Raw genomic sequence first — 55,049 nt, 5'->3', positions numbered from 1 at the left:
GACGGTGATGTGCCGGTCGCCCTTGGTCCAGTCCTGCGAGGGATCGTCGAGCGACGTGTTGACCTCGCCGATGGACATGTTCCACAGGTACTTGCCGCCGTCGGTGTAGATGTTCTCGTGCGGCGTGTCGCCGGCGGCGAAGGAGCCGAGCTGCCGGCCGGTGTCGATGTCGAGCACGTGCACGGTGTCCGACGTGGAGGCGGAGACCGCGACGGCCTTGCCGTCGGGCGACACGGCCATGTGGTCGGAGCGGAAGCCCGAGACCGGGAACCGCCAGCGCACCGCCCCGGTCGCCAGGTCGATCGAGACCACGTCGGCGAAGCTCGGCCGCGAGACCACCAGCGCGCTGCCGTCCGGGGTGGTGTACATGTCGTCGACGAGCTGGTCGTGCCCCTCGCCGGGGCCGAGCTGGATGCCGAGGTAGAACGCCAGCTTGATCGGGTTGAGGTAGATCTCCCAGAGCCGCTCGCTCTTGTCCGGCACGACGTTGATCCGGCCCAGCTTGGCGAAGTCGCCGCGCGAGGCGATGACGTCGACCGTGCCCTCCCAATTGTTACCGACGAACATGACCTCCTTGAGGGCCGGCGCGGCGGCCTGCGCGGGCACTGCCGGCACGACCGCGACGAGCAGGGCCAGCAGGGCTTTCGGTACGGATGCAGCGCGCACGGACGCCTCCTGCGGCGACGGGCGGGGCGCCGCCGGGCGGTTCCGCCGGGCGCCCCGCGATGTTACTTTGCGGTAACGCATAGGGAACAATGAATAGCTCCGCGCGGATAGAGGACGGGAACCAATGCCGCAGCAGCCCGTTGTGCACCGCCCACAATCGCGCGAGGACGCCCTGACGGTCCTGGTGGCCGACCTCGCCGCCGACGCCCAGCTCGTCGACGAGGTCGTGCACGCGGCGCGCTGCGAGTCGCCCGGGATCGCGCGGATGCCCTGGGCGGAGAGCCGGCGGCACGTCGCCGCGCTGCTCACCGCCGGGTTCGCGGCGTTCACCGGCGACGGCGAACCGGACTTCGGCCCGGCCGCGCGCTTCGGCGCCGAACGCGCGGCGCTGGGCGTACCGGTGGCCGCGCTGCTGTCCGGGCTGCACGCGGGCCGCAGCCGGATCCTGGAGATCGCCATCGAGCGGGGCCGCGCCGCGGGCATCGCCACCGACGTGATGCTGCAGGCCCTGCTCAAGCTCGACCGCTACGGCACCCGGCTGGAGCGGCACGTCGTCGGCGGGTACCGGGCCGCCGAGCGCGAGCTCGGCCGTGATCAGCGCGACGCCCGGATCGGCCTGCTGCGACGGCTGCTGCTCGGCGAGGACGACGGGACCGCGGCCGATCCGGGCCGCTTCGGGTTGCGCGCCGGCGGGACGTACCACTGCCTGGTGTCCGACGCCGCCGATCCCGGGCAGGTCCGCCGGCTGGAGCAGGCCGTGGCCCGCTGCGGCGGCGTCGCGGCACCGGTGGCCGGGCTGCTGGCAGGGCTGGCGCCCCGGCTGCCGTCCCCGCCGCCGGCGACGGCCGCGCTGGTGGTGACCACGCCCGCGGTTGCCCTCGAGCGGGCGCCGGGCGCGTACGCCCTGTGCGTGACGGCCCTGCAGGCCGCGGCCGGAGCGGCGCTCACCGGGGTGCACGACGTGGTGGACCTGGCCGGCGAGACCGCGCTCGCGGCTCAGCCCATGCTCGCCGGTTTCCTGTCCCGCGGCCTGCTCGGCGCCCTGGACCCGGGCGACGACTTCCACCACGACCTCGTGTCCACCGCACTGGCCTACCTGGACGCCGGGCAGCGCCTGGACCGCACCGCGGAGGCGCTGCACCTGCACCCGAACACCGTGCGCTACCGGCTGCGCCGGCTGCAGGAGCTCACCGGGCTGGGCGAGCCGCTGACCGTGCTCGACACGGTGCGGTGGTGGTGGGCGCTGCGCTCCTGGCCGGCGCCGCGGGGTCCGGAACATCGACGGCAATTCATGTCTTGACGGTCCTTCCGCCCGGAGTTACGGTCCGACCACCCAGAAAAACGACCTTTTCTGGATCCCCTCCGGACGGGAGTCACGACGGTGACCGAACCTCGCGCGTCAACCCCGGAAGGCCGCATCCGCTGGCGCCGCTTCGGCGTGGTGATGGCGCTCAGCACCGTCGCCACCGCCGGCGTGGTGTCGCTGATCTCGCAGGGCGCGCTGGCCGCGACGTTCGTCGTCTCGGGCCAGCAGTTCAAGGTCAGCGCCGACGAGCTCGTGGCCTCCGGCTTCATCCAGTACGGCACGGTGGACGCCCGCATCGAGCCGGGCAGCGACCCGCAGAGCCAGAAGCCCGAACCCGTCGCCGTCTCGGCGATGAAGACCGCCACCCTGACCAACCTGTGCCAGTCCGTCGTCACCGACCTCGGCGACTTCGGCTCGGTGAGCCTGATGATCCGCGCCGGCACCGGAGGCCAGCCGGTGACCGCGAAGAACATGGTCGTCGACATGGCCCAGCTCGAAGGCAACGCCAAGTTCGAGACGATCGAGATCGGCCGGGACGCCTCCACCCTGGACAAGGGCCCCGACAACGACCCGGGCGAGAAGGCCCAGCGCCGCGAGGGCTTCTTCAGCCAGCAGGCCGACCGGGTCACGATCACCGACCTCAAGCAGATCGCCTGGTCCACCTCGGCCGGCGAGTTCAACCTGCGCAACCTCAAGCTGTCCCTGCACTGGGGCAAGACCGAGTGCTTCTAGAAGGAGAAACGATGCGACATCTCCGCCGTACGGGCGTCGTCGCCGCCCTCGGCCTCGGCCTCGGCGTGCTGCCCGCCGTTCCCGCCCTGGCGCTCGCGAGCGGCACCACCGTCGGGCCGGCCGGGCACGCGTACGCCGCCAGCCTGGTGAGCGGCACCACCGCCAGCTTCGTGGTCGGCAGCACCACGGTGACCTGCAACCAGTCCGGCAACACCGGGCTGGTGCCGGCCGAGCCCGCCAACACCAGCCCGGACGGCCCGGTGGTGTCCACCGTGACCCCGGCGACGTTCACCAACAACGGCGGCAACTGCCCGACCAACGTCCTGTTCACGACGGCCCGTACCGCCTCCAACAACACCAACGGCGACTGGACCATCGCCCTGCAGTACGATCCGGCGGGCTCCACCGGCACGATGACCATCCCCACCGCGGGCGTGGTCACCACGATCTCCGGCCTGGCCTCCTGCACGGTGACGGTGGCCCCGGACGGCCCCGCGACGCTGAGCGGGCCGTGGATCGCCGGCACCGAGGCCGGCCCGCCGGTGCTGGACTTCTCCGCCGGCGTGACCCTGCCGATCCGGGTGACCGGCGGCCTCACCTGCCCCACCGGCGCCACCACGGCGACCTTCCGGGCCCGGTACGCGATCACCGACACCACCGACGCGACTCAGCAGATCACGGTGACCGACGGCACGGTGGCGCCGCCGCCCGAGGGCTGACGCGCTCAGCCGGAGGCGGCCACCCGGGCCGCCACGGCGGGTCCCAGGAACGGCGCCAGCACGAAGTACGTGAGGTCGGGCAGCCGATCCGGCAGTTCCGCGACCCGGCCGGTGGAGACGAGGTCGAAGATGACCCCGTACACGCCGGCGATGACGGCCTCCACGACCCCGGCGGGCACGGCCGGCCCGCCGGGGCGCTGGGGCACCCCGGCGAAGAACCCGGTGTAGCTCTCCAGCAGCATCCGCCGCCGCTCCCGCGCCCGCGGCCCGGCGGCCAGCACCTCCACCACGGCGAGTACGGCGAACGCCGGTTCCGCGGCGAGCAGCCGCAGCAGCGTGTCGAGCCCGCAGTGGATCCGCTGCGGCCACTTCGCGGGCCGCCCGAACGCCTCGGCGACGGTCTTCTGCATCAGCTCGACGCCCAGGTCGAAGGCGGCCAGCAGGCACGCCTCCTTGTCGGCGAAGTGCTCGTAGAAGGCGCGGGTCGACACACCGGCCGCGGCACAGACCTCGGTCAGGGAAGCGTTCGGATATCCCTTCTCGGCCACGACCCGGGCCATCGCGTCGATGAGCCGGTCACGCTGCGTGCGCGAGACGAACTCGCGGGGCAGGTCGTGCCGCCCCCGCGGCAGGCGTGCCACCTCGACGGCCGTGCCCGACCCCGGAAGGCGCTCCCGCTCGCCGGCGACCATGGTGCCCCCTTGCTGCGTCCGTGTGACGCCAGCAGCCTAGTGTCACGGCTTCAGGGGTACTGCATCCACGCCCGCAGGTCGCCGCGGGGGTCGAAGACGTACGCCCCGTCGCCCAGCGCCTGCTCGTCGTCGGTGGGGTTGTCGAAGACCGGCGCGGTCAGGCCCCAGTACTTGTGGGTGGCGGTGTCGCGGCCCTTGCCGACGTGCACCCAGACCGAGCCGCCGGCGGGAACCACCGTGCCAGCCGGGAACGTGTAGCGGCGCAGGCCCGAGTCGCGGACCCACCAGCCGCCGATCGGGACGGCGTAGCGGGAGGCGTTGTCGATGCGTACCCATTCGCCGTTGAGATTCTGGTCGTCGAGCCCCTCGGCGTCGTAGTTGACGACCGCCGTCAGCGCCGCGCTCTGGTAGGGGCCACTTCCGCAGCTGTCGGTGTCGAAGAGGTTGAGCCCTTCCCGGGCGGCGCGGGCCTCGGCCACCCGGTACGACCCATTCCAGGCCCATTCGCCCTTGAACGGCTGCCACAGCGCCAGGCCGTGCCGGATCAGGTCGAGGCCGACGTCGTGCCACACCCCGTTGATCCGGACCTCGACGGCGCGCAGCGGACGGTTGCGGCTGGAGCTCGACGCATGCTGCGCGGTCATCCGGACCACCCCGCCACCGGCCTTGACCAGCTGCTCGAAGCGGGCGGCGGCGGCCAGGGCGTGGCACTCACCGCGGCGGCGGGACGGTATCGAGGAGTAGACCGTGAACTCCATGGCCTGCGCGTTGATGAGCCGGATCCAGCGCGGGTTGTTCGTGCCGTCCCCGGCGACGTCGACCAGGACGGTGTCACCGTCGCCGACGCGGACCACCTTGCCGGTCCAGACCTGGCAGGCCGGGCCGCCGCCGGCCGGCAGGCAGGAGCCGGACGCCGCCGCGGCGGGCACGGCGGCACCGGTCGCCGTCAGGACGGCGCTGAGCAGCAGGGCGAGTCGGCGCAGCAGGGGCATGCCCGCCCATCGGCCGGGCCCGGCCGGGGCTGAGCGTTCCCCGCCCTCATTCCGGCTGCACCGACCAGCCGCAGTCGGGGCAGAGGTCGAAGGCGGCGTAGCGGCGGACCCGGCCCTCCCCGCACCCCGGGCAGCGGGCCGGCCGCTCCCCCGCCGGCCGCGGACCGCCGAGCCGCAGGACGGAGAAGCCCAGGACCGGCCGCAGCACGCCGTCGCCCGGATCCACGGCGAGCGTTCCGGTCCGCTCCCGCACGAAAGCCCTGACGACGAGCCAGGGCCGGGCGTGCCCGGGCGGCTCCTCCGCCAGCAGCGGCGCCACGTCCGCCGGTGCCGCCTCCTGCACGCCGGAGACCACGGAGGCGTCGTCCCGTACGCCCTCGGCCCCGAGCCCGTCGCGCCACGGGCGTTGCGGTCGCGCACCGGCCCCGGCGGGACGGGCCGCGAGCACGAGGCAGACGCCGCTGGTGTCGGTGCCGAGCATGCCGACCTTCACGTCGGCGCCGCGGCCGTCGTTGAGGCCGGACAGCCGGGCGGGCTCGTCGGGCGTGGCGGCGCCGGGATGCAGCAGGTGGGCGGTGCCGCGGAGGAAGCGCCACAGGGCTGCCCGTACCGCCGGGGTGACGACCTCGTCGCAGCGGCGCCCGGCGCAGGGGCCCTCGCGGTGCCGCAGCGGGGGAACGAAGATCGCCGGGTGCGGGCGGGACGGCCCGTACGGCTCCGGTGACGCCGAACGCATGATCGCATCGTGTCACCAGCGCAGGCGTCGATCGCTGCCGACCCACCGGCGGCGGGCCGGCCCGGTTGACACCCCCGTACCCTCTGGGCGAGTGTTCCCCGGTGACTCCTCACTGGCCGGCCGCGGGCGACCTGCTCGCGGCGCGCTATCGCCTGGTCACCCTGCTGGAGTCCGGCGGCATGGCGGACATCTGGCGCGCCCGCGACGAGCTGCTGGAACGCCCGGTCGCGCTCAAGCTGCCCACCGGCCGCACCGCCTCCAGCGCGGAGGCGCTGCACGCGGCCTGGAAGGAGGCCCGGATGGCGGCGCGGCCGTCGCATCCGGGCATCGCGGTGGTCCACGACTACAACGGCGCCGAGCGGCCCGACGGCTCGGTGACGCCGTTCGTGGTCATGGAACTGCTCACCGGCGAGACGCTGGCCGCCCGCGTGGAACGGGCGCCCCTGGGCCCGCGGGAGGCCGCCCGCATCGGCCGGGACGTCGCCGACGCGCTCGCCGCCGCGCACGCCAGCGGCGTCGTGCACCGGGACATCAAGCCCGGCAACGTCATGCTCACCCCGGCCGGGGTCAAGATCCTCGACTTCGGCATCAGCGCCGTCGCCGGCGAGCCGGACGACGACGAGACCGGCATGACTTTCGGTACGCCCGCCTACGTGGCCCCGGAGCGCCTGGACGGCAAACCGGCCGAGCCCGCCACCGACGTGTACGGCCTCGGCGTCCTGCTGTTCGAGATGGTCAGCGGCGATCCGCCGTACCCGGTCGACACGTGGGAGGAGCTGGAGGCCGCCCGCGCTCAGGGGCCCGGCCACCTGCCGCCGGGGTTGCCGGCGCCGTTCCGGGTGCTGGTCGGCGACTGCCTGAGTGACGAGCCGGGGCTGCGGCCGACGGCCGAGGAGGTCCGCGACCGGCTCACCATGCTCGCCGACGAGCCGCCACCGCCCCGGCACCGCGATCGCCGGAGGCTGGCCGTACCGGTCGGGGCGGCGGCCGTGCTCACGGCCGCCGCGACCGTGCTGCTGCTCGTGTGGCCGCACGGCGGGGAACCCGGCACTGCGCCGCATGCTGCGCCCACACCGGCCCCGGCGTCCCGGGCGCCGTCTTCGACGCCGGCGCGCAGCACGGCGCCCACGCGGGCCCCGGCCCGGCAGGAACCGGTGCGGCTCGAGTTCGCCGAGGCCGTCCGGCGGGTGCGTGCGGCGGTGGACGACGGTCGCAGTGCCGGCCAGATCCGCCCGGACGTCGCCACCGACCTGCTGAACCTGCTGGGCGCGCTGGACGGCCCGCGAGCTGCCGGCGTCGAGGAACGGATCAGCGACCTGCGGCGCAAGGTACGCGCCCGCACCGGCGAAGGCAGCGTCGCGGAGTCCCGGGCGGCCGTCCTGCAGTCGCGCCTCGACGACCTGGACCGGGCCGCCGGAATCTAGCGCCAGTCCTAGTGGGTGAAGTTCAGGGTGGTGACGGTGCCGGTGGAGCTGGTGCCGGCCGCCACGTACACATCCCGGCCGTCCGGGCTGACGGCGAGGGTGATGGGTGACCTCAAGCCGATTCCCGTGGTGCAGCCGATGGTCGACGACATGGCTATGCAACCGCTGGTGCCCGCCAGCTGGGTCAGGACGCCGGTGCTGCTGTCGTGGCGGAAGACCGCGACGCCGTCGCTGCCGTTCACGAAGGCGAACAGGCCGTCCGGGCTGAAGGCGATCCCGGTCGGACCCGCGATGGCCTGGGCCGCGGTGCAGCCGGGTATGGCGGTGCCGGTGCCGTTGTACAGGCACGCGTTGGGGCTCGCCAGCTGGGTCAGGACACCGGTCGTCGGATTGCGCTTGAACGCCGCGACGGAGCTGCTGCCGTTGCCGGACGCGTACACCGTGGCGCCGTCGGGCGCGACGGCGACGTAGTAGGCCCCTTTCAGGCCCTGCACGGCCGTGCAGCCCGCGACCACCGGGCTGCCGTTGTTGTAGACGCACGAGTTCGGGCCGGCCGGCTGCGTGAGCACGCCCGTGGTCATGTTGCGCTGGAAGATGGACACGGCATTGCTGCCGTTGCTGGCGACGTACACGCTGGCGCCGTCCGGGGAGGTGCGCACATAGAAGGGATTGGCCATCCCGGCCGCGGTGGTACACCCGGGAGCGCCGCCGTCGGTGTAGCAGCCGGACGTGCCGCTCATCTGGGTGAGCACGCCGGTCGTCGCGTTCCGGGCGAAGACCGCCAATGAGTTCGAGAGAAACGAGGCGACGTAGACGTAGGCCCCGTCGGGGCTGACGGCGATGCCGTCGGCTCCCCTGATCTGCCGGGCGGAGGTGCAGCCGGTCGGTGGCGAGGAGACGCTGACGTCGTAGAGGCACTTGTTCGGGCTGGCGAGCGCGGTCAGGACGCCGGTGGTGGCGTTACGCGAGAAGGCACCGATCGTGTGGCCGCTGTAGGCGACGGAGTACACGTTCTTGCCGTCCGGGCTGATGGCGAGGTCGTAGTTCCCGTTGAGGACGCCGGCCAACGAATTGCAGCCGGCGGGGATGCCCGTTGTCTTGTTGCTGACGCACGCGTTGGGACTCGCCAGCTGCGTCAGGGCGCCCGTCGTGGCGTTACGCGAGAACTCGGACACAGCGGTGCTGTAGACCGAGGAGGTGTAGACGTGCTTGCCGTCCGGGCTGATCACGACGCCGGCGGTCTGCGCGACGCCCGAGGCCATCGGGCAACCGCCGGCACCGCTGTCGCTGAAGCACGGGGCGGTCTGGGTGAGGCCGAAGGTGGCGCGCGCGCCGAACGAGGAGGCGGGACCGGTGGTCGTGGCGGTGAACGCGGCCGACGTGGCCGGCATCAGGGCGAACCCGCCCAGGCACAGCACGGCCAGCAGAGCGGCTCCCGCGCGCGCCCAGCGGCCGCGGGCCGCGCCCGCTTTTCGTGCAGCCATGTCCCCCTCCCCCGGGTAAGTCGGCAGCGGAACGCCGTACTGAAGCTTTGGCCCGGATCAGGCCGGCTGCGCGGCGGCTAGATCCTCGGCCCGGTCGGCCGTGTCGTCGCTCGGCGTCTCGCCGTTCTGCGTCTCGCCGTCCTGCGTGTCGCCTTCCTGCGCGTCGCCGTCCGAGGTCTCGCTGTCCGGGTCTCACCGTCCGGGGTCTCACCGTCCGGGGTCTCACCATCCGGGGTCTCACCATCCGGGGTCTCACCATCCGGGGTCTCACCATCCGGGGTCTCACCATCCGCGGGTCCGGCCTCCGCCGATCCGCCCGGCCGTCGCGCCACGAGGGCGACCGCGGCAAGGAGGAAGATGCTCTGCGTGACGAACATGCCCGGGCGGCCTTCTCGCAGGAGCAGGGTGGCGGTGCCGATGCGCGGGACGAGCAGCCGCGCGATGCCCCGTACCTCCGTGCGTGCCGTCCGGAACCGGTCCTCGTTGCCGTTCGCGTCACCGCGGGTGATCAGGCGACCCTGCTCGTCGAAGCCTGCGATGCGGTGCGTGACCGTGGTACCCGGCTTGTTCGGGTTCGGCACGGTGACGACCTGACCCACGACGGGCTGCCAGTCGGCGGCCGGCGGCGAGGTGACCACGATGTCGCCGCGGTGCACCAGGGGGCTCATCGATCCGCTGACGATCACCGCCGGGGTCCAGCCCCAGATCATCGGCACCGCCGTCCAGAAGATGATCGCCGCCGCGGCCGCCAGCAGACCGATCGCCACGGTCCGTACCAGCAGCAGCGACCAGTCCCGCGGGACCCGCAGCGCACCGGCTTCCGTGCTCATCGTCAGCGGGCTTCCCACGTGAAGGTCGCGTTCGCCGCGGCACCCTGCGCGCTGTCCGGGGTGCTCGCGTTCACCGTGTACGCGATCCGGTAGGTCTTCACCTGGCCGGCGCCGGTGGGGGCGAACGTGCCGACGCCCGAGTTGAAGTCCGTCTTGCCGCTGCCGAACGCGGCGAGCGTGCCGCTGTAGTCCGTGCCCGAGGCGACGAAGCCGGTGCAGCTGCCGAAGTTGCCGCCGGCGCCCTCCTCGACCACCAGGTCGATGTACGGGCTCAGCGCGCCGGAGACCGCCGTGCCGTACAGCTTGACGTTGGTCGAGAGGCTGCCGTTGTAGGTGAGCTTGATGCACTTCTCGCCGTACGAGCCGGGCCGCAGGTTCGTCGCGGTGAACATGGCGCCGTTGGCGTCGTCGTCACCCAGGACCACCGTGCCGGCGTTCCAGCTGTTGGCGGAGTTGTCGGTCGACGCCGTGAACGCCGCGCTCGACGCCTGCCACATGGCACCCGAGCTGACCGCGATCCCGCCGACCACCGCGACCACTGCCGCATACGTCTTGAAACCGCTGAGCCGCATATCAGTTCCTTCTCTCGAGCCCGGCGACGTCGTGCCGCCCTGTAACGACTCCAAGATTGGCGGGCGTTCCTCATCCCTGGCTCAAGACGACATCAGGACCGGAGCAAACTCCGGCCCGCACGGCCCGTGATCGGGTGCTGTGACTCACAGTCACGCTGAGCGGCGTACCACCAGGCGGGTGGGTAGGACCTTCTCGCAGAAGCCCGGGTCCGGGCCGTCGATCTTGGCGAGCAGCAGCCGGACCATCTCCCGGCCCATCTCCTCGATGGGCTGGTGCACGCTCGTCAGCGGAGGATCGGTGTGCCGGGCGATCACCGAGTCGTCGAACCCGATCACCGCCACGTCGTGGGGCACGCGCAGGCCGCGCTCCCGGATCACCCGCATCGCGCCCGCGGCCATCATGTCCGAGGCGGCGAAGACCGCGTCCAGGTCCGGGTGGTGGTCGAGCAGCCAGGCCATCGCGGCGGCGCCGCTCTCCTCGCTGAAGTCGCCCTGGGCGACCGGACCGGAGCCGACGACGTCACGGAAACCGTCGAGGCGGGCGATGCCCGCGGCCATGTCCAGCGGACCGGTGATGGTGGCGATCCGCTGCCGGCCCTGGCCGCGCAGGTACGCGACCGCATCCCGCGCCCCGCCCCGGTTGTCCGCGTCGACGTAGCACCCCGGCTCGGGGATGGTGGCGCGGCCGGCCCGGACCGTCGCCACGCCCCGCTCCTCGAGCTGAGCCGGCAGCGTGTCGGCGCCGTGCAGCGACAGCAGCAGCACCCCGTCGACGTGCTGGCGGGTGAGGTAGCCCTCGAGCCGCTGCCGCTCGTGCGGGGCCTGGGCGATCATCAGCACCATCTGCAGGCCGCGCTCCACCAGGCCGGAGGAGATGGCCTGCACGATCCGGCCGAAGAACGGCTCGCCGAAGAACCGCTCACCCGACTCGAAGATGACGAGCGCGATCGAGTCGGTGCGCTGGGTCACCAGCATGCGGGCGGCCCGGTTGGGGACGTACCCCAGCTCGGCGATCGCGGTCTCGACGGCGGCCTTCGCCTGCGGGCTGACCTGTGCCGAGCCGTTCACGACCCGGGAGACCGTGCCGCGCCCCACCCCCGCGAGGGAGGCGACCTGATCCAGGGTCGGCCGTCCGCTCGACCGGCTCCGCTCCGCCATCGTGCCGTACCTCCGATCAACGCCCACCACAACCTACCGCCGGTGCTGTCAGATGAGCCCGGCACGCACGGCGTACGCCACCGCGTGCGGCCGGTTGCGGAGATTCAGCCGGTGCGTGACGCCGTACATGATGTTCTTGACCGTCCGGGCGGAGTAGCTGAGCCGCGCGGCGATCTCGTCGGTGTCCAGGCCGTCCGCGATCAGGCGCAGGATCTCGATCTCGCGCTCGGTGAGCCCGCCGGTGCCCGCGGGCGCCACGTCGCGCAGATCGCGGTGCAGCCGGTCGACGTGCTGCAACAGGCAACCGATCAGCTCCGGCGGCATGACCCCGCCGCCCGCCGCGACCGCGGTGACGCAGCGCACGAGCGCGCCGGCGTTCACCGACCGGCGCGGCACCACGGCCCGGACGCGGAACCGCACGACGCTGAGCAGGGCTTCCGGCGAGAGCTCGTCGGCGATCAGGACCACCGGCGCCGCCACCTCGCGGGTGACCCGGCTCAGCAGCAAGGCGAGCCCGGCTTCCCCGCCGGCGGCCACCACCAGCACGTCCGGCCGTCCGCCGTCGCCGGCATCGGTCACGGTGAGCTGCGGGGCGCCGCGCAGCAACGCGACCAGCCCGGCACGGATGAGCGGATCGGCGGCCCGTACCCCGACCCGCGGACGTCCCACGGTCATGGCGCCGACGCTAGCGAGCCCGCGCATCCCGCGTGACCGTCCGACAGCGGGCGGTGTCAGACGCCCCGGCGCACCGCTTCGGCGGCGAGGCGGGCGCGGCGCCGGTCCGCGTTGGTGGTCAGGCCGAACTTGTCGTACAGGTTGGTGAGGTGTTTCTTCACCGCGCTCTCCGACAGCTCCAGCCGCAGTCCCAGCCCGCGCACCGACGGCGGCTCCGGGAACGCCGATCCGCCCGCCGTGTACGGCTCGCAGAGCGCCGCCAGGACGTCGCGTTCGCGGCGGGTGAGCGGCGGCAGGGGCGGCGGCGGGTCCGTGGTCACGGTCTCGGTCGCCGGGTGCCCGTCGGGCGCCCGGAAGAGCAGCCGGGCCGGGCCGACCTCGATGCGGTCGCCGTCGCGCAGGTGCCGGGCCTGGCGCAGCGGCGCGCCGTTGACCGTGGTGCCGTTGGTGCTGCCCAGGTCACGGATGGACCAGCCGGACGCGAAGTGCTCGACGACCGCGTGCAGGCGGGAGACGCGGTTGCCCGCGATGGTGAGCTCATTGGCCGGCGAGCGGCCGATGGTCAGCGCGTCGCCGGTCAGCGCGACCAGGCGCACGGTTCCGGCCTCGTGGACCTCGAGGTAGCTCATGGGCAGTGGGCGTCGGTGGTCACGTGCAGCGGCGTGTCCAGCCCCGTGCCCGTCATCGTCACGTCGGCCCGGGTGCAGCCGGTGTGCGGGACCGGTTCGGTCCACAGCTCGAGCGGCTGGCCCGCCGCCCTGGCCCGGTCGCCGCGGTCCGCGATCCCGAGGTCGACCGACCAGGTGCCGCGGGTGCCGGCGTTGTCGCGATACTGCTTCCAGACCCACGTGTACGCCATGACGGTGCGGCAGCCCGGCGACCAGTACTGCTTGACGGAGATCGCCTTCTGGCCGCCGACGTAGCCGTACGCCGAGTGCCCCACCTGGTAGGCGTCGGCGTAGCAGGGCCCCGGGGGCGGGTCGTCCTCGGTCGCGTACGAGAGCAGCCCGGAACCGGTGACCGCGACGGTGCGCCCGGGCAGCCGGACCTGCCCCCGGCGCGGCCCGGTGCCCGCCGGGTCGAAGGCGATCCGGACCTCGCAGTCGGCGCCGCCGCCCAGGGTGTGGCCTCCGCACCCGTCGGCGACGATCCGGAAGTCGGGACCGTCGAGCGTGACCGCGCGGATCAGCGCCGGGCGGTCGCCGTGGTTGCGGACGGTCAGCGGCCGTTCCCCGGGCGGGCCGCTGATCTCCTGGCCGCCGAAGTCGACGGCGTCCGCGGAGACGTCGGGATAGTGGACGGTGTCCGAGCCGCCGGCCAGGACGAACGTCGCCGCCAGCACGAGGGCCGTACCCGCGGCCCGGATCGGCGTGAACCGACGGGGAGCGGCGTCGGCGACGGTCATCGACAGGCCGCGGTCCGGGTGGAAGCGGCGTTGCGGCGGGCGGGTGAGAGCGCCGGGGGCGGGATCCGGGCCGGCGCCGTGGCCGTCGTCGACGAGCAGCGGGGTGACCGGCTGCCCTTCCCGCCGCTGGGCCTCCCGCAGCTCCTCTGCGAACCCGGCGGCGGTCGCGGGGCGGTCGTCGGGATCCTTGGCCATCGCGCGTTCGAGGACCGTGCACACCGGATCCGGCACGCCGTGCGGGCGCAGGTCGGGCACGGGCGCCGCCGTGACCCGCGCGATCAGCTCGGCGGCCGGCTCGCGCGGCGCGGCGGTGAAGGCGGTGGTCCCGTGCAGCCACCAGAAGATCGTGGAGGCGAGCGCGTACACGTCGGAGGCGGCCGTTGCCGGGTGGCCCAGGAGGATCTCCGGTGCCGCGTGCAGGAGCGTCGCGGTGACCGTACGCGGCTGCGGGACGCTCGGGTGCACGGGCCGGGCCAGGCCGAAGTCGGCGAGCTTCGGGTCGCCGTACCGGGAGATCAGGATGTTGCCGGGTTTGACGTCGCGGTGCAGGACGCCGGCGCGGTGGGCGCTCTCCAGGGCACCTGCCACGGCGATGCCACCGGCGACAGCCTCGGTCCAGGACGCGGCGGGGCCCCGCGCGGCGAGGGAGCCGCCCTCCTCGTACGCCATGAGGATGTAGGGATTCCCGGCGGCGGTGAAGCCTGCCTGGTGCACCGTGACGATGTGCGGATGGCCGGAGAGCCGGCCCATCGCCTGCACCTCGCGCTCGAAGCGGCGCCGGGCCGCGTCGTCGAGGCCGTCCGCGGCGATGACCTTGACCGCCACGGTCCGGGAGAACGCGGGCTGCCAGGCCCGGTACACGACGCCGAAGCCGCCGCGGCCGACCTCGGTGTAGTCCTGGCAGCCGGGTACCCCTAGATCCGGAACCGGGCCGGCGGCGGAATCCTGGCGGCGCACAGCTCCCCTCCCCCGTGTCGGCCCGTCCGTGTCGGACGTCGGCAGCGGTCGATGATACCGAGCCGCGCGAGCCGCCCGGGGGGAGGGAACGGTGGCCGATCCGTCACCTGTCGGGCGCCGTCGCGGGCTGGTTGTCTTCCGGTGGCCCAACGGATTCTCGAAAGGACGACTCATGTCGATGCTCCGCCGCACCCTCGCCGGTGCCGCCGCGCTGGCCGCCGCCGGGACCGCCACTCTGGTCAGTGCGACGCCCGCACTGGCCAGCACGCCGCCGAGCTGCTCCAGCGTGCGCCAGATCGGCACGACCCGCGTGCTGACCGTGGGCGGCATGGAAGCCGCGTCGGTCAAGCAGTACTACGGCTGCGGCTCCAACTACGCCTACATCTACGTCTGGCAGCAGTACCGCGACACGCACAGCAACTGGGACCTGTACGTCCATGTCATCGACCACTCCGACAGCGGTTCCGACTACGGCGTGGGTGAGCTGAACAACACGACCCGCGCCGAGCTGTGGGGCGCCCCGGCCAATACCGCGGCGCACTGCACCCACGTCACCGGCTACCTGAACTCGACCGGGGGCTCGACCAGCACCGTGTGCTGACGAGCGGGAGGGGAGGAACCATGAAGCTCCGGCGCAAGCTGGCGGGCGGGGGCGCGGCTCTCGCGCTGACCGCCGCCGCGCTCGCGGTGACCGCGGCTCCGGCGCAGGCCGCCGCCTACAACGGCGCCTGCGGCAGCGGATACCGGGTGATCGACCACCTGAGCGTGGGCGGCACCGGTACGGGCACCGCGTACCTGACCTACAACAACGGCTGGAACTGCGTCGTGACCGTCTCCAACACCCCCGGGCAGCGGGACTGGATGGGGGCGCAGATCGAGCTGTCGAAGGGCGGCAACTGGGTCGAGGACGCGAACTACTACACCAAGTTCGCGGGACCTGTCTACGTCTACGCCCCCGACCAGTGCATCGACTGGGGAGGCACGGTCGGCTACAAGGGCGTCGTGTGGTTGGAGTGGGAGGACCACTGCGGCTGAGCGGTGCGCCGGCGGGCCTCGGTCACGTCGGCCATCAGCCGGTCCCAGGCCGGGTCGGGGCGGAACGGCCCCAGCGGCAGCCGGTCCCCGACCCGGGCCCAGGTGTACTCCCACCAGGCCGCAACCCGGACCGGCCACAGTCCGACCCGGACCGCCCCGGCCAGAAAGCACCGGTGCAGCAGCAGGGTGGCGGTGAGGATGTCGTCGTCCAGCTCGACGCCCTCCTCGTCGATCGCCCGGCCCAGGGCGCGCACGTCACGGTGCATCTCCGAGTACGCGATCAGCTCGGGGGTCGCCGGGATCCACTGCTCGGCGCCGGGCACCAGCATGTCGGCGGCGTACGCGGGCATGAAGGCGACGTCTTCGCTCATGACGATCAGCGGCAGCTCCTCGTGACCGCGCCGCACGCCCAGCTCGACGCCCGGGTCCCCGGTCGGCACGATGATCTGGGCGACGTTGAGCACGTCGCGGACCGCGAGGCGCACCGAGTCGCCGATAGCCGGCACGTCGACGGTCACCACACCGGCGTCCGCGGTCACCCGCGTGCCGGGGAGCTCCTCGAGCAGACCCAGGAGCGCTTCACTCTGCATGCGCCCGGTTATACCCGATCGGCGCCATTCCGCATTACCCATTCCTCTGCGTCATGGATCAGTCACACAACGCGACGTTCTCCGATATCGACAAATGCCGAGGCCTAGACTTCGAGTACTACGCACCCGCGCACTTGTCCCGCCGGGGTAATCGGACAAAGAATCGCTTCATGACGCTCGGCAAAGAGGATCTGCCTTTTCCGTACAACCAGGACTTCTCCGGCATCGTGACACGTGTCAAGGGAGTCCGGGAGGCGACCCGTGCCGCGCTGGTCAACTCGCCGAAGGTGGCGTCCTACCTGAAGGCGGGCGCCAACCTCGTCGAGCAGAACCTCGGCGCCTGGGACGGGCCGCCGGCCGCGGACGGCCGCAAGCAGTACTGGTCGGGCCTGCGGTTCCTCACCGAACGGGCGCTGTCGAAGGAGATGGAGAACCTCGAACCGCCCTTCCTGCGGCAGAAGGGCGACGGCCCCTATCGCGCCACCTGGGCCTCCCACGACGACTACCTCAACGACCTGCTGACGTTCCTTTTCCACGCCATGAATTACGACCCGCAGTACGACGCGGAGGTCGAGACCCGCGGCTGGCTGGACGACGAGGAGAGCTTCGTCGACGCCATCGACCGGGCGACCTTCCACGAACTGCAGGCGATCTGCCGGATGCCGCTGTTCCGGCTGCAACTGATCATGGTGGCCACCGCCGACCGCAACGACGGCATCCACGACGCGATCGCCAACAACTACGCCGGCGCCCTCGAGCCGTGGAAGAAGATCTACGAGTCCACGTTCGCCTCGCGCGGCTTCCAGCTGCGCCCCGGCGTGACCCTCGACCAGCTCGCGTACATGCTGGCCGCGGTCACCGAGGGCTTCGCGCTGCACCACCTGGGCGACCCCGCCGCCGGGATCGTGGGCGAGGAGATCGCCGACAACCTCGTCGGCATGGCGGTGCTCGGCATCCTCAACAGCTACCTCGAGCCGGTCGCTGAACCCACCGGCCGGACGCTGCGTGAACACTTCCGAGGCGTCTCGAACAGAGCGCGTCCCGCCGACCGCACCATCGACGACAGCGGGGAATGACATGACGAGCACGACGCAACCACCGGCCCTCGACGCGCCCCCACCGTCCTGGTGGGACCGCCAGAGCGACCTGATCATGCGCCGCCCGTTCAACGAGTTCACCTTCACCCACATGAACTGGCTCATGCCGACCGAGCGCGTCGCCCGCGGCCCGGCCACCCGGCCGCTGCCCGCGGCGCACCTGCCGCTGGACCTCACCTACCGCTTCGACGACGCCGACCATACCCTCACCGACCTGCACCGGCGCACCTTCACCACGGCGTTCGTGGTGCTGCACCACGGCGCGATCGTGCATGAGAGCTACCCCGGCGCCTTCGCCGGGCCGCGCACCCGCATGCAGCTGTTCTCCCTGTCCAAATCGGTCACCTCGATCCTCGTCGGCATCGCGCTCGCCGACGGCGCCATCGGCAACGTCAAGGACCAGATCACCGACTATCGGCCCGACTTCCGCGGCACCGCCTACGAGGGCGCCACCCTGGCCGACCTGCTCGACATGAGCAGCGGCGTCGGCGGCCTGGAGACCTGGGACGGCACCGACAGCTTCATCCGGCAGTTCGAGCGGGCGGTGCTCACCGGCGGCGACGTGGCCGCGATCATCCGCTCGACGCCGCGCACCGCCGCCATCGGCGAACGCTTCAACTACTCCACCTTCGACGCCCAGGTGCTCGGCTGGGTCCTCGAGGCCGCCACCGGCCGGTCGCTGGCGGCGTACGCATCCGAGACGCTGTGGAGCCGCATCGGCGCCGAACGCGATGCCTACTACGGAATGACCCGCTCCCACCCGCGTACGGCGGTCGGCGCCGGAGCCTTCAACGCGACCGCCCGCGACCTCGCCCGGGTCGGCCTGCTCATGGCGAACGACGGCGTCGTCGCCGGCCGCCAGGTCGTCCCCGCCGACTGGGTGCGCCGCAGCCGCGGCGCCGGCCTGCCGCACCTCGCCGTCGGCGCGCTCGGCCCCAGCGGCTACGAGCACTACGGGTACGCCAACCAGTGGTGGACCCTCGGCGAGAGCTGCTTCCACGCCTTCACCGGCCTCGGCGTCCACGGCCAGTACCTGTTCGTCGACCCGGTAGCCGACGTCGTGATCGTCAAGTGCAGCGCCTGGCCCACCGAGGACGACGAGGCCCGCGACCGCGAGACCATCACCGCGCTGCGCCGGATCGCCGACCACCTCGCCTGAGTTTCCCGGTCCCCCTCTTCCCCACCCCGGCACCACCCGGCTGTCCCCTGCCCGCGGTACCCCCGACGACTGCGTGCCGCGCCGGGCGGTTAATCACCATGCCCGCACCACCGCACGCCCGCGAGAGGAACACCCAGATGAGCTCTGTGCCCCGGCGGCGCTTCGCCGTCAGACTCGCCGCCGCGATCCACGCCACCGCCCTCGCCGTCCTCGGCGTCGTGACCGCGACCGGCAGCCCCGCGAACGCCCTGCTCGCCCCCGGGACCGTCCTCAGCGCCACCACCGCCACCCTGCCACCCGAACTCGCGCCGCTGGCCACCGGTAAGCGCATCCAGTACCTCACCACCACCATCTCCGGTGCGACCACCGTCGCCACGGGACTCGTCCTCACCCCGAGGAGCAACCGGACGTACCGGACGGTCGCCTGGAGCCACGGCACCACCGGGCTGGCCGACGAGTGCGCACCCTCGACCAACCAGGACGTGTTCTGGCCCGAGGCCCGCGCCGCGATCGCCGCGCTGCTCAAGAAGGGCTGGACGGTCACCGCCCCCGACTACCCCGGGCTGGGTACGCCGGAGTCGCACCCGTACCTGGTCGGCACCAGCGAGGGCCGCTCGATCATCGACAGCGTCAAGGCGGCCCGCAGCCTCGACAGCGCCCTGACCACCCAGTACGCGGTCGACGGGCACTCCCAGGGCGGCCAGGGCGCCCTCTTCGCCGGTCAGCTCGCCGCGTCGTACGACGGCCCGCTGGTGCTCAAGGGCGTGGCCGCCATCGCGCCGGTCTCCAATCTCGATCTCATCGCGCCCTACATCCCCGGCACTGCGGGCCAGGGCTACCTCGTCATGGCCCTGCACGGGATCAACGCCGTCGAGCCCACCTTCAACGCGAACGCCTACCTGGCCGCACCGGCGAAGCAGCGCAGTTCCACGCTGCAGACCGGCTGCCTCTACGAGATCCTCGACGCGTACGCCCCGCTCACCGCCGACCAGCTGGTCCCCGGCGGCGTGGTCGCCCCGGCCGTCCTGACCAGGCTCGCCCAGTACGGCAACCCGGCGACGACCGCCCCGGGCGCCCCGATCCTCATCGTCCAGGGCGACGCCGACGACGCCGTCCCGTACGACATCACGGCCGGCCCGCTGCTCGAAGAGCTCTCCCACTACGACCAGCCGGTCACGTTCGTGCCCCTGCCCGGGGCCACGCACGACGGCGCGGTGTTCGAGTCGGTGGACACCGTGGCCACCTGGATCGCCGACCACTTCTCCTAGACGTCCCGATCGCCCCCACGGGACCGGCAGCACCCCACGCGACCACCCCCGCGTGGGGTGCTGCCACGTCCGGGCTCAGAGCCAGCCGCGGTCGCGCGCGTACATCAGGGCACCGGTGCGGCCGGTGACGCCGAGCTTGCCGTACATCTCGGACAGCAGCCGGAACATCATCCGCTCGGAGTAACCCACCTCGTGCGCCAGCCGCGCCACGGTGCTGCCGCCGGCGAGCCGGCGCAGCCAGTCGATCTCGCGGTCCTGCAGGCCGGAGCCCCCACCCGCGCACTCGGTCAGCATCCCGCGTAGGACGTCGAGCGGCAGCAGGCTGTAGCCCTTCACCGCGGCGTCGACGACGTCCAGCACGGCGGCGGGGGTCGCCGCGCGGGGCAGCACGCCGGCGGCTCCAGCCGTCACCGCACGCAGGTGGGCGGCCGGTCCGGGGTCGTCCAGCAGCAGGACCAGCCGGATGCCCGGCCGCGACGCGGTCAGCTCGCGTGCCGTGGCCCAGTCCTCGTCCCGCACGACGGAGATCAGGACCAGATCCGTTCCTTCGGTACGCACCCAGCCGGCCACGTCCTCAGGCGCCGCCGCCTCGCGGCCGTGGGCACGCAGCAGCTCCACCAGCCCGTGGGCGAAGAGCGGCAGGGGATCCACCACCGCCACCCGCACCCGCTCGGGACCGCCGTTCACGGTTGCCATGGTCGCCCACGCCGTTCCATGATCCGGACAGGATACGGACGTGTCCGGAATCCGATCGGTCCCACTACGATCTGGCACGGATCGCGTGCATCCGGTAAGCAGAAGGGCATGCTTCCCCCCGTGCTGGAGCTGTACGTCGTCTGGCATCCCGAGGACGATCTCGGCGCCGACATCGCCCGGCAGCTCGTCGATCACTTCCACGGCACGGCGTACACCGGCCTGATCGGCGGGGCGGTCGAGGTGTACGTACGCTCAGCCGGCTGGCAGGACCCGGGGGACGCCCCCCGCCCGATCCCGTTCCCCGGCCGGCCCTGGGCCAACGGCCTCGAGCCGGCGCGGTTCGTGGCGGTGGTGCCGGTGCTCCGCAAGAAGATGCAACGGGCGGTGCAGTTCGGTGACACGCCCTGGCGCAGATATGTCGCGGGCCTGGTCGAGGCCTGCCACGCCGACCCGGAGCACGTGGACATCTTCCCGGTCGCCGTCGATCCGGGCGTCCGCGGCCGGCTCGACGAGCTGATGGGCGAGTTCCAGCGGGTGGACACCGTCAAGGAGGGCACCGGCGACGGGGAACGACGCTGCACCGACCTCGCCCAGATGCTCGCGCAGAAACTCGACGGCAGCACCGAGCGGATCCACGTCTTCATCAGCCACAGCCGGCAGAAGGCCGAGGACGACGACGAGGGACCCGGCCCGCTGACCGACGAGGTACGCAGCGTGCTCCGCACCACCCACCTCGGCGAGTTCTTCGACGCGGTCGCGCTGCAGCCCGGCCGGAACTGGAAGGAGGAGCTGCGCCGGCACGCGGCCGAGGGCGCCATGCTCGTCCTGCGCAGCGACCGGTACTCGTCACGGCCCTGGTGCCAGGAGGAGATGCGGACCGCCAAGTACGCCGGCCTGCCCATCGTCGTCCTCGACGACCTCCACCGCGGCGAGGAGCGCGGCTCGTACCTGCTCGACCACGTGCCCCGCGTGCCGGCGAGCCTGGGCGGGGACGACCGCCGCGTGGCGATCCGCCGGGCGCTGAGCATCCTGGTCGACGAGTGCCTCAAGCGGGCGTTGTGGCGGCGCCAGCAGGAGGCCGCCGCGGAGGACACGGACCTCGACGTCGCCTGGTGGGCCGCGCACGCCCCGGAACCGGTCACCCTGCTGCACTGGATGGCCGAGCACGCCGACCGCTGCGGCGGCAGGCCGCTGATCCTGCATCCGGATCCACCCCTGGGCGATCCCGAGCTCACGGTGCTGGAGCAGCTCGCCCGGGCGGCCGGGCTCGCGGACGGCATCGAGGTGCTCACGCCCCGCGGACTCGCCACCCGGGGCGGCTGACGATCCCGGGCGTACCGTTCCCCGACCGAAGGAGTGCCGCGGTGTCCGAACCTCTGCCGACCGAGCAACTGGGCTGCCGGAGACTGGTCGTCTCGATGTCGGACAGCCCGGACCTGCAGCGCCTGGGGCTCACCGACACCCACATCAACCTCGTGCTGGGCGAGGTCGCCCGGGCGGTGCTGATCGCCGGCGGCAGCCTGGCGTACGGCGGCGACCTGCGCATCGGGGGCTTCACCGAATACCTGATGAGCGAGGTGCAGCGCTACGGCCCGCTGGACTACCCGGCGCTGCTGATCGCGCTGGCCTGGCAGAACCATCGCGAGATGACGCTGTCCGACCTCGAGGAGAAGCGCCGGTACATCGAGGACTTCGCCGACGTCGTCTTTCTCGACCCGCACGGCAACGAGGTGGAACCGGAGGAGGGCCGCGGCGGCGGCCCCGCCGCCGTCGACGACCGGGACCGGGCACCGGCCCTCACCGCCATGCGGCGGTTCCTGGAGTCCAAGGCGGACGCGCGGCTGGCCATCGGAGGCAAGCGCGAAGGCTTCCAGGGCCGGATGCCGGGGCTGATGGAGGAGCTGCTCTTCGCGCTCGAGGGCGGCAAGCCCCTCTACCTCGCGGGCGGCTTCGGCGGGGCCACCATGGACGTCGCGCGCCTGCTGGGCGCCGGCGACACCGCCTGGTTCCCGCCGCTGCCGCCGCCGGCGGACGCGCGCTACGCGCAGGGGCTCACCCTGATCGCCGACGTAGCCCGGCGCCCCGGCTGGTCGCTGAGCGACAACGGCCTGGACCGGGAGCAGAACGACCGGCTGATCGCCACGCCGCGGCCGAGCGAGATCGCCGGCCTGGTGACCCTCGGCCTGCACCGGCGCCTGCACCGGTGACGCCCGACCTGCTCGTCGCCTTCATCTCGTACGCGCGCGCCGACGCCCGGGATTTCATGCGGCAGCTGCGCGAGAAGCTACGCCAGATCGCTCCGCACCTCGCGACCTGGGCCGACGAGGACCGGCGGCCCGGCGAGACCTTCGTGCACGCGATCGACCCCGTGCTGCGCGGCTGCGACGTCTTCATCTTCCTCATGACCCGGACGAGCGTCCGCCTCGACAACCTGAACTGGTGCGAGAAAGAGCTCGGGATCGCCCTCGAGCGGCGGATCCCCGTCGTCGTGCTGCGGCTGCACCGCGACGCCGAGCGGACCGTCCAGCTCAGCAACATCCCGGACCACGACTTCACCGACGAGGCCACGTACGACTGGGACGGGCTCGCCGCCGAGCTGCGCCGGATCGGCTCACCCGACCGGGTCCTGGCGGGGCTGACCGGGCTGCTGCGCTCGTACGAGCAGGCTCGCGCCGAGGCGGTGGGCACCGAGCGGGACCGGCTCGACGAAGCGGTTACCGACCTGCGGGAACGCATCGCGCAGGAGGAGCGTCGCCGGGATTCCGGAACGGCCGCACCGTCGCGTACCCGGCCCGAGAAAGCCGCTCCCCCGCCGTCCTCCGCCACGGCCGGTGCCGTGATCACCATCAACGAGATGCCGGTCTTCGTGCCCGTACGCTTCCAGGACCGGCGCGACGTCGTCGCCGAGGTCGAGGCGAAGCTGGGCAGCGGGCCGGTCCGGGTCATCGCCGTGACGGGTGCCGCCGGGTCGGGCAAGACGGCCCTGCTGGCCCGGATCCGCGACCGCCTGGCCGTCATCGGCCCCGCCGGCACCAAGGCCTTCGTCTACCTCGCCGCCCGGGGCAACCGCCGCATCACCGCCGGTCTGCTGCTGGAGAAGCTGTGCGGGGCGATCCCGGATCCGCAGCAGGCCGACGACGTGGAGGCGGCCCTGCAGGTCGGGGACAGCCGGCTGGTCAAGCTGGATCGCGTGGTGACGGCGCTGGGCGACCGGATGGTGGTGCTGGCCCTCGACGACGCGGAGGAACTGCTCGACGGCGACCGCCGGTTCCACGACCGCGAGCTCCGCGACCTCCTCATCGCGCTGGCCCGGCGCGACGGCCACGGCGTACGCGTCCTGGTCGCCGGCCACCACCGGCCCGTCGAGCTGCGGTACGCCCTGCGGGACCGCTGCTGGCCCGTGTTCCTCGACGGCGGGATACCGATGCCGTACGCGGGCTACCTGCTGCAGGGCCTCGACCCCGGCGTCCTGGGCCTCGCCGGCGCGTCCCGGGAGCAGCTGCGCCGCCTCCACGACCTGACCCAGGGACTGCCGCGCTCCCTGGAGCTGCTGGCCGGCTACCTGCGCGGCGACGCCCGGCTCTCGATCGACGAGCTCATCCGCGAGCTGGAGGCCCAGGAGCAGCGGCCCACGGCCCTGTTGGAGGGACTCGCCGCCCACCTCTCGCGTACCGAGCTGCGGGTGGTGCAGGCCCTCGCCGTGCTGGGGCGTCCCGTGCCGCCGGCGGCGGTGGACCACGTCCTCGGCCCGTTCGTGCAGGGCATCGACAGCGCGGGCACGCTCGAGGAGCTGAGCAAGTGGCGGCTGGTCCGCAGCTACGACGGCGGGTATTCGCTGCCCCCGGAACCGGACGCCGCGTTCTTCCGGTCGACGATCCCCGACCCGCACGAGCGCGGCGAACCCGGCGGCTTCACGGTCGACGCCCTCTGGCTCCGGGCGGCCGACTGGTTCGCCACCCGGCGCCGCGGCACGGTCCTGCGCCCGGGTGACCTGGAGCCCGAGCTCAGCGAGATCGAGCTGCGCATCCGCAGCGGGGACGCCGGCGAGGCCCTGTCCATCATGAACCGGATCGACGACAAGTACCTCACCCGGTGGGGGCAGAGCGACGTGCTGATCCGCTGGCGGGAGCACCTGCGCGGCACGCTGGGCGATCCGGCGCTCGAGGGGCCGAATCTGTCGTACCTGGCCGCCGCGCGGCAGCAGCAGGAGGACACCGAGGGCATCCTCGCCACGATCCGCCAGGCCATGCAGGCCGCCCGCGACATCGACGACGACCGCAATCACGTCCGGGTCAAGGTGCAGCTCGCCGAGGCCCACCTCAACCGCGGCGACGCCGCCACGGCCGCGTCCCTCTACACCGAGATCATCGACGAGGCGGCCGCCCTGAGGATGGCCACCCGCGCCATCACCTCCCGCGTGGACCTCGCGGTCTGCCTGTCGAAGGCCGGCCGGTTCCGCAAGGCCCTCGGGCAGCTCGGGCTCGCCGAGGAGGCGATCCGCCGGCGTACCGACTCCGGGCGCGACCGGCTCGAGGCGTTCCACCGGCTCAACAGCGGCTGGGTCCACGGGCAGCTCGGCCGGCCCGGGCGCGCGCTGGACCTGGTCCGGCGGGCCCTGGAGCTGGCCGAGGGCCTGGGTGACGACCTGCTGACCGGCCGGTGCCGCGACGGCGAGGCGGCGATCCTCATCCACCTGGACCGGTACGCGGAAGCGGCGGACAGCGCCCGCCAGGCCGCCCAGCTGGGCGTACGGCGCAACAACGCGGCGCTGTCCCGGCAGGCCAACGTGACGCTCGCGCTGAGCCTGCTGTACCTACGGGACGCCGACGGCGCTGCCACGGCCGCTGCGGCGGCGGCCCGGTACACCCACACGCCCCGCGCGCTGGGAGCGCTCGGCGTGCACGGCCTGATCGAATTCACCCGTGGCAATTTCGACGCCGCGCGCGCCGCCTTTCATGAGGCTCACACGTACGCCCGTATCCGCCTCGACCGCGACGACCGGGACTACCAGTCGCTCGACGCGGTCGCAATGGTGCTGTGCGGCCTTGCGCTCTGCGGGGACGAGGAGATGGCGGAACATTCCGTCGAGACGTTCCGGCGGGCGCGCCGGATAGCGACGAAACGCGGCATCGTCGAGCACAACCGGCGGCTGCTGGCACAGTTCTCGGAGCATGCCGACCGGCGGTTGCTGGAGCGCGTCCAGCGGGCGGCCGAGGGCGACCGGGCTAGAGAACCCGCAGCGCACGCAGCGGGATGAAGCTCTCCTCGGTGTCGCCGTCCCACAGCACGGCCGCCTCGGGCTCGAGCTGGTCGACGACGTCGATGATCTGACCCGCCGGGTGATACCGGCCGCGTTCGACGTCGTGGAAATTCGGCCACACCTTGTCGTTGCGGGTGAGCCTCAGCGCCTCGTTCGTGAAGAGACAGAGGGCGGCCCAATCCTCTTCGCGGCGCCAGCGGGAGGGATACACGTAATAGTCCTCGTCCGTCACGCCTCTCGACGCTAAGGGCCGCCCGCCGCGCCGGTCCATGAGAGACCGGCGGCATACCTACGCTCGAGTTCCGGCAGGACCCGGCACACCCGCCGTCAGCACCTCCGCGGCGTTCGACAGGCCCGCCAGCTTGCCGAAGCTGAGCACGTAGCCGACGAGCCGCTGCTGCAGGTCGGCCAGGTCGGCACGGCAGGCCGCGTCGTCCGGCCACTCCGACTCCGGGCGGTCCCGGTGGGCCTGCTCCCAGTCGTGCAGCGCCGGGTGCCAGCGGGACAGGAACGGCCGGAGCTCGAGGTTGAGCATGGCGATGGCCAGGTGCTCGACCGCCGGGTCGGAGCCGCCCTGCCGCGACGGCTGGGAATCCTTGAGCAGATCGCGGATCACGGCGAAGAGGCTGTAGAGGGAGGTGAGCGCCTCGCGGACGCGGCCGCTGCCGTCCGCCACGGGCTGGGTGGCGATGCGGGTGCTGGCCTCCACGAACAGCTTCCAGGCCACGTCCTGGCCGTCGCGGGTGACGGCGAAGCGCAGCCGGCTGAACTGCGGCACGCTGACGGTGATGTCCGTGAGGCGCACCGAACGGCGGTAGCCGAAGACCACCACGACGATCAGGAGCCCGGCGAGCGCACCGCAGACGGTGAACAGCCCCGGCCGGGGCAGGCGTACCGCCTGGTACGCCAGGAAGCCGGCCGCCGCGCCCAGCAGCAGGCCGAGCAGCGCCTTCGTCCACAACTCACGGATCCGCGACAGCATGACGTGATCATCACACACTCTCGCGGCGGGCCAGCCACAGCGTGTGTTCCCGCGAGATCGCCCGCTCGGACTCCTCGACGAAGTCCGCCCACTCGTCCTCGGTGGGCCCGGCGCCCAGCATCCGCTCCGCACGGGTACGGATGATCTGCAGTTCCCGGGCGGTCACGGCGTACGACTGGGCGAGGTTCTGGTGGTCCTTGGTCTGCAGCCAGGCGGCGGCACTGGCGGCCACGGCGCCGAGGATGCCCAGCACGTCGATGTCCAGCACGTCGAACGCCTTGAGCGCACCCGCGACCAGGCCGATCGACTGGGCGACGATCACCACGGCGAACCAGTGCCGGACCCGGGCCTCGTTGTACGCCGCCTTGCCGGCGTACCAGGCGATCTGGGAGTCGACCCGCTCGGTGAGGTAGACCTCGCGGCGGCGCTCCAGGGGCTCGCCGCGCAGCCGGCCCATCGCGGCGGTGATCTGCCCGGCGCCGGTACGGGTCACCACCGACCGCATCTCGCGCATGATGTCGACGAGCCGGGCCGCGAACAGGTCCTCGGCGTCCACCGAGGCGTCGTGACGGAAGGCACCGCCCGCGACGCTGTACTGCCAGGCGAGGGTCTTGACGGACTCGGCGACCGCGCGGCCCTCGTACCAGCGCTGCTGCGGTTTGGTGCTCAGGGCGTACGTGGCCGTGCCGATCGCCGCGGCGAAGGCGAGGGCGGCGACCAGCGCGCCGAGGTCGAGGTGCCGCCCGGCGACGGTGGCGCGTACGTCCACCGCACCGCCGACCGCGGCGACGCAGGCCAGGATCAGCCCGGCGAGCGTGAACCGCAGGAATCCCGACTGGCCCTGCGCGGAGGCGGCCTCCGCGTCGGCGAGCACCGGCGGGAATTGTTCCTCCGTCGTCACAGCGTCCCCCCAGCCGGCCCGCGCGGCACCGGGGATCGGTGCGGCACTGTCCGTGGTGGAATCGTAGCGACCGGCTGTCACCGACGCTCACGGGCCGGGCTCACCGCGGATCGGATCGCCTCCGCCACGGTGTCGGCGGCTACGGCACGAACGAGATCGACGTCCACGCCCTCGGTCACCTCCCCGGTGGCCAGCGCGACCACCGCGTCGCCGTCGAAGCGCGAATGCGCAGGATGCAGGGCCCGCGCGAAGCCGGTGTGGCCGCTCTGCGCCAGCAGGAAGCAGTCGGACTTGGACAGCCGCGCGTCGGTCAGGACCACCGCCACGGTGGTGTTGGCGATCCCGAACGGCGCCTCGGTGCCGGCCCCGGCGGCCGCACCCCCGACCATCGGCGAACCGTCCTCCGCCAGCACGTCGCCCCAGGCGTTGACCGCGACGACCGCGGCGACCTGCGCGGGGCCGGCGCTGCGCCGGGCCTGTCCCAGGCCGCCGGGGTCCTGCCGCCCGCGCCACTTTCCCGTCGACGCGCCGGCACCGGCACCGGCACGACCCGTGCCGAACGGCTCGCCGGACCACGCGGCCAGGGCGGCCGCCCGGCCGGCGGCGGCGTCCGGCGGCCCGGTCCGCACCGAGCCGTCGAAGATCGACATTCCGATCACGATCGGTACGGGGCCCGCCGGCGTGGGAAACCCGTCGCCGCGCTCGCGCAGGAGCCCCATCACCCCGTCGGCCGCGGCGAGCCCGAACGCCGAGCCGCCGGAGAGCACCACGGCGTCCACCCGATCCACCAGCCGCGTCGGCTCCAGCAGCGCGAACTCCCGCGTCGCCGGCGCGCCGCCGCGCACCTCCCCGGAGGCCACCGTGCCCGGCGGCGGGAGGATGACGGTCACGCCGGTGCCCGCGCCGGTCCAATTCCCGGCGTACGCCGACAGCAGCTGCGGTTGAGCCATGCCCCGATGATGCCTAAGGCTTGCGGGCGACGGCGCCGAACTCGTCGACCTCGCGCAGGTCCTCGTGGCTGGCGTCCGGGGCGGGACGCCAGCGCGAGCACGGCACCAGGCCGGGCTCCACGACCTCCAGCCCGGTCAGGTACGTGGCCAGCTCGCCGGGGCTGCGCAGGTGATAGGAGAGCGGCGCGTTGGCGTTCCACACCGCGATCGCCTCCTCGAAGGCGGGCCCGTCGATCACGTTGGTGCCGTCGGCGGTGACCAGGTAGCTGCCCGACGGCAGCCCGGCGAGCAGCCGCCGCACGATCGAGCCGGCCTCCTCCACGCTCGGGACGTGCCCGAGGATGTTCATGAGGATCAGGCCGACGGGCTGCGACAGGTCGAGGGTGCTGCGCCCGGCGAGCTCCAGGATGGTGCCCGGGTCCCGCAGGTCGGCGTCGATGTATTCGGTCACGCCCTGCGGTGTGCCGGTCAGCAGAGCCCGCGCGTACGCGAGGACCATCGGATCGTTGTCCACGTAGACGATCCTGGCCTCGGGTGCCGCCGCCTGGGCGACCTGGTGGGTGTTGTCCACGGTCGGCAGCCCCGTACCGATGTCGAGCAGCTGCCGGATCCCCTGCTCGGCCACCAGGAACGTCACCGCGCGGGTGAGGAAGGCCCGCGAGCTGCGTGCCACCGCCTCGATGTCCGGATAGAGGCCGGCGAACTGGTCGCCGACCTCCCGATCGGACTGGAAGTTGTCCTTGCCACCGAGCCAGTAGTTCCACACCCGGGCGGAATGCGGCACGGTCTCGTCGATCTGCGCTCGCTCACTGCTCACCGGACCACGGTAGCGACCCACGTGCATTGTGGTCGATGGGCAACAGCGTCAGCGCCGGGCGGCGGCGACCGCCTCCCGGACCGCCGCGGCCGGCGCCGGGGTGCCGGCCGGGTCCTCGAAGCTTCCGTACGGCGCACCGTAGGCAGGGGTGTCCGGCTGCAGGCGCCACCCCTCGGCCAGCGGTCCGGCGTCCACGGTGTCGTAGCCGATCGCGTCGAGGAACGCGGCCACGGCCTCCTTCGCCGCCGCGTCGTCACCCGCGACGGTGAGGGCCGTACGGTCGGCAGCCCCCGCCGGGCGCGCCAGCGAGGCCAGGTGCCGGAAGTAGATGTTGTTGAAGGCCTTGACGACCCGGGCGCCGCCGAGGTGCCGCTGCAGCAGCTCGCTGCTGGTGGCGGAGGCGTCGTCGAGCTCCGGGAACTGGCCGTCACGCTGCGGGTAGTAGTTGTTGGTGTCGATGACCACCTTGCCGGCCAGCGGCTCGGCGGACACATCGCCGTACGCCTTGAACGGCACCGTCACCACCACGATGTCGCCGGCCGCCGCGGCGTCGGCGGGCCGCCCGGCGCGCGCGTGCGGTCCGAGCTCGTCGGTGAGGGCCTTGAGGGTCTCGGGACCGCGGGAGTTGCTGAGCACCACGTCGTAACCGGCCGCGACGGCCAGCCGCGCGACGGTGCCGCCGATGTTCCCGCTACCGATGAAACCGATCGTCGTCATACCTGCCGCGAACCCGCGGGCGGTACGGCCCATTCCGGCCACCCGCCGGATGTCGCGTTCGCCACTCCCGGCGGCACCGCGGTCGTGCCATCCTCGTGGCCATGGACCTGCTGTTCACCGGCGGCCCACTGTTCGGCTCCGACGCCACCGCCCTGCTCGTCCGCGACGGCCGCATCCTGGCCACCGGGCACGACGACGTGCGGGATCTCGCCCGACCCGGCGCGGAGGTGATCGACCTGGCCGGGCGGCTGCTGCTGCCGGGCTTCCAGGACGCGCACGTCCACGCGGTGCTGGGCGGCGTCGAGCTCGGGCAGTGCGATCTCACCGGCACCACCGACACCCTTGAATACCTGCGGCGGATCGGCGCGTACGCGGCGGCTCACCCGGAGGCGGCGTGGATCGTCGGGGGCGGCTGGTCGATGGAGAGCTTCGCGGGCGGCGTACCCGGGAAGGACCTTCTGGATCGGGTCACCGGGGGCCGCCCGGCGTTCCTGACGAACCGCGACCACCACGGTGCCTGGGTCAACAGCCGGGCGCTGGAGCTGGCCGGCATCACCGCCGCGACCCCGGACCCGGCCGACGGGCGCATCGATCGCGGACCCGGCGGGGAACCGGCCGGCGGGCTGCAGGAGGGTGCCATGGCGCTGGTCGCCGCTGTGGTGCCGGCCGTCACCGCCGCCGACCGCCTGGCCGGGCTGCACCGCGCCCAGCGGCTGCTGCACTCGCTCGGGGTCACCGCCTGGCAGGACGCGATGCTGTGCGCGTCCAACGGCTATCCCGACGTGTCCGGCGCCTACCTCGCCGCCGCGACCAGCGGCACGCTGCTCTCCCGGGTCGCCGGGGCCCTGTGGTGGGACCGCGACCTGGGTGCGGGGCAGATTCCCACCCTCGTGGAGCGCCGGGAGAGATTCACGACGGGGCCGTTGCGGTGCCACACGGTGAAGCTGATGCTCGACGGGGTGGCGGAGAACTTCACGGCCGCCATGACGGCGCCGTACCGCGACGCGTGCGGGCGGCCGACCGGCAACAGCGGTCTGTCGTTCATCGATCCGCAGGCGCTGCGGGGACACGTCACCGCCCTCGACGCCCTCGGATTCCAGGTGCATTTCCATGCGCTCGGCGACCGGGCCGTGCGCGAGGCCCTCGATGCGGTGGCCGCCGCGCGGGCCGCGAACGGCACCCGCGACACGCGTCCCCACCTGGCGCATCTGCAGGTCGTGCACCCCGGCGACATCCCGCGCTTCGCGCAGCTGGACGCCACCGCCACCGTGCAGGCACTGTGGGCCGCCCACGAGCCGCAGATGGACGAGCTGACCATCCCGTTCCTCGACCCGGCCCTGGCCATGCGGCAGTACCCCTTCGGGGATCTGTGGCGCGCCGGTGCCCGCCTGGCCGCCGGCAGTGACTGGCCGGTGAGCAGCCCCGACCCGCTGCTCGGCGTGCACGTGGCGGTGAACCGGGTGCTCGCCGGCGAGGACCGGCCGCCTTTCCTGCCCGGGCAGGGGCTCGAGCTCGAGACGGCGCTGCGGGCGTACACGAGCGGGTCGGCGTACGTGAACCGCCTGGACGACACCGGCACCCTGTCGGCCGGGAACCGGGCGGATCTCGTCGTGCTGGACCGCGACCCGTTCGCCGGACCGCCGGAGGCGATCGGCGAGACCCGCGTGGCGCTCACCTATGTCGCGGGTGAGCGGGTCTACTCGTCGCGCGACGCGTGAGCACCGTGCCTCGGCTGGGATTCCTCCGTCGCGGTGTCCTCGTCCTCCGCCGCCTCGTCGGCGGCCTGCTCCGGCTCGCCCGGGGTCTCGGCGTCGGCCGCCACGACCGGGGCCGGCACGTCGGGAAGCTCCGCGGTCACCTGCGGCTGGTCCACCCACAGCGCCCGCAGCTGGTTCTGCATGAACGAGGTCAGCCGGGCGCGGTACTCGCGGTCGAACTGCTCGAGCGCCTCGATCTGCTGCTGGAGCGACTCCCGGCGGGCGCCGAGGCTGCCGACCACGTCGTCGTAGCGCTGCTGGGCGGCCATCCGCAGCTGGTCCGCGTTCGCCTGCGCGTCGGCCGTGATGCGACCGGCCTCGCCGCGGGCCTCCAGGACCACCTTCGCGGCGCTGCGCTGGGCCTCCTCGGCGCGCGCCTGGGCGTCGCGGGCGGTCTGCTCGGCCGCGGCCCGGGCGTCGAACAGCACCTGCTCGGCCTCGCGCCGCACGTTGTGCGCGTGCATCTGCGCCTCGCGCCCGATCTCCTCCGCGGCCGCGAGCGCCTCGGTGCGGATCTTGTCGGCCTGCTGCTGTGCCTTGGCGAGGTGATCCTCGGCGGTGCGCTGCGCCATGGTCAGCACCTGCAGCGCCTGGTTCGACGGGACGCCGGGGCCGGCCGGGGAGAGCAGCACGTGCTCCGAGGTCGCACTTTCCGGGGAAGTCCCGTTGAACATCACTCTCACACGATCCTTCATCCGATTGTCCGACACCGGAGACCTCCACAGGTGGCCCGAGAACGGCGGCATGCTACCAACGTGACCAGCGGATACGCGAGGGGTCGAGTCGTGGCGGAATAGTTACGCTCAGTGATATACGAATAATCATATCGGTCGTCCTTAATGAATATCCCGGCGGCACGGCATTTCCGTGGTACCGTTGCCGTGTTGCAGTTTTGATTTCCGTTGACGTCACCGGCGCCTGATGGGTATCTGAGCCCGCCAGGCGCATTTTGTTTCCGCGCCCCACCGGCGGACCATTTTCCCTCCCCGCCGGACGACGGGCGATCAACCCGGCGACACGAGGATCCCGCGCGGTGCGGGGTTCCCCTGTGCTGCAAGGAGCGGACATGGCTTTCGGAACCGTCAAGTGGTTCAACGGCGACAAAGGCTTCGGTTTCATCACCCAGGACGACGGCGGCGATGTGTTCGCGCACTTCTCCGCGATCGCGGCGGACGGTTACCGCAGCCTCGAGGAGAACCAGCGGGTCGAGTTCGACGTGACCCAGGGCGCCAAGGGACTCCAGGCGTCGAACATCCGCATCGTCTGAGTCCTCCCGTGACTCGAACGGCCCGCCGGTTCGGCGGGCCGTTCGTCATGTTCGGGACCCCCTGTCAGGGCCGGCGGGCACGGAAGACGGCCGGCCGGCGTTCCCGATGGTCGTCCGCCGGGCCCAGGTGCGGGCGGTCGTAGGTGGCGACCCGGTCCATCAGCCCGTCCGGCACGTGACCACGGCCGGGGTCACCCGCCAGCACCAGCGCCCCGCGGGCCGCCTGCCGGGTCAGGAACGCGAGCACCCGGACGGCGAGGCCCTCCTCGTACAGCCCGTCGCCCGCGAGGATGACGTCCGCGCCCTCGCCGTCGCCGTCGAGCAGGTCGTGCGGCAGGCAGGTCACCCCGCCGACGCCGTTCGCCGCGGCGTTGGCCCGGATGGCCGCGGTCGCGTACGGGTCGATGTCGTTGGCCAGGACCGACGCCGCGCCGGCACGGGCCGCGGCGATCGCGACGAGCCCGGAGCCGGAGGCCACGTCGAGCACCGTGCGCCCGGCCACCAGCGCGGGATGGTCCAGGACGTAGCGGGCGAGCGCCTGCCCGCCGGACCAGGCCGACGCCCAGAACGGTGGCTGCAGTCGCCGGCCCTCGGCCGCCTCGAGGCGCGCCCACAGCAGCGTCGGGTCGTCTGCCAGGAGCAGCCGGATCTCCGGAACCAGCGCGACGGGCCGCAATGACAGTCCGTCACCGGCCGGCAGCGCCGTCGTGACGCCCTCGTCACTCAGCCACGGCGTCAGCGAGCGCGTCGGATGCTCTTCGATGTCACATCACCCTCATGAGGAGCCGTTCGCCGCGGCCAGGATGATGCCGCCGCAGATGCACAGCAGCAGGACGAGCGACACCACCAGCAGCGCGATGGTGACCGCCATGCCCGGATACTTCTGCGGGGGCGTACCGAGCGCACCGCCGATGAACGCGATCATCGGGGCCCGGTACTCGAGCTCGACCGTCTGTCCGGAATGCACCGCGATGCCGAGGTCCGCGGCGCCGATGCGCGGCGGCAGGAAATACGGCACGTGGACGTGGACGTGATGCTGACCCGGAGCGACGGGCAGGACCGTACGCCCCCACGCGTTCGCCGCCGGCTGACCGTTGATCTCCACCTGCGGCTTGAACAGCCCCAGCATGAACGCCAGCGGGTGGTACTTGAGCGTGAGGGCGATGGCACCGCCACCCTGCGGCGCTCCGGGCGGCGGGTAAGCGCCGGGCTGCTGCTCGTACACGATCGATCCTCCCCGTGGGCCGGTCGGCGCAGGATACTGCCTTGCCCGGCCGGAACCGGCGACGGGGTCCGCCCGGACGACGCCGAAAATTCTCCGGATCTCCGTTGAACATCCGGCGGGCGAACGGCGTCCTAGTCGGTGTGACCTTCGAGCAATTCGCGATGGCCCGGCTTCCGAGCCTGCTGCGGTACGCGGTCGTCCTCACCGGCGACCGCGAGCTCGCGCAGGACGTCGTCCAGGAGGTGCTGGCCCGGGCGCACGTGCGCTGGCGCCGCATCAGTGACGCCGACTCACCCGAGGCGTACGTCCGCCGGATGGTGCTCAACGAGTATCTGTCCTGGCGGCGCAGCTGGGCGGCGCGCAACGTGCACGCCGTGGGTGAGCGGCTGGTGGACCTCGACGACGCCCGCGGCGGGGTGGGCGACCACGCGCAGGACGTCGTGGAGGCCGACGAGCTCTGGAAGCGGCTGGCCACGCTCGGACGCAAGCAGCGGGCGGTGCTGGTGCTGCGCTACTACGAGCAGCTGGACGACGTGGCGATCGCCGACCTGATCGGCTGCTCGCCGGCGACCGTCCGCAGCCACGCGTCGAGGGCGCTGAAGACTCTCCGGCTGACGTCGGAGCGACACACCAAGATCCACGCCGAGGAGACGTCGTGATCGACAACGGAGACAGGCTCCGCGAAGCCTTCGAGAGACATGAACATCTGACCCCCGACCCGGCAGCCGTCTATGCCCGTGTCCAGGAGCTGTCCCGCAGCTACCAGCGGCGCCGGTGGGGCGCGCAGGCCGCGGGCGGTGCCGTGCTCGGTGCCGGCCTCATCGCCGGGGTGATGACGCTGCCGGGGCTGCTGCCCGGCCAGGGGTCCAGCGGCTCGGGGAACATGGTCGCACCCGCGGCCGCCCCGGCGACGCCGTCCGCGGCGCCGTCGTTGTCCCTCCCGCCGGTGCAGACCCCGTCACTGTCGCCGGCGGAGGAGAAGCTGCAGAAGCAGTACGACGCCTACTTCAACGCCGGTTACGACTACGACGACGCCGTCCGGCTGGCCAAGCTCTGGAAGATGAACAAGAACGACATCGGTGCCGTGAAGGCGGCGGCCGGCCGCAAGCTGCTGGACGGCAAGAAGCTGCCGATCAAGCCCGGCAGCGCCCCGGACGCCCCCGAGCCGCCGCAGTCGAAGGAGGTCCAGCAGGTCGAAGCCTTCTTCAACGCGGGCTACGACATCAACGACGCGGTGGAGCTGGCCAAGATCTGGAAGAAGCCCACCGCGTACGACGCCAAGGTCCTGGGCGGCAAGAAGCTGCTGGCCGGCGAGACCCTGCCGATCCAGCCGTGACCGCCCCGCTGCACCGGCGTACGGGATTCGAGATCGAGCTGATGGCCCCGCCAGGCCTCAGCCGGCTGAGCCTCGCGCGGGAACTGGCCGACCGGCACGGCGGCCGGGTCCACCCGGTGTGGCACCACGACAGCGAGCCGTCCCTGGTCCCGGGCCTGGGACGGTTCCTGCACCTGACCCAGGGTTTCGAGGTACGCCGTGACGACGGCCGCCTGCTGTGCACCCTGGTGGACGACGTCACCCTCCTCGCCGGCCTGGATCCGCGGACGCCCCCCGCGCCCGGCTGGTTCCGGGTCCTCACCGACGACCCGCGCCTGTTGCGGCTGCTCGCCCTGCACAGCGATCCGGGCGGCACGATCGGGGCGGCGCTGGACGCGACCGCGCAGCTCTGGGCCGCCAAGGTGGACCGGCACGGCGGCATCTACCAGCTCGCCGACGCGACGGGCGCGACGATCGCCCTCGCCGCGCCCCAGGGCGGTGAGCGTGAACGCCCCTGCGAGATCGTCACTCCCCCGCTGAGCACCGGCCACGGCGACGCCCTGGAGGAGCTGCTCGGCCCGGCCCGCGAGCTGGGCTTCGCCGTGCCGCGCGAGGCGGCCGTGCACCTGCACGTCGACGGCGCACCGTTCCGCGAGGCGCATGCACTGGCCAACGTGGTGCGGCTGTTCGCGTGGTGGCGGGAGCCGCTGCGCGCGATGCTGCAGACGAACCCGGCGTGCCGGCGGCTGGCCCCGCTGCCGGAGCCGCTGGTCCGGGCCGTCGACGGCAACCCGTCGTACGAGCAGCTGTGCGAGGCGGCGGAGCTCGGCGGCCTGACGAAGTTCTTCGACGTCAACCTGACCCAGCTGCTGACCGCCACGCCCCTGCGGGACACCGTCGAGATCCGGATCCTGCCGGGCGCCATCACGTCCGAGGAGATCGTGCACCGCGCCGCGCTGGTCGAGCTGCTGCTGGAGCGCTGCCTGGACGCCGAGCCTTTCCCCGCCGCTCCCCCGCACATCGATGCGGCGGTGAACCAGTTGCTCCACCTCGCGGCGCAGGCTCTGGCGCGCCGGGCCCCGCTGCCCACGCATTGAGAACCGGCACCGTCCGGCATGGACGGTCGATGCCCGCGCTACTACTATCCGTGTCTGGAACGTAGCTCAGAGTCCTAGACGACAGGAGCACGCGTTGACTGACACACGCCAGGCGCCCACGGCACGCCGGTACCCGTTCAGCGATCCGGACCGGCTCGACCTCGACCCGCTCTACGCCCGGCTGAGACGCTCGGAACCGGTGACCCGGGTACGCCTGCCCTTCGGCGAGGACGCCTGGCTCGCCACCCGCTACCAGGACGTCCGTACCCTGCTGGGCGATCCCCGGTTCAGCCGCGCCGCGAGCGTGGGCCGCGACGAGCCCCGCACCACGGCGCAGCAGGTCGGCGGCGGGCTGCTCGCCATGGACCCGCCGGACCACAGCAGGCTGCGCCGGCTGGTCGCCAAGGCGTTCACCGCCCGCCGGGTGGAGGAGCTGCGCCCGGCCACCACCGCGATCGCGAACGAGCTGATCGACGCGATGACGGCCGCGGGTCCCCCGGCCGACCTGGTCGAGCACTTCGCCACCCCGCTTCCCGTACGGGTGATCTGCCGCCTGCTCGGCGTACCCGCGGGCGACCAGCACCTGTTCCGCACGTGGTCGGAGGCGATCGTCTCCACCACCTCGCTGAGCCCCGAACGGATCGAGGAGTACATCGCGAACCTGCACGCGTACATGGCGGGCCTGATCGCCGAGCGGCGGGTGACGCCGACCGACGACCTGATCGGTGCCCTCGTGCAGGCCCGCGACGACGACAACGACCGCCTGAGCGAGGAGGAGCTGGTCGAGCTCGCGGCCGGCCTGCTCGCCGCCGGGCACGAGACCACGGTCACCCAGATCCCCAACTTCCTGTACGTCCTGTTCACGAACCAGGCGAAGCTCGCGGAGCTGCGCGCCGCCCCGGAGCTGATCCCGGCCGCGGTCGAGGAGCTGCTGCGCTACGTGCCGCTGGGCGCGGCGTCGGCGTTCGCCCGCTACGCCACCGAGGACGTCGAACTCAGCGGCGTCCTCATCCGGGCCGGCGAGCCGGTGCTCGGCTCCCTGTCCGCCGCCAACCGCGACGACGAGGTCTTCGCCGACCCCGACGGGCTGGACTTCACCCGCGAGAGCAACCCGCATCTGGGCTTCGGCCACGGCGTGCACCACTGCCTCGGCGCCCAGCTCGCCCGCATGGAGCTCCAGGTGGCGCTCGCGACCCTGCTCGGCCGCCTGCCGGGGCTGCGCCTGGCGGTCGGCGAGCAGGACCTGCCGTGGAAGTCGGGCCTGCTGGTCCGCGGCCTGCGGGCCATGCCGGTGACCTGGTGACGCACGACGGCCCGGGAGCCGCAGCTCCCGGGCCGTCGCACCGGCACGCGGATCAGCGGATGCTGACCAGCTCCCGCAGCGGCGCCCGGCTGGAGCCGCCGGCCGCGCTGAGGCTCTTCGCCGCGGCGGCCGTCGGGTCCGGCGCCGGCACCGGCGAGCACTGCTTGTCGGAACGGTTGCCGTGCACCCGCGTCGGCAGGGCACCGGTGGCCAGGTACGCGGCGATGGTGTCGTCCGTGCAGGCGACGCCGTTCAGCGAACCGGCGTGCGTGGTGCCGCCGACGCCCTCCAGCAGCACCGAGCGCGGGAAGCGCTTGCGCACCTCGAGGCTGCCCGAGTACGGCGTGGCCGCGTCCTTGGTCTCACTGATCAGCAGGATCGGCGGAGCGTTCTTGCCGTTGACGGTCACCGGCTTGCCGACCTGGCCGCCCCGGTTCCGGCACGGCGCGTTGTACCAGGCGTTGTTCCAGGTGATGAAGGGTGCCTTGGCGTACGTACGCCAGTTGTCCCGCTCCCACTTCGACCAGCTCTTCGGCCACTGCACGTCGGTGCACTGGGTGGCGAGGTACATGGCGTAGCCGTTGTCGGCACCGGGGTCGCCCGGAGCGGCGTAGAGGTCCTTCAGCGGTGCGGCGTCGTGGTCGTTGACCCAGGCGGCGAACGCCTGGGCGACGTTGCGACGGTAGCCGCCAGGATTTTTCTCATCCCTAGCCTCTCCACAAGGCCACCCGTCGCGGGCGGCCTCCGGAGAGTAGTCATCAAGACATACGGATGCGCCATATCCGCTAGGCCGATTCCTACCCCCAACATCCGAGTTTGGTGTCCGTCCTCTTCCGATTCGTCCATTCCCGCCGGAACTGATCACAGGTCGAGGAGCTCCACTTCCACCGTGGTCGTGTGGCCCGGATCGAGGTGCTGGGCGCGGCGCACCGCCTTCTTGACCGGCAGCACGTACGCCGCGCGGCCCTTGTCTGGGAAGATCGAGGTCGTCCACGTGGTGGCGCCGATCCTGGCCCGCACGCGCAGGGATCCGAAGCCGCGCCGCACCCCCTCGGTCATGTCGCGGACGGTCTCCGACTCCTCGGCGGGCAGGCTGACGAACGTCCAGCTGTCGCCCCGGCGGGCGTCCCAGATCCACAGCTCCGCGTCGAACACGATGACCACGGCGTCAGCATGGCACGGGGGTCCGACAGTTCCCGCTCACCAGGCTGCGCGACGACGACGCCGCGGAGTGGCTGGGCGCCACCCTCGCCCGGTTGCATGCCCTTGAGCGCACTGGCCGCGAAGGGCCCGACTGGTACCACCTGAACGACGCGGTCGGCGGCCGCGGGCTCCGTGCTGCGCCGGCACCTGCCCGCGGTCCTCGCCGCGGGCGACTACGTGTCGACGCATCGCGACGTGGAGCCGTGGAACGTGCTCATGACCGGTTCGGGGCCGGCGCTGGTCGACTGGGACACCGCGGGGCCGGAAATGGTCCGCCGCGTCGCGATCCTGCTGGGTCGCCTCGCGGAACGGCTGCGCATGCCCCTCGGCGAGCAGCCGCTCGGTGAGCGGATCGCCACGCCGGCGGCGTTCGCCGAGCAGGTGCGGGGCGGGGCCGTGCTGCCCGGCTGAGCCGCGGGCGGTTTGTGCCCACCATCACCGCCGGACCCGGATTGTCCGATGGCGCGCCGCCGTTGTGACTGCGGCGCGCGTGAATCGCCCGCGCCGGCAAGGAGATGTCGCATGCACAAGATTCCTGATGAGACGGTACGTGCGGAAGCGGTGTTCGTCTCGCACCTGCAGGCGTCGGACGCCCTCAGCGCCGAGGTCGTCGCCGACACCGTCGACACGCTGCTGCACCGGGACGGCCCGGCGGGGTGCGCCGCCGGGATGGCGTACGAGTTCGGTGAGCACCCGGACACCGCCGTGCCCCGGATGCGCTGGGCCCGCGACCTCGTCCGCCGCGAGGTTTGAGCAGGCCACGAGGGGGAAAGCCAGCCGCGTGAGGATCAGCCGGTGCACCGCGGCGCTGCTGCTGGCGACCCTCGCGGCCTGCTCGTCCCCCCGTCCGGTGACGTCCGGCGCAGACGGCGCCGCCGCCAGTACGCCGTCCCCGGACGCGGTGGCGTCCCGCACGGCCGCATCCGGGGCCACCGCCTCCCGAGCCGGTGCGGCTCCCGCGGTGCTGATCGGTGCCGGCGACATCGCCAGCTGCGAGAGCACCGGCGACAGCGGCACGCTCGCGCTGCTCCAGCGGTTCCCGGGAACCGTCTTCACGCTCGGCGACAACGCCTACCCGAACGGCAGCCGCACGAATTTCGCCCGGTGTTACGGCCCCACGTGGGGACGCGTGAAGTCCCGGACCCGGCCTGCCGTCGGCAACCACGAGTACCACAGCCGCGGCGCCGGGCCGTACTTCGACTACTTCGGGGCGGCGGCCGGGCCTCGCGGCAAGGGCTACTACTCGTACGACGCCGGCGCGTGGCACGTCGTCGTGCTGAACACGGTGTGCTCGGAGGTGCCGGGCGGCTGCGGCAAGGGCTCGGCCCAGGAGCGGTGGCTGCGCGCCGACCTCGCCGCGAGCGCCGCGTCGTGCACGGTCGCGATGGTGCACCACCCGCTGTTCACGTCGGCCGCGACCCACCCGCCGGCCACCGAGACCCGCCCGCTGATCCAGGCCCTCTACGACGCCGGCGCCGAGCTGCTGATGGCCGGGCACAACCACGTGTACGAACGGTTCGCACCGCAGACCCCGGCCGGGCGCCGGGACACCGCACGGGGTATCCGGGAGATCGTGGCGGGCACCGGCGGAGCGGAACGCTACCCCTTCGGCCGGACGGCGCCGAACAGCGAACGGCGGAACAACACGACGTACGGAGTGGTACGCCTGACGCTGCGACCCGGCTGGTACCGCTGGGACTTCCTGCCGGCGCGAGGCGGCTCGTTCACCGACACGGGAACCGGCCGCTGCCACTGACCATTGCGCTGGCGGCCGACGGCGCGGCAACCCCTGGGTCCTCGAGAAAGTAGGACGCCGCTGCGAATTCCACGGGGGAAGAACTCGCAACGGCGTTGCTTCACGTTATCCGACCGGGGGCGCTCCCGTCCAATCACGAGCGTGCCGTTGTTACAACGTTTCCATGGAGCCCTCTCGCCGTGCCCCGAGCGGGCCGCCGCGTGTCCCGTATCCGACACCACAGAGCACAGTGCGCCCGTTCGGGCCGTAACCGATCCCGGACTGTGCGATCCTGTGCGCCGCCTCGGCGCCCGAGCCAGCCGGACGAGTGATTGCCATGGCGTACGCCATGGACAAGGGTGATGATTCCCGACCATTCCACCGTCGCGGGAGACTCACCACGGCATTCATCGAATCCGGACCGGCTCTCCGAGGCGGGGCCGACCGCAGCAAAGGTGAGTTGATGAGTTCTTCCCCACCCGCATCCGTGAGCCTGCGGCTCCCGCAGGACTGGGTGGAGCTGGACCCGCAGGCCGAAGACGTACCCGCCGAACTGCGCCGAGCCGTCGCCGCGCGGTGGGCCGGGCACCCGCTGATCACCGAGGACCGGCTGGTCACCCACCTGACCCCGCCGGCGCTGGAACTGCGCCGGCTCAGCGCCTCGGCGTACGTGGTGGTGGTCGGCGTCTACGCCGACGTGGTGCCGGTCGCGGGCTCCACCGAACCGCTGGTGGTGACCGCCCACGCGATGCTCCGCATGTCGCCGCCGGTGTGCTCGCTGGACGACGTACGCCGGAAACTGGGCGACGACGCAGAGCCGCTGACCCTCCCCTCCGGCCCCGCGGCGCGGGTGAGCGGACCCCTCACCCTCCCCGACCGCACCGGGTACGGGGAGGTGACGGCATACCGGCGCGACTATCACCTGCCGGTGCCGGGGACGGACAGCGTGGGCACCCTGTCGTTCCTGACCCCGAACACGGCCCTGGCCTCGGTGTTCGACGACGTCTTCGACGCGGTGGCCGGCACCCTCACCTTCGGCTGGAAAGACTGACCGTGCCGTCCCCGGCTTCGGAGCCTCCTGTGCGGTCGTTGTCCGTGGCCGAGCTCGAAGCTTTGGTGGCGTCCCGGAATGCGTACCGGGGCAAGGCTGTCTTCGAGCTCGCCGCCCGCGCCCGGGAGGACGCCGCCGCCGTGGCTGCTCTCGCGGAGGTGAGCCGCCTTCCCGTCGCACGCCAGGATCGGCTGTTCCATCTGGTGTCGCTGGCCTGGGCGGCCATCATCGGGTTACTGGCGGCCGAGACCGCCAACGCCCGTGAGCAGGCGCGCGCCGCCTTCGCCGATCTGGATGCGGACGACCGTGCCGGTCTGCTGGCGTACCTGACGGTCGACCGGATCGAGGACGCTCACCCCCGGCTCTGACCCTCCGGCGGGGACCGGGATGCGGGGTTGCTCCGGTGCGGGGATCTCCGCGTGCGGCTGCGGGTGTCGGTTCCCCCGAACCAGGGACGCGGATGTCAGGGCGATTCCCGTGATCGCCGCAAAGGCGCCCCCGACCTGGATCGTGGTGACCGTGTCGCCGAACGCCGCCACTCCCAGGGCTGTGCCGACGATCGGTTCCAGGTTCACGAAGGACGCCGCTGTCTCCGGGGCGATGCGTGTCTGGCCGTACGCGAACAACGTGAACGGCAGCAGCGTGCCGCCCACCGCGAGCGCCGCCGTGGCCAGGAGGGCGACTGTTCCGGGCAGGTGCCCGGACGGCGGTTCGCTCAGCGCGGCGAACGGCAGGGCGGCCGCAGCGCCGGCGGCGAACTGGACGGCGGTGACCGCGGTGACGGTGCGGCCCGCCAGGAGGCTCGGCTGGACGTGCAGGAATGCCGCGGAGAGCAGGGCCGACGCGCCGACCAGGGCGTCTCCGGTCAGGGTGGCCTCGCCGCCGCCGTGGGAGGCGATGACGCCGATGCCGAGGCCGGAGATCGCCAGGCCGACCCACGCCGGGGCGGCGATGCGGGAGCGGCCGGTGGCGACGCCGAGGACGGCGGTCAGCAGGGGGGTGGCGCCGAGGATCAGGGCCGAGTGGCTGACGCTGGTGCGGGCGATGCCGGTGTTCTGCAGGACGATGACGACGCCGTAGCCGAGGGCGCCCCAGACGAGCGTCCTCGCGGAGACGGCCTGCCGGAGCTGGTGGCGGGCCGGATAGGCGAGGGGTACGACCGCGAGCGCGAACCTCAGGACGGTCAGCCATGCCGGGCCGACGCCGGTCAGCGCCACCTTCGTCAGGGGCACGGTGGTGCCCCAGAGCAGGCCGGCGGTGACGAGAGCGAGCAGGGTGAGGTGGCGGGAACGCATGGGGTCGATGCTCCGGATCACGGCACCAAATTCGTTCCCCTGGGCTCAGGACAAAACTATATTTGGCTGAATGGCGGTGCGACTTGATGAAATCGACGTCCGGCTCCTGCACGAGCTGCAGGTGGATGCCGATCGGTCGAACCTCGATCTGGCCCGGCTGGTCGGTCTGTCGCCCGCCGCGACCCTCAATCGGGTACGCCGGCTGAAGAAGTCCGGCGTCATCCGGCGCATCGGTGCCCGGCTGGAGGCCGCCGAGGCGGGGTTCCCGCTGCAGGTGTACGTGTCGGCGACCCTGGCCCGGCACGAGCCGCGCGCCAGCCGGGTGTTCGAGCAGGCGGTGCTCGCCCTGCCGCAGGTGATCGCCGCCGACTGGGTGGCCGGGGAGATCGACGTGATGCTGCTGGTGGTCGCGCGGGACGTGGCCGAGCTGCAGCACGTGCTGACCCAGCTGTCCATCAAGGGAGCGCAGCGGCTGACCACGTTGCTGCGTCTGCAGGAGATCAAGGGCGCGTCGCCGCTGCCGCTGACCGCCGACGCTTGAGGGCGCGGTGTCGTCGCGGCCGTCGGCCCCTCGGCCGATCGGCATCCCTACCTGCACTTCCGGATAATCCGTATGGCCCGAAAGGTCTATTAACCGGGCAGCCTCGGCGTTCGACGAACGGCCGAATGTATCCGGCTTACGCTGCCCTGTAGCCGCCGCACGCGGCCACATCGCTCTTCCCGACGCCGGCGCCGACCCATAGGCCCCGCGCCCCGCCGCCGAAATCGAACCTCGGCGGCCCCGCACCTTCGCGCACCACCTCGCTGAGGTCGCACGTGCCATCGGCACCGCGCCCGGCCATCAACCGTGTCAAGGAGCACCGTCATGTCCGTCGTACCTGTCTCGTCCCGCCGGAGAATCGTCACCGCTGCCGCCGCAGCGGTGATGGGTTCGGCGTTGTTCACCGTCCCTGCGCAGGCCATGCCGGTCCCGCGAGCACCGGCCGCCGGTACCGCAGTGACCATGCTGGCCCCCACCGGCGCCGCCGCCGTCTCGGCGGCGCGCAACAGCAACGGCCGGCTCGAAGCCTTCGCCCGCGGCACCGACCAAGGTTTGTGGCGGCAGAGTCAGACCAGCGCGGGCAGCGCCACGTGGTCGGGCTGGGCCGGCCTCGGCGGTGGCCTCAACGGCGCGCCCCGGGCGGCCGCCAACCTCAACGGCCGGCTGCAGGTCTTCGCGCGGGGCACCGACAACGCGCTGTGGTACCGCCGCCAGGTCGTCGCCGGCAGCAGCACCTACACCCCGTGGAGCAGCCTCGGCGGAGGACTCGCCAGCGATCCCACCGTCAGCCGCGACGCCCTCGGGCGTCTGGTGGTCTTCGTCGAGGGCACCGACCAGGCACTGTGGATGCGCCGGCAGACCTTCGCCGGCAGCGCCGCGTTCACCGCCTGGAGCAGCCTCGGCGGCGTCCTGAACGGGGAGACGAGCGCCTCGACGGACCGGTACGGCCGGATGCAGGTCTTCGTCCGCGGCACCGACGACGCCCTGTGGACCCGCCGGCAGGCCTGGGCGGGCAGCAACGCCTGGACCGCCTGGAGCAGCCTCGGCGGCGGCCTCACCAGTGACGCGGCGGTCTCGCCCGACGCCGCCAACCGGCTGCAGGTCTTCGTCCGCGGCACCGACAACGCACTCTGGACGCGCCGGCAGAACGTCGCGGGCAGCAACGCCTGGACCGCCTGGTCCAGCCTCGGCGGCGTACTCACCAGCAACCCGGGCGTCTGGCGCAATGCCAACGGCCGGCTGCAGGCCTTCGCCCGCGGCACCGACAACGCCCTGTGGTACCGCTACCAGAACGTCGGCGGGACCTGGGCCGGGTGGACCAGCCTCGGGGGCGTTCTCACCAACGAGCTGACCGCCGCGCAGAACAGCAACGGCAGGCTGCAGGTCTTCGTCCGGGGCTCGGACAACGCGCTCTGGACCCGGCGCCAGACCTTCGCCGGCAGCAACACCTGGACCGGCTGGGCCAGTCTCGGGGGCGTGCTCACCTGATTCCCCTCCGGACGGTACGCACCCCGGCCCGCCGCCGGGGTGCGTACCCGGTGAGGTATCAACCGGCCAGGCCGTTGCGGTACGCGAACACCACCGCCTGCACCCGCGTGCGCAGGCCCAGTTTCATGAGGATGCGCGACAGGTGCGTCTTGACCGTCGCCTCCCCGAGATACATCCGCGCGGCGATCTCCGCATTCGTCAGTCCTTCCGCAAGGAGCCGCAGGACGTCGCGCTCCCGGGGGGTCAGCTGCTCCAGGACGGCCGGCTCCCCGATGCTCGGCTCGTCCTCCTCAGGATCGGGCTGGCCGGCGAACGCGGCGATCACCCGCAGCGTCACTGCAGGGTCGAGCAACCCGTGGCCGGCGGCCACCGTGCGGACCGCGTCGACGAGGTCCTCCGGCGGCGCCACCTTCAGCAGGAAGCCGCTCACCCCGGCACGCAGAGCCGCCGCCACGTGGGCGTCCTCGTCGAAGGTCGTGAGCACGACGACCTTGCTGTCGGGGTAGCCGGCGCAGATCCGGCGCGCGGCAGTGATGCCGTCCATCCGGGGCATGCGGACATCCATGAGGACCACGTCGGGGCGTACGCGGGCGACCAGCGCCTCCGCCTCGTCGCCGTCGGACGCCTCGCCGACCACCTCGATGTCGTCCTCGCCGCTGAGCACCATGCGCAGCCCGACGCGGATCATCGCCTCGTCGTCGACGAGCGCCACCCGGATCATCGGCTCAGCTCCAGCGGGAAGCTCGCCCGTACGGCAAAACCGCCGCCGGGCTCCGGACCGGCGCGCAACGTGCCCCGGAACAGCGACACCCGTTCCCGCATACCGACCAGCCCATGGCCACCCGGCCCCGGAGCCGGCGGAGGCGCCGCGGCCGGCTCGTTCACCACGCTCACCGCGACCCGCTCCGGGGCGTACTCGATGGTGACGCTGGTCGGCGCCGGACCGTTGTGCCGCAACACGTTCGTGAGCGCCTCCTGCAGCACCCTGTACGCCGACGCGTCCAGCAGGCGGGGCACCTCGCCGCGTTCGCCGCGCACCTCCAGGCGTACCGGAAGACCCGCCGCCTCCACCTCGCCGACCAGGTCGCCGGCCCGGACCAGGGACGGCTCGGGCGCCGGCGGGCCGGCGCTCCCCCGGTCGCGCAGGATGCCGACCAGCCCGCGCATCTCCTCCACGGACCGGCGGCCGAGGCGCTCGAGCCCGTGCACCAGCTCGCGATGATGCGGGTCGTCGATCTGCCGCCGCAGCGCGCCCAGTTGCAGCGTCATCACGCTGACCGAATGCGCCACCGCGTCATGCACCTCCCGGGCGATACGGGTGCGCTCGGAGACCACGGCGGCGTGCGCGCTGCGCTCACGCTCGGCGTCGAGGGCCGCGGCGAGGCGCGTCAGTTCGGCCGCGCGCTCGCCGTTGGTGCGGCTCAGGCGGCCCAGGGCCCAGCCCGGCAGGAGAATGGCCGGCTGGAAGATCGCCTCCCACACCGACTGCCCGGCGAGCAGCGAGGTCACCACGCCGGCGAGGATCGCGGCGACAAGCGCCGGCCCGGAGCGCCGCGGCGGCAGGCGCCACGCGGCCCAGGCCACCACACCGATGAGCCCGATGAGCCCGGCACCGCCGATGTCACCGGCGCCGACCAGCAGGCCCAGCGGGAAACAGGCGACCGCGAGCAGGGTCCCGGCCAGCGGAAACCAGGCCGCCAGCACGATGCCGGCGCCGAGCAGCACGCCCGGCACCCAGATCGTCTCCGGCCGGACGCTGAACGCGGCGTCGAGATTCGCCTCTGCCACCGCCAGGGCCCCCACGACGGGGCCGAGAACGAGCGGCACCGCTCGCGGGTCGAGGAGTCGGCGCATGGTCACGATTGCTGATCGTACGGACGCGGTCGCGCGCGGGAGTCCGCCGAACGATGGACCCGGGCGGGTCGCGGTCCTCCGCCTTCCGGGGGAAAGCGCAGGCCGGAGACGGTACGCGATGACGGACGCGGGGAGAGGGGCCGGATCGGCAGGGTTGTCGGCGTGACCATCGACCGCACCGAACGGAGCACCACCTTGACGACCGTCGACTCGACCATCACGACCGGCACGCACACGAGCGGCGCCGCGGACCCCGGGGTACGCACCCGCCGGGCGCTCTACCGGCTCGCCGGCGGGGCGCTCGTCGCCGGGCCGGTCCTCTACCTCGCGGGGATGCTGACCTGCCCACCGCAGGACGGACCGGACACCGCCGCCTACATCAGCTCGCTGGCGCGCGACACCACGCTCACCGAGACGTCGGCGATCCTGCTGCATTACGGCAACCTGCTGACGGGCGTCGGCATGCTGGTCGTACCGCTGCTGGTCCGTAGCGCGAAGGGGCGGATCCTCACCCTGCTGGGCACCCTCGGCGCGGTCCTCACCATGCTCAACATCTCGGGCGCGGTGAAGGACGACTGGTGGCGCATGGTCATCGGCCGTACGGTCCCGATGGACGTCGCCGTACGCATCTCCGACACGGTCGACGCCAGCGGCCTCCTGACCCTGTGGCGTGGCACCAGCATGATCGGCTTCCTCGGGCTGCTGCTCGCGTACGTCGGGCTCGCCCGTTCCGGAGTCCTGGGCTGGTGGGCGCCGGCGGTGTACGTGGCCGCCTTCGTCGGCATGATGACGGTGCCGGTGAGCCTGACCGTGGTGTACGGGCTGGTCTTCACCTCTTTGTTCGCGCCGCTCGCGATGGTGGGGGTGCTCGCCGTCCGCCGCGCCGCCCTTCGCATCGGCTGACCGCCGGCCCTCCCCCGTGGCCGGGTCATCCCCGGTCACGGGGATCACTACGCCTAAACCGTCCTAGGAACCTGGATAGCCTGCCCGCGGGACGCGACGGCGATCGCCCGGCGTCGACCGCCGTTCCCCGCGATCCCGTCGAACCACGACGGGACGTAGCCGGACGCCGTCCTCGCTTGCAAGCCCTACCATTGACGTTCATCAACGTCGTCGGGTGGGGGGAGCCGGACCGTGGCACACCGTCGGGAGGGCGGCCGGCTACGGCGTCTCGGCAGGTTCCTGCGGCAGCACCTTCCGGCGGCCCTCGCCCACATCGCGCTCTGCATGGGGCCGTACGCGGCGCAGGCCCTCGCCGAGGCGCGGTCGGGTCGGCCACTCGACGCGCGGGAGGCCGCCGCCTGGGCCGAGATCGTGGCGCGGTGGAACGCCGCGGGCCCGGAGGTCTAGCCGTGGTCGGTGCGTTCCCTGTCGTCGAACGCCTGCACCAGCCGGCGCTCCTCCCACCGGAAGTGGGACTACGACTCAGGGTCGCCTCAGGGACGGGTCGGGGAATGGCCCCATGGTGCCGCGCGTCCGGGTTGACAAGGCTGATCGTGTGATCGCCGAACTGATGAGCTCCGCTTCCACCTTCGTCGCGTGGCTGGCCACGCTGGACCAGTGGCCGGTGCTGCTGTTCACGATGCTCTCCAGCGCTGTCGAGACCACGTTCCTGCTCGGCCTGTTCGTGCCGGGCGAGTCGGTGGTCATGCTCGCGGGTTCGCTACCGCACGGCCCGGGCGGATTCGCCCTTGCGGTCGCCGCCGGTACGGCCGGCGCGCTGGCAGGTCAGATCGCGGGCTACGCCGTCGGCCGGGTCCTCGGGGCACGGCTGCGCGAGACCCGGCTCGGCCGGCGGATCGGTCCGCAGCGGTGGGACCGCGCGGAGGCGTACCTGCGGGACAACGGCGCGGCGGCACTGGTGGCGGTCCGCTTCGTGGCGGTCATCCACGCGGTCGTGCCGATCGTCGCGGGCACCGCCCGCATGCCGTTCGGCCGGTTCGTCGGCTGGTCGGCGCTGGGCACCACCATCTGGGTCGGCGTCTTCGCCACGGTCGGCGCGCTGACCGCCGGCGCCGACCACTCCGGCGGCACGGGCGTGGTGCTCACCGCCATCGGTGCGACCTGCCTCGGCGTGGTGCCGCTCGCGGGCCGCTTGGTGCGACGGGTCGTGCCGCGCGTGGCCACGGCCGGCTCATAGACCGGCCGCGGCACGATACTCAGTGGAAGGCGCGGGACCTCGCCCGCACCAGTCGCCCGGCGTGCTCGATGCCGAGGAACTCGGCGACACTCCACGAGGATGCGTCAGTGCGGTGAAGCCGCCGATGAGGGGTGTCTCGCGGCAGCCGGTGCCGGCGCGCTCGCCAGCACGGTCAGCACGCTCGCCCCGGCGGCGGCCGACGCTTTCAGAACCTGGTGGATCTTCATCCGTCCCCCCTCGGCAGACGGTTCGCCGCCGGGGCCCTCAGCCATCGAAGGGATGGCGGTCGGCCGGACGGACCGGCCCGGAACCGGGTTGTCCACAGGCACGGCGACGACCGCCGGTGATCGGCGTAGCTTGTGGGGAGCAGGTCGTCCCTCCAGCCAGATTCATCCCTCAGGCGAGACCGGTGAGGAGTCCGGAGATGAACAAGCTCATCAACGACCCGGCCACTGTCGTCACCGACGCGCTGCGCGGCGTCGCGGCCGCCCATCCCGAGTTGCGCGTCGACCACGAGAATCACATCGTCTGCCGCGGCGACGCACCGGTCCGCGGCAAGGTCGGGCTCGTCTCCGGCGGCGGGTCGGGCCACGAGCCCCTGCACGCCGGCTTCGTCGGCCCCGGCATGCTCGACGCCGCCTGCGCCGGCGAGATCTTCACGTCCCCGGTCCCGGACCAGATCCTGGCCGCCACCAAGGCCGTCGACGGCGGCGCCGGGGTGCTGCACATCGTCAAGAACTACACCGGCGACGTCATGAACTTCGAGATGGCGGCGGAGCTGGCCGAGGCCGAGACCGGCGTCTCCGTGACCGCGGTGGTGACCGACGACGACGTGGCGGTGCAGGACAGCCTTTACACGGCCGGGCGCCGCGGGGTGGGCGTCACGGTCCTGCTCGAGAAGATCGCCGGCGCGGCCGCGGATCAGGGCCGGCCGCTGGCCGAGGTCGCCGAGGTGGCCCGCAAGGTCAACGCCGAGGGTCGCAGCATGGGCGTCGCCCTCACCTCCTGCACCGTGCCGGCCGCGGGCAAACCGACCTTCGAGCTTCCCGACGGGCAGATGGAGCTGGGCATCGGTATCCACGGCGAGCCCGGGCGCCGCCGCGTGCCGACCGCGCCCGCCGCGGAGATCGCCGAGATGCTCGTCAGCCCGATCCTCGCCGACCTCGACTTCACCGGCGGCTCCGGCGTCATCGCGTTCGTCAACGGCATGGGCGCCACCCCGCTGCTCGAGCTGTACGTGATGTATCACGAGATCGCGACGATCCTCGGCAAGAACGGGATCGGTGTCGCCCGCTCGCTCGTCGGGCCGTACATCACCAGCCTCGACATGGCCGGCTGCTCGGTCACCCTGCTCAAGGCCGACGACGAGATCCTGCGGCTGTGGGACGCCCCGGTGCGTACCCCGGCGCTGCGCTGGGGGGTGTGAGCCGCATGACCGGCACCGTGGACACCGCGGCGCTCGCCGCGTGGCTGCGCGAGTTCGCCCGCCTCGTCGCCGAGAACCGGGAGCGGCTCACCGAGCTCGACGCCGCCATCGGCGATGCCGACCACGGTGCCAACATGGACCGCGGTATGACGGCGGTGGTCGCGGCATACGACGAGGCTGCGCCCGGCACACCGGCGGAGCTGTTCAAGCGCACCGGCATGACCCTGGTGAGCAAGGTGGGCGGTGCCAGCGGCCCGCTGTACGGCACGGCGTTCCTGCGCATGGCCGCCGCGGCCGGCGACGCGACCAGCTTGGACGGGGCCGCCTTCGCCAAGGTGCTGCGGGCGGGTCTCGAGGGCGTGCTGGCGCGCGGCAAGGCCGAGGCGGGCGACAAGACCATGGTCGACGCGCTCGCCCCGGCGATCGACGCGCTGGACGCCGCACTGGCCGACGGGCAGCCCCTGCAGGAGGCCCTGAAGGCCACGGTCCGGGCCGCCGAGGAGGGCCGGGACGCCACCATCCCGCTGATCGCCCGCAAGGGCCGGGCCAGCTATCTCGGCGAGCGCAGCGCCGGGCACCAGGACCCGGGCGCGACCTCGGTGACGTTGCTGCTCACGGCCGCCGCCACGACCCTGCCGGGCGAGGCCTGAGGCGGATGGTCGGCCTGGTCGTCGTCAGCCACAGCCGCGCGCTCGCCCGCGCCGCCGCGGCCCTCGCGGCGGAGATGGTCCCGGACCGGCCGGTGCCCCTCGAGGTGGCGGCCGGCCTGGACGAGACCACGTTCGGCACGGACGCGGTCGCCATCACGGAGGCCGTGACCGCCGCCGATCACGGTGACGGCGTCGTGGTCCTGATGGACCTGGGCAGCGCGGTGCTCTCCGCCGAGCTGGCCCTGGACCTCCTGGAGGACGGCGTCCGCGACCGGGTGGTGCTGACGCCGGCCCCGCTGGTGGAGGGCTTGATCGCCGCCACGGTCGCGGCGGCAGGCGGGGCGACCCGGCAGGAGGTCGCGGAGGAGGCCGCCGGGGCCCTGAGCGGCAAGCAGTCCCACCTCGGCGCGCCACCACCGGGCCCGGCAAGCGCGCCACCGTCCGGGCCGGGCCCCTCGGCGACGGTGACGGTCGTCAACCCGCACGGCCTGCACGCCCGCCCGGCGGCCCGGCTCGTGACCCAGGTCCGGTCGTTCGACGCGACGGTGGAGCTCCGCAACGCCACCACCGGCTCCGCCTGGGTGCCGGCGGCGAGCCTGTCGCGCCTCGCCACCCTCGGCGTCCTGCAGGGACACGAGATCGGCGTACGCGCGTCGGGCCCGCAGGCAGCCGCAGCCGTCGAGGCCGTCGTCGCCCTCGCCGCCCGGTCCTTCGACGAAACAGGCGCCTCGCCACCTCCACCCGCGACGGCGCCCGCACCGGTCGCCCCCGGCGCCGGCCGGCCGGCGTCGCCGGGCATCGGCCACGGTCCCGCCCGGCACGCGAGCACGGCCGAACCCGAGATTCCCGACGTGCCGTCCCGCGGGCCGGGCGCCGAGTGGCAGCGGATCGAGGACGCGCTCTCGACGGCGCGGCAGGACCTGCTCCGGATCCGCGCCGGCACCACCGACGACCATGCGGGGATCTTCGACGCCCACCTGCTGCTGCTCGACGACGCCGACCTGCTCGATGACGTCCGGTCGCGTATCGAGGGCGGCTCCCCCGCGCCGCGGGCATGGGCCGACGCCACCGCACGGATCGCGGCAGAGTTCGACGCGCTGCCGGACGCGTACCTTCAGGCTCGGGCGACCGACGTGCGCTCGGTGGGCACGCAGGTCCTCCGCACCCTGCTCGGCGTCCCGGCAACGGCGATGCCCGACGAGGGAGTGCTCATCGCGGCGGACCTGTCCCCGGCGGACGCGGCGGCTCTCGACCCCGCGCGCATCACCGGGATCCTGCTCGCCTCCGGCAGCCCCACCTCGCACGGCGCGATCCTGGCCCGCACCCGCGGCATCCCGGCCGTCGTCGCTGTGGGCCCCGCGCTGCTCGACATACCCGAGGGCACCCCGGTGGCCCTGGACGGCGCCACCGGCGAGGTCGTCGTGGATCCGTCCGAGCCGGTGCTCGCCGCCCTGCGCGAACGAGCGGTCGCCCAGGCGTCACGCCGCCGCCGTGCCCTGGCCCGCGCCGCCGAACCGGCGGTGACCCGGGACGGCGTGCCGATCGCGGTGGGTGCCAACGTGGGCTCGGTGGCGGACGCCGACTCGGCGGCCACGAGCGGTGCCGACCTGGCCGGCCTGATCCGTACCGAATTCCTCTTCCTGGGCCGCGACACTGCGCCCGACGCCGACGAGCAGGAAGCGGTCTACCGGCAGATCGCCGCCGCCCTGGACGGCCGGCGGCTCAGGATCCGCACGCTCGACGTCGGCGGGGACAAGCCCCTGCCCTACGCGCCGGCCGCCGCGGAGGACAACCCCTTCCTGGGGGTACGGGGCATCCGCCACTCCCTGGCCCACCCGGCACTGCTCGCGGCCCAACTGCTCGCCATCGTGCGCGTGGCTCACGACGTACCCGTGGACGTGATGTTCCCGATGGTGAGCACAGTGGACGAAGTGGTGGCGGCGCGCAGGATGCTCGGCGAGGCGATGTCGCTCGCCGGCGGAAGCGCTCGTCCCGGCCTGCGGGTGGGCATCATGGTGGAGGTGCCCGCAGCCGCTCTGAAAGCGGCGGCCCTCGCTCCCCACGTCGACTTCCTCAGCATCGGCACCAACGACCTGACGCAGTACGCCCTGGCCGCCGAACGGGGCAACCCGGCCCTCGCCACCCTGGCGGACGGCCTCGACCCGGGCGTCCTGCGGCTGATCGACGCGGTCTGCCGCGGCGCGGGCGACCGGGTTTCCGTTTCGGTCTGCGGTGAGCTGGCCGCCGACGAGACCGCGGTGCCGCTGCTGGCCGGGCTCGGGGTGCGGGAGCTGAGCGTGGCGCCCCCGCTGATCCCGGCGGTCAAGGAGGCCGTACGAGCCACCGACCGGGCCCGGGCCGCCGCCGTGGCCGCCCGGGCGCTCGGCTCCGACGGACCGGCGGCGGTTCGCGCCTTGTCCTGACCGCTATCGTCGAACGGAATGTCATTCCCCGATTCAGGTGATCACAGTGCACCCGGTCTGACGACGGCCCCGCCGAGGGCCGTCACGGAGCCGGAAGGCGCCCGTATGAGCAGAACCGACACCACCCGGCCCCGATGGGTCCGGATCGCCGACGCGCCGATGACCACCTGCATCCCCGCGCACGACCACCGCGCAGGTCCGTGCGCCCTCCCGGCGAAGATCACCGCGGAGAGCGCCTCCCCGCATCCGGGCCGGTGCCACTGGACCTCGACCGCTTCCTTCGATCGGCTCCGGACGGACGACGGCGGCCGGGAGTGGTACCACTACCGGCATGCGGAGCGCCGCCTCGACCGTCATCGGGTCCGCCGGCAGCTGCGCGCCTGTCGCGGCGCCGGATGAGGAAGGGAGTCAGGCCTGCTCGGGCTTGACGACCCACCCGCTCCCCCGGTGCAGGCACCGGACCCCGCTGCGCCGGGGGTCGCCGGGACGCAGGTCGCCGTTGTCGCCGATGTAGAGCCGCTTCTCGGGATCGGCCTCGATGAGGTCGCTGTACCGCCAGTTCTCGATGCGGCCCATCCACTCACTGTGGTTCAGCGCCTCGCTCAGCACCCGGATCCGCCGCCGGATCGTCGCCGCGTCGGTGTCCGGCAGGAGCGGGTCCAGCGTTTCCGTGAGTTCGTCGACTCTGCGGTGGCATGCCTGCTCGGTGTCGCCGGACGCCCGGCACACGAACTGCACGAGGTCGCTCGCTGTGCGGATGCCGACCGTGCGCAGCGCGGTGCGCAGTGCGGCGTTGGGATGGCTGGGTGCTTCCTCGTCCTCCTGGACGCCGTTGAGGTACATCGCCAGGATCGCCTGGTCCACCCAGTCGACGAGGCGGGCGGCCTGGATGCGGGTCTTGAAGAAGAGGTCGAGCAGGTCGTGGTGGGCCAGGGCCTCGACGTTGGTGATGCCTTCCTCGGAGAGCCGGGTGCGCTCGTACAGGTCGATGCCCTCGATCTCGGTGAGGGGCTGCTGCTGGTCGAGGTTGAGCAGGTTGGTCATCTTCGGCAGCACCTTCTCCCACAGCAGGTGCAGGACCCGGTCGGGCACGAAGCCGGCGGCGAAGGCGATCAGGAAGAGCGGCTGGGACTTGTCACCGGCGTCGGAGACGGCTTCGATCAGCCAGGCCAGCACGACGACGACGAGGATGCGCACCGCGATCGTCGTGTACGTCTTGGGCCGCAGGTCCGCGCGCATGTAGCCGGACCGGATCAGGTTCAGGGCGAAGAAGTACGCGCCCAGGAACGCGAACGTGACCAGCGACTGGTCCGGGTCGAGCAGGCCCAGGAAGGACAGGCTCTCCCCCGGGCCGAGCTGCACCCGGTCGCCGGCGCGCAGCATGATCAGCAGCCAGCCGAAGGCGAGGATCACCGTGGTGACGATGATCGGGGAGCGGCGGCCGCGGGTGAGCCGCCCG

At 72.8% G+C, this 55,049-nt stretch carries 59 protein-coding genes (2 of these 59 running past the window's edge); 31 read left to right on the top strand and 28 right to left on the bottom strand.

The window, feature by feature from the left end:
* Positions 1 to 666 carry the 5' portion of a YncE family protein gene (locus ACIBO8_RS26920; protein ID WP_396118084.1) on the bottom strand. 567 nt of this gene lie to the left of the window's left edge, so only the first 666 of its 1,233 coding nucleotides appear in the window; it begins with the start codon at positions 664 to 666; its stop codon lies beyond the left edge, outside the window.
* Between the two features lie 142 nt (positions 667 to 808).
* Between ACIBO8_RS26920 and ACIBO8_RS26915 the strand changes: the two genes are divergently transcribed.
* The 3 genes from ACIBO8_RS26915 to ACIBO8_RS26905 all read left to right on the top strand — a co-directional run bounded on the left by ACIBO8_RS26915 (position 809) and on the right by ACIBO8_RS26905 (position 3,423).
* Positions 809 to 1,966, top strand: coding sequence for a PucR family transcriptional regulator (locus ACIBO8_RS26915; RefSeq protein ID WP_396118083.1), 1,158 nt, complete (start codon positions 809 to 811; stop codon positions 1,964 to 1,966).
* Between the two features lie 81 nt (positions 1,967 to 2,047).
* Complete coding sequence (locus ACIBO8_RS26910; protein WP_396118082.1) at positions 2,048 to 2,704, top strand: DUF6230 family protein; 657 nt, start codon at positions 2,048 to 2,050, stop codon at positions 2,702 to 2,704.
* Positions 2,705 to 2,715: 11 nt separating this feature from the next.
* Positions 2,716 to 3,423, top strand: coding sequence for a hypothetical protein (locus ACIBO8_RS26905; protein WP_396118081.1), 708 nt, complete (start codon positions 2,716 to 2,718; stop codon positions 3,421 to 3,423).
* Between the two features lie 5 nt (positions 3,424 to 3,428).
* On the opposite strand, the gene ACIBO8_RS26900 is transcribed toward ACIBO8_RS26905, so the two are convergent.
* The 3 genes from ACIBO8_RS26900 to ACIBO8_RS26890 are packed head-to-tail and all read right to left on the bottom strand — an operon-like array spanning position 3,429 to position 5,843.
* Positions 3,429 to 4,115 carry a TetR/AcrR family transcriptional regulator gene (locus tag ACIBO8_RS26900; protein ID WP_396118080.1) on the bottom strand — a complete coding sequence of 229 codons (687 nt, stop codon included), beginning with the start codon at positions 4,113 to 4,115 and terminating at the stop codon, positions 3,429 to 3,431.
* A gap of 50 nt (positions 4,116 to 4,165) precedes the next feature.
* Positions 4,166 to 5,107, bottom strand: a complete 942-nt coding sequence (locus ACIBO8_RS26895) for a lamin tail domain-containing protein (RefSeq protein WP_396118079.1) — start codon at positions 5,105 to 5,107, stop codon at positions 4,166 to 4,168.
* 46 nt (positions 5,108 to 5,153) lie between these two features.
* Complete coding sequence (locus ACIBO8_RS26890; protein WP_396118078.1) at positions 5,154 to 5,843, bottom strand: hypothetical protein; 690 nt, start codon at positions 5,841 to 5,843, stop codon at positions 5,154 to 5,156.
* A gap of 101 nt (positions 5,844 to 5,944) precedes the next feature.
* Here ACIBO8_RS26890 and ACIBO8_RS26885 point away from each other — a divergent pair, with 101 nt between their 5' ends.
* Positions 5,945 to 7,267, top strand: a complete 1,323-nt coding sequence (locus ACIBO8_RS26885) for a serine/threonine-protein kinase (protein WP_396118077.1) — start codon at positions 5,945 to 5,947, stop codon at positions 7,265 to 7,267.
* A gap of 8 nt (positions 7,268 to 7,275) precedes the next feature.
* Here the strand turns inward: ACIBO8_RS26885 and ACIBO8_RS26880 are convergent, their stop codons facing one another.
* From ACIBO8_RS26880 to ACIBO8_RS26850, 7 genes are all read right to left on the bottom strand, one after another.
* Entirely contained in the window at positions 7,276 to 8,751 is a 1,476-nt protein-coding gene (locus ACIBO8_RS26880; protein WP_396118076.1) for a lactonase family protein, read from the bottom strand.
* Between the two features lie 77 nt (positions 8,752 to 8,828).
* Positions 8,829 to 9,581 carry a S26 family signal peptidase gene (locus ACIBO8_RS26875; protein ID WP_396118075.1) on the bottom strand — a complete coding sequence of 251 codons (753 nt, stop codon included), beginning with the start codon at positions 9,579 to 9,581 and terminating at the stop codon, positions 8,829 to 8,831.
* A 2-nt stretch (positions 9,582 to 9,583) separates the two neighbouring features.
* Entirely contained in the window at positions 9,584 to 10,153 is a 570-nt protein-coding gene (locus ACIBO8_RS26870; protein ID WP_396118074.1) for a hypothetical protein, read from the bottom strand.
* A 150-nt stretch (positions 10,154 to 10,303) separates the two neighbouring features.
* Positions 10,304 to 11,311 carry a LacI family DNA-binding transcriptional regulator gene (locus ACIBO8_RS26865; RefSeq protein ID WP_396118073.1) on the bottom strand — a complete coding sequence of 336 codons (1,008 nt, stop codon included), beginning with the start codon at positions 11,309 to 11,311 and terminating at the stop codon, positions 10,304 to 10,306.
* 48 nt (positions 11,312 to 11,359) lie between these two features.
* Positions 11,360 to 11,986 carry a LuxR C-terminal-related transcriptional regulator gene (locus ACIBO8_RS26860; protein ID WP_396118072.1) on the bottom strand — a complete coding sequence of 209 codons (627 nt, stop codon included), beginning with the start codon at positions 11,984 to 11,986 and terminating at the stop codon, positions 11,360 to 11,362.
* A 56-nt stretch (positions 11,987 to 12,042) separates the two neighbouring features.
* Complete coding sequence (locus tag ACIBO8_RS26855) at positions 12,043 to 12,615, bottom strand: FHA domain-containing protein (protein WP_396118071.1); 573 nt, start codon at positions 12,613 to 12,615, stop codon at positions 12,043 to 12,045.
* Complete coding sequence (locus tag ACIBO8_RS26850; RefSeq protein WP_396118070.1) at positions 12,612 to 14,348, bottom strand: serine/threonine-protein kinase; 1,737 nt, start codon at positions 14,346 to 14,348, stop codon at positions 12,612 to 12,614. Before ACIBO8_RS26850 ends, ACIBO8_RS26855 begins: the two co-directional genes overlap by 4 nt.
* 172 nt (positions 14,349 to 14,520) lie before the next feature.
* Here ACIBO8_RS26850 and ACIBO8_RS26845 point away from each other — a divergent pair, with 172 nt between their 5' ends.
* A complete protein-coding gene (locus ACIBO8_RS26845) occupies positions 14,521 to 14,949 on the top strand; it encodes a hypothetical protein (protein ID WP_396118069.1) in 429 nt (142 codons plus the stop codon).
* Between the two features lie 20 nt (positions 14,950 to 14,969).
* Positions 14,970 to 15,383, top strand: coding sequence for a spore-associated protein A (locus ACIBO8_RS26840; protein WP_396118068.1), 414 nt, complete (start codon positions 14,970 to 14,972; stop codon positions 15,381 to 15,383).
* On the opposite strand, the gene ACIBO8_RS26835 is transcribed toward ACIBO8_RS26840, so the two are convergent.
* Positions 15,338 to 15,973, bottom strand: a complete 636-nt coding sequence (locus ACIBO8_RS26835) for a hypothetical protein (protein ID WP_396118067.1) — start codon at positions 15,971 to 15,973, stop codon at positions 15,338 to 15,340. The genes ACIBO8_RS26840 and ACIBO8_RS26835 overlap by 46 nt on opposite strands.
* 170 nt (positions 15,974 to 16,143) lie before the next feature.
* Here ACIBO8_RS26835 and ACIBO8_RS26830 point away from each other — a divergent pair, with 170 nt between their 5' ends.
* The 3 genes from ACIBO8_RS26830 (at position 16,144) to ACIBO8_RS26820 (ending at position 19,497) form a co-directional block, all read left to right on the top strand.
* Entirely contained in the window at positions 16,144 to 17,049 is a 906-nt protein-coding gene (locus ACIBO8_RS26830; RefSeq protein WP_396118066.1) for a hypothetical protein, read from the top strand.
* 1 nt (position 17,050) lies between these two features.
* Positions 17,051 to 18,229, top strand: coding sequence for a serine hydrolase domain-containing protein (locus tag ACIBO8_RS26825; RefSeq protein ID WP_396118065.1), 1,179 nt, complete (start codon positions 17,051 to 17,053; stop codon positions 18,227 to 18,229).
* Between the two features lie 137 nt (positions 18,230 to 18,366).
* Complete coding sequence (locus ACIBO8_RS26820) at positions 18,367 to 19,497, top strand: alpha/beta fold hydrolase (protein WP_396118064.1); 1,131 nt, start codon at positions 18,367 to 18,369, stop codon at positions 19,495 to 19,497.
* Positions 19,498 to 19,572: 75 nt separating this feature from the next.
* Here the strand turns inward: ACIBO8_RS26820 and ACIBO8_RS26815 are convergent, their stop codons facing one another.
* Entirely contained in the window at positions 19,573 to 20,184 is a 612-nt protein-coding gene (locus ACIBO8_RS26815; RefSeq protein WP_396118063.1) for a hypothetical protein, read from the bottom strand.
* 117 nt (positions 20,185 to 20,301) lie between these two features.
* Here ACIBO8_RS26815 and ACIBO8_RS26810 point away from each other — a divergent pair, with 117 nt between their 5' ends.
* From ACIBO8_RS26810 to ACIBO8_RS26800, 3 genes are read left to right on the top strand one after another with little or no spacing between them, the layout of a single operon-like run.
* Positions 20,302 to 21,516 (top strand): toll/interleukin-1 receptor domain-containing protein, encoded by a 1,215-nt coding sequence (locus ACIBO8_RS26810; protein ID WP_396118062.1) that lies wholly within the window; start codon positions 20,302 to 20,304, stop codon positions 21,514 to 21,516.
* A 41-nt stretch (positions 21,517 to 21,557) separates the two neighbouring features.
* Positions 21,558 to 22,400, top strand: a complete 843-nt coding sequence (locus tag ACIBO8_RS26805) for a hypothetical protein (RefSeq protein WP_396118061.1) — start codon at positions 21,558 to 21,560, stop codon at positions 22,398 to 22,400.
* Positions 22,397 to 25,450, top strand: coding sequence for a TIR domain-containing protein (locus ACIBO8_RS26800; RefSeq protein WP_396118060.1), 3,054 nt, complete (start codon positions 22,397 to 22,399; stop codon positions 25,448 to 25,450). Before ACIBO8_RS26805 ends, ACIBO8_RS26800 begins: the two co-directional genes overlap by 4 nt.
* Here ACIBO8_RS26800 and ACIBO8_RS26795 read toward each other — a convergent pair.
* The 6 genes from ACIBO8_RS26795 to ACIBO8_RS26770 form a co-directional block, all read right to left on the bottom strand.
* Positions 25,419 to 25,685: a hypothetical protein gene (locus tag ACIBO8_RS26795; RefSeq protein ID WP_396118059.1), complete on the bottom strand. Its 267-nt coding sequence runs from the start codon at positions 25,683 to 25,685 to the stop codon at positions 25,419 to 25,421. The genes ACIBO8_RS26800 and ACIBO8_RS26795 overlap by 32 nt on opposite strands.
* Positions 25,686 to 25,742: 57 nt before the next feature.
* Positions 25,743 to 26,435, bottom strand: coding sequence for a hypothetical protein (locus ACIBO8_RS26790; protein ID WP_396118058.1), 693 nt, complete (start codon positions 26,433 to 26,435; stop codon positions 25,743 to 25,745).
* Positions 26,436 to 26,445: 10 nt separating this feature from the next.
* A complete protein-coding gene (locus tag ACIBO8_RS26785) occupies positions 26,446 to 27,336 on the bottom strand; it encodes a DUF4231 domain-containing protein (RefSeq protein WP_396118057.1) in 891 nt (296 codons plus the stop codon).
* 77 nt (positions 27,337 to 27,413) lie between these two features.
* On the bottom strand, positions 27,414 to 28,286 hold the full coding sequence (locus tag ACIBO8_RS26780) for a P1 family peptidase (RefSeq protein WP_396118056.1): 873 nt from the start codon (positions 28,284 to 28,286) through the stop codon (positions 27,414 to 27,416).
* Positions 28,287 to 28,299: 13 nt separating this feature from the next.
* Positions 28,300 to 29,103, bottom strand: coding sequence for an SAM-dependent methyltransferase (locus ACIBO8_RS26775; RefSeq protein WP_396118055.1), 804 nt, complete (start codon positions 29,101 to 29,103; stop codon positions 28,300 to 28,302).
* Between the two features lie 48 nt (positions 29,104 to 29,151).
* Positions 29,152 to 29,820, bottom strand: coding sequence for an NADPH-dependent F420 reductase (locus ACIBO8_RS26770; RefSeq protein ID WP_396118054.1), 669 nt, complete (start codon positions 29,818 to 29,820; stop codon positions 29,152 to 29,154).
* A gap of 101 nt (positions 29,821 to 29,921) precedes the next feature.
* Here ACIBO8_RS26770 and ACIBO8_RS26765 point away from each other — a divergent pair, with 101 nt between their 5' ends.
* Positions 29,922 to 31,538 (top strand): amidohydrolase, encoded by a 1,617-nt coding sequence (locus ACIBO8_RS26765; protein WP_396118053.1) that lies wholly within the window; start codon positions 29,922 to 29,924, stop codon positions 31,536 to 31,538.
* On the opposite strand, the gene ACIBO8_RS26760 is transcribed toward ACIBO8_RS26765, so the two are convergent.
* The gene (locus ACIBO8_RS26760) at positions 31,517 to 32,251 is read right to left on the bottom strand and encodes a hypothetical protein (RefSeq protein ID WP_396118052.1); all 735 of its coding nucleotides are present in this window, start codon (positions 32,249 to 32,251) and stop codon (positions 31,517 to 31,519) included. The genes ACIBO8_RS26765 and ACIBO8_RS26760 overlap by 22 nt on opposite strands.
* A 392-nt stretch (positions 32,252 to 32,643) precedes the next feature.
* Here ACIBO8_RS26760 and ACIBO8_RS26755 point away from each other — a divergent pair, with 392 nt between their 5' ends.
* Positions 32,644 to 32,844, top strand: a complete 201-nt coding sequence (locus tag ACIBO8_RS26755; protein WP_366153051.1) for a cold-shock protein — start codon at positions 32,644 to 32,646, stop codon at positions 32,842 to 32,844.
* Between the two features lie 64 nt (positions 32,845 to 32,908).
* On the opposite strand, the gene ACIBO8_RS26750 is transcribed toward ACIBO8_RS26755, so the two are convergent.
* Both ACIBO8_RS26750 and ACIBO8_RS26745 read right to left on the bottom strand, forming a co-directional pair.
* Complete coding sequence (locus ACIBO8_RS26750; RefSeq protein ID WP_396118051.1) at positions 32,909 to 33,520, bottom strand: class I SAM-dependent methyltransferase; 612 nt, start codon at positions 33,518 to 33,520, stop codon at positions 32,909 to 32,911.
* Between the two features lie 99 nt (positions 33,521 to 33,619).
* Positions 33,620 to 34,069, bottom strand: coding sequence for a hypothetical protein (locus ACIBO8_RS26745; RefSeq protein ID WP_396118050.1), 450 nt, complete (start codon positions 34,067 to 34,069; stop codon positions 33,620 to 33,622).
* Positions 34,070 to 34,209: 140 nt separating this feature from the next.
* Between ACIBO8_RS26745 and ACIBO8_RS26740 the strand changes: the two genes are divergently transcribed.
* The 4 genes from ACIBO8_RS26740 (at position 34,210) to ACIBO8_RS26725 (ending at position 37,784) form a co-directional block, all read left to right on the top strand.
* A complete protein-coding gene (locus tag ACIBO8_RS26740; protein WP_396118049.1) occupies positions 34,210 to 34,728 on the top strand; it encodes a SigE family RNA polymerase sigma factor in 519 nt (172 codons plus the stop codon).
* Positions 34,725 to 35,405, top strand: coding sequence for a hypothetical protein (locus tag ACIBO8_RS26735; RefSeq protein WP_396118048.1), 681 nt, complete (start codon positions 34,725 to 34,727; stop codon positions 35,403 to 35,405). Before ACIBO8_RS26740 ends, ACIBO8_RS26735 begins: the two co-directional genes overlap by 4 nt.
* A complete protein-coding gene (locus ACIBO8_RS26730; RefSeq protein ID WP_396118047.1) occupies positions 35,402 to 36,481 on the top strand; it encodes an amidoligase family protein in 1,080 nt (359 codons plus the stop codon). The genes ACIBO8_RS26735 and ACIBO8_RS26730 overlap by 4 nt, the downstream gene beginning before the upstream one ends.
* A 94-nt stretch (positions 36,482 to 36,575) precedes the next feature.
* Entirely contained in the window at positions 36,576 to 37,784 is a 1,209-nt protein-coding gene (locus ACIBO8_RS26725; protein WP_396118046.1) for a cytochrome P450, read from the top strand.
* Between the two features lie 52 nt (positions 37,785 to 37,836).
* On the opposite strand, the gene ACIBO8_RS26720 is transcribed toward ACIBO8_RS26725, so the two are convergent.
* Both ACIBO8_RS26720 and ACIBO8_RS26715 read right to left on the bottom strand, forming a co-directional pair.
* On the bottom strand, positions 37,837 to 38,355 hold the full coding sequence (locus ACIBO8_RS26720) for an alpha/beta hydrolase (RefSeq protein WP_396118045.1): 519 nt from the start codon (positions 38,353 to 38,355) through the stop codon (positions 37,837 to 37,839).
* A 290-nt stretch (positions 38,356 to 38,645) separates the two neighbouring features.
* On the bottom strand, positions 38,646 to 38,948 hold the full coding sequence (locus tag ACIBO8_RS26715) for a DUF1905 domain-containing protein (protein WP_396118044.1): 303 nt from the start codon (positions 38,946 to 38,948) through the stop codon (positions 38,646 to 38,648).
* A gap of 171 nt (positions 38,949 to 39,119) precedes the next feature.
* Here ACIBO8_RS26715 and ACIBO8_RS26710 point away from each other — a divergent pair, with 171 nt between their 5' ends.
* The 4 genes from ACIBO8_RS26710 (at position 39,120) to ACIBO8_RS26695 (ending at position 41,773) form a co-directional block, all read left to right on the top strand.
* Positions 39,120 to 39,398, top strand: a complete 279-nt coding sequence (locus ACIBO8_RS26710; RefSeq protein ID WP_396118043.1) for a phosphotransferase — start codon at positions 39,120 to 39,122, stop codon at positions 39,396 to 39,398.
* A gap of 111 nt (positions 39,399 to 39,509) precedes the next feature.
* A complete protein-coding gene (locus tag ACIBO8_RS26705; protein ID WP_396118042.1) occupies positions 39,510 to 39,740 on the top strand; it encodes a hypothetical protein in 231 nt (76 codons plus the stop codon).
* Between the two features lie 28 nt (positions 39,741 to 39,768).
* Positions 39,769 to 40,743: a metallophosphoesterase family protein gene (locus ACIBO8_RS26700; RefSeq protein WP_396118040.1), complete on the top strand. Its 975-nt coding sequence runs from the start codon at positions 39,769 to 39,771 to the stop codon at positions 40,741 to 40,743.
* 442 nt (positions 40,744 to 41,185) lie between these two features.
* Complete coding sequence (locus ACIBO8_RS26695) at positions 41,186 to 41,773, top strand: hypothetical protein (protein ID WP_396118039.1); 588 nt, start codon at positions 41,186 to 41,188, stop codon at positions 41,771 to 41,773.
* A 233-nt stretch (positions 41,774 to 42,006) separates the two neighbouring features.
* Here the strand turns inward: ACIBO8_RS26695 and ACIBO8_RS26690 are convergent, their stop codons facing one another.
* Complete coding sequence (locus ACIBO8_RS26690) at positions 42,007 to 43,068, bottom strand: DMT family transporter (protein ID WP_396118038.1); 1,062 nt, start codon at positions 43,066 to 43,068, stop codon at positions 42,007 to 42,009.
* Between the two features lie 70 nt (positions 43,069 to 43,138).
* Between ACIBO8_RS26690 and ACIBO8_RS26685 the strand changes: the two genes are divergently transcribed.
* Both ACIBO8_RS26685 and ACIBO8_RS26680 read left to right on the top strand, forming a co-directional pair.
* Complete coding sequence (locus ACIBO8_RS26685; RefSeq protein ID WP_396118036.1) at positions 43,139 to 43,609, top strand: Lrp/AsnC family transcriptional regulator; 471 nt, start codon at positions 43,139 to 43,141, stop codon at positions 43,607 to 43,609.
* 324 nt (positions 43,610 to 43,933) lie between these two features.
* Positions 43,934 to 45,097, top strand: a complete 1,164-nt coding sequence (locus tag ACIBO8_RS26680; protein WP_396118034.1) for a hypothetical protein — start codon at positions 43,934 to 43,936, stop codon at positions 45,095 to 45,097.
* Between the two features lie 58 nt (positions 45,098 to 45,155).
* Here the strand turns inward: ACIBO8_RS26680 and ACIBO8_RS26675 are convergent, their stop codons facing one another.
* Both ACIBO8_RS26675 and ACIBO8_RS26670 read right to left on the bottom strand, forming a co-directional pair.
* Positions 45,156 to 45,818 carry a response regulator gene (locus ACIBO8_RS26675; protein WP_396118033.1) on the bottom strand — a complete coding sequence of 221 codons (663 nt, stop codon included), beginning with the start codon at positions 45,816 to 45,818 and terminating at the stop codon, positions 45,156 to 45,158.
* Complete coding sequence (locus tag ACIBO8_RS26670) at positions 45,815 to 46,951, bottom strand: sensor histidine kinase (protein WP_396118221.1); 1,137 nt, start codon at positions 46,949 to 46,951, stop codon at positions 45,815 to 45,817. Before ACIBO8_RS26670 ends, ACIBO8_RS26675 begins: the two co-directional genes overlap by 4 nt.
* Positions 46,952 to 47,113: 162 nt before the next feature.
* Here ACIBO8_RS26670 and ACIBO8_RS26665 point away from each other — a divergent pair, with 162 nt between their 5' ends.
* From ACIBO8_RS26665 to ACIBO8_RS26635, 7 genes are all read left to right on the top strand, one after another.
* Positions 47,114 to 47,854, top strand: coding sequence for a hypothetical protein (locus ACIBO8_RS26665; RefSeq protein WP_396118032.1), 741 nt, complete (start codon positions 47,114 to 47,116; stop codon positions 47,852 to 47,854).
* A 231-nt stretch (positions 47,855 to 48,085) separates the two neighbouring features.
* The gene (locus ACIBO8_RS26660) at positions 48,086 to 48,301 is read left to right on the top strand and encodes a hypothetical protein (protein ID WP_396118031.1); all 216 of its coding nucleotides are present in this window, start codon (positions 48,086 to 48,088) and stop codon (positions 48,299 to 48,301) included.
* 148 nt (positions 48,302 to 48,449) lie between these two features.
* A complete protein-coding gene (locus tag ACIBO8_RS26655) occupies positions 48,450 to 49,091 on the top strand; it encodes a DedA family protein (RefSeq protein WP_396118030.1) in 642 nt (213 codons plus the stop codon).
* A gap of 424 nt (positions 49,092 to 49,515) precedes the next feature.
* Positions 49,516 to 50,517, top strand: a complete 1,002-nt coding sequence (gene dhaK, locus ACIBO8_RS26650; RefSeq protein WP_396118029.1) for a dihydroxyacetone kinase subunit DhaK — start codon at positions 49,516 to 49,518, stop codon at positions 50,515 to 50,517.
* A 5-nt stretch (positions 50,518 to 50,522) separates the two neighbouring features.
* Positions 50,523 to 51,167: a dihydroxyacetone kinase subunit DhaL gene (gene dhaL, locus ACIBO8_RS26645; RefSeq protein ID WP_396118028.1), complete on the top strand. Its 645-nt coding sequence runs from the start codon at positions 50,523 to 50,525 to the stop codon at positions 51,165 to 51,167.
* A gap of 5 nt (positions 51,168 to 51,172) precedes the next feature.
* Positions 51,173 to 53,590, top strand: a complete 2,418-nt coding sequence (gene ptsP / locus ACIBO8_RS26640) for a phosphoenolpyruvate--protein phosphotransferase (protein WP_396118027.1) — start codon at positions 51,173 to 51,175, stop codon at positions 53,588 to 53,590.
* A 105-nt stretch (positions 53,591 to 53,695) separates the two neighbouring features.
* Positions 53,696 to 53,989, top strand: coding sequence for a hypothetical protein (locus ACIBO8_RS26635; RefSeq protein WP_396118026.1), 294 nt, complete (start codon positions 53,696 to 53,698; stop codon positions 53,987 to 53,989).
* Positions 53,990 to 53,998: 9 nt separating this feature from the next.
* Here the strand turns inward: ACIBO8_RS26635 and ACIBO8_RS26630 are convergent, their stop codons facing one another.
* Positions 53,999 to 55,049 carry the 3' portion of a hypothetical protein gene (locus ACIBO8_RS26630; protein WP_396118025.1) on the bottom strand. 869 nt of this gene lie beyond the right edge of the window, so the window shows 1,051 of its 1,920 coding nt (coding positions 870–1,920); the start codon falls outside the window, past its right edge; its stop codon occupies positions 53,999 to 54,001.

Source organism: Actinoplanes sp. NPDC049681 (assembly GCF_044465265.1).
In the GTDB taxonomy this organism is placed as follows: Bacteria; Actinomycetota; Actinomycetes; order Mycobacteriales; family Micromonosporaceae; genus Actinoplanes.
Note: the sequence above shows the minus strand (reverse complement) of the source record. Positions and strands in the feature narration are given on the sequence as shown.

Excerpts from the sequence above, each read along its gene's own strand:
- dhaK (WP_396118029.1), top strand. The coding sequence starts at position 49,516 with ATGAACAAGCTCATCAACGACCCGGCCACTGTCGTCACCGACGCGCTG.
- ACIBO8_RS26830 (WP_396118066.1), top strand. The coding sequence starts at position 16,144 with ATGACGCTCGGCAAAGAGGATCTGCCTTTTCCGTACAACCAGGACTTC.
- ACIBO8_RS26780 (WP_396118056.1), bottom strand. The coding sequence starts at position 28,286 with ATGGCTCAACCGCAGCTGCTGTCGGCGTACGCCGGGAATTGGACCGGC.
- ACIBO8_RS26670 (WP_396118221.1), bottom strand. The coding sequence starts at position 46,951 with ATGCGCCGACTCCTCGACCCGCGAGCGGTGCCGCTCGTTCTCGGCCCC.
- ACIBO8_RS26685 (WP_396118036.1), top strand. The coding sequence starts at position 43,139 with ATGGCGGTGCGACTTGATGAAATCGACGTCCGGCTCCTGCACGAGCTG.
- ACIBO8_RS26825 (WP_396118065.1), top strand. The coding sequence starts at position 17,051 with ATGACGAGCACGACGCAACCACCGGCCCTCGACGCGCCCCCACCGTCC.
- ACIBO8_RS26810 (WP_396118062.1), top strand. The coding sequence starts at position 20,302 with ATGCTTCCCCCCGTGCTGGAGCTGTACGTCGTCTGGCATCCCGAGGAC.
- ACIBO8_RS26895 (WP_396118079.1), bottom strand. The coding sequence starts at position 5,107 with ATGCCCCTGCTGCGCCGACTCGCCCTGCTGCTCAGCGCCGTCCTGACG.
- ACIBO8_RS26690 (WP_396118038.1), bottom strand. The coding sequence starts at position 43,068 with ATGCGTTCCCGCCACCTCACCCTGCTCGCTCTCGTCACCGCCGGCCTG.
- ACIBO8_RS26890 (WP_396118078.1), bottom strand. The coding sequence starts at position 5,843 with ATGCGTTCGGCGTCACCGGAGCCGTACGGGCCGTCCCGCCCGCACCCG.
- ACIBO8_RS26755 (WP_366153051.1), top strand. The coding sequence starts at position 32,644 with ATGGCTTTCGGAACCGTCAAGTGGTTCAACGGCGACAAAGGCTTCGGT.
- ACIBO8_RS26770 (WP_396118054.1), bottom strand. The coding sequence starts at position 29,820 with ATGACGACGATCGGTTTCATCGGTAGCGGGAACATCGGCGGCACCGTC.
- ACIBO8_RS26820 (WP_396118064.1), top strand. The coding sequence starts at position 18,367 with ATGAGCTCTGTGCCCCGGCGGCGCTTCGCCGTCAGACTCGCCGCCGCG.
- ACIBO8_RS26875 (WP_396118075.1), bottom strand. The coding sequence starts at position 9,581 with ATGAGCACGGAAGCCGGTGCGCTGCGGGTCCCGCGGGACTGGTCGCTG.
- ACIBO8_RS26695 (WP_396118039.1), top strand. The coding sequence starts at position 41,186 with ATGAGTTCTTCCCCACCCGCATCCGTGAGCCTGCGGCTCCCGCAGGAC.
- ACIBO8_RS26835 (WP_396118067.1), bottom strand. The coding sequence starts at position 15,973 with ATGCAGAGTGAAGCGCTCCTGGGTCTGCTCGAGGAGCTCCCCGGCACG.
- ACIBO8_RS26675 (WP_396118033.1), bottom strand. The coding sequence starts at position 45,818 with ATGATCCGGGTGGCGCTCGTCGACGACGAGGCGATGATCCGCGTCGGG.
- ACIBO8_RS26720 (WP_396118045.1), bottom strand. The coding sequence starts at position 38,355 with ATGTACCTCGCCACCCAGTGCACCGACGTGCAGTGGCCGAAGAGCTGG.
- ACIBO8_RS26790 (WP_396118058.1), bottom strand. The coding sequence starts at position 26,435 with ATGCTGTCGCGGATCCGTGAGTTGTGGACGAAGGCGCTGCTCGGCCTG.
- ACIBO8_RS26765 (WP_396118053.1), top strand. The coding sequence starts at position 29,922 with ATGGACCTGCTGTTCACCGGCGGCCCACTGTTCGGCTCCGACGCCACC.
- ACIBO8_RS26900 (WP_396118080.1), bottom strand. The coding sequence starts at position 4,115 with ATGGTCGCCGGCGAGCGGGAGCGCCTTCCGGGGTCGGGCACGGCCGTC.
- ACIBO8_RS26680 (WP_396118034.1), top strand. The coding sequence starts at position 43,934 with ATGTCCGTCGTACCTGTCTCGTCCCGCCGGAGAATCGTCACCGCTGCC.
- dhaL (WP_396118028.1), top strand. The coding sequence starts at position 50,523 with ATGACCGGCACCGTGGACACCGCGGCGCTCGCCGCGTGGCTGCGCGAG.
- ACIBO8_RS26865 (WP_396118073.1), bottom strand. The coding sequence starts at position 11,311 with ATGGCGGAGCGGAGCCGGTCGAGCGGACGGCCGACCCTGGATCAGGTC.
- ACIBO8_RS26705 (WP_396118042.1), top strand. The coding sequence starts at position 39,510 with ATGCACAAGATTCCTGATGAGACGGTACGTGCGGAAGCGGTGTTCGTC.
- ACIBO8_RS26845 (WP_396118069.1), top strand. The coding sequence starts at position 14,521 with ATGTCGATGCTCCGCCGCACCCTCGCCGGTGCCGCCGCGCTGGCCGCC.
- ptsP (WP_396118027.1), top strand. The coding sequence starts at position 51,173 with ATGGTCGGCCTGGTCGTCGTCAGCCACAGCCGCGCGCTCGCCCGCGCC.
- ACIBO8_RS26855 (WP_396118071.1), bottom strand. The coding sequence starts at position 12,615 with ATGAGCTACCTCGAGGTCCACGAGGCCGGAACCGTGCGCCTGGTCGCG.
- ACIBO8_RS26880 (WP_396118076.1), bottom strand. The coding sequence starts at position 8,751 with ATGGCTGCACGAAAAGCGGGCGCGGCCCGCGGCCGCTGGGCGCGCGCG.
- ACIBO8_RS26870 (WP_396118074.1), bottom strand. The coding sequence starts at position 10,153 with ATGCGGCTCAGCGGTTTCAAGACGTATGCGGCAGTGGTCGCGGTGGTC.
- ACIBO8_RS26860 (WP_396118072.1), bottom strand. The coding sequence starts at position 11,986 with ATGACCGTGGGACGTCCGCGGGTCGGGGTACGGGCCGCCGATCCGCTC.
- ACIBO8_RS26840 (WP_396118068.1), top strand. The coding sequence starts at position 14,970 with ATGAAGCTCCGGCGCAAGCTGGCGGGCGGGGGCGCGGCTCTCGCGCTG.
- ACIBO8_RS26760 (WP_396118052.1), bottom strand. The coding sequence starts at position 32,251 with ATGTTCAACGGGACTTCCCCGGAAAGTGCGACCTCGGAGCACGTGCTG.
- ACIBO8_RS26905 (WP_396118081.1), top strand. The coding sequence starts at position 2,716 with ATGCGACATCTCCGCCGTACGGGCGTCGTCGCCGCCCTCGGCCTCGGC.
- ACIBO8_RS26635 (WP_396118026.1), top strand. The coding sequence starts at position 53,696 with ATGAGCAGAACCGACACCACCCGGCCCCGATGGGTCCGGATCGCCGAC.